The sequence below is a fragment of the Paenibacillus sp. FSL R7-0210 genome, from assembly GCF_038009085.1.
Taxonomy (GTDB): Bacteria; Bacillota; Bacilli; order Paenibacillales; family Paenibacillaceae; genus Paenibacillus_AQ; species Paenibacillus_AQ silagei.
The window spans coordinates 3,978,474-4,036,144 of record NZ_JBBPAR010000001.1; the positions used below are offsets into that span (position 1 = coordinate 3,978,474).

The 57,671-nt window shown below is 52.0% G+C and carries 54 protein-coding genes (2 of these 54 cut by a window edge); 20 read left to right on the forward strand and 34 right to left on the reverse strand.

Translation table 11 applies throughout. From position 1 onward, the window contains the following. Positions 1-2,591, reverse strand: the 5' portion of a protein-coding gene (locus tag MKY64_RS17095; protein WP_340954540.1) for a DNA polymerase III subunit alpha. It extends 952 nt beyond the left edge of the window; 2,591 of the gene's 3,543 nt are visible here — the first part of the coding sequence; the start codon lies at positions 2,589-2,591; the stop codon falls past the left edge of the window. Between the two features lie 145 nt (positions 2,592-2,736). Between MKY64_RS17095 and MKY64_RS17100 the strand changes: the two genes are divergently transcribed. The 3 genes from MKY64_RS17100 (at position 2,737) to MKY64_RS17110 (ending at position 4,022) form a co-directional block, all read left to right on the forward strand. After that, entirely contained in the window at positions 2,737-3,057 is a 321-nt protein-coding gene (locus MKY64_RS17100) for a YtrH family sporulation protein (RefSeq protein ID WP_036721610.1), read from the forward strand. A gap of 51 nt (positions 3,058-3,108) precedes the next feature. After that, the gene (locus MKY64_RS17105; protein ID WP_340954541.1) at positions 3,109-3,612 is read left to right on the forward strand and encodes a hypothetical protein; all 504 of its coding nucleotides are present in this window, start codon (positions 3,109-3,111) and stop codon (positions 3,610-3,612) included. 107 nt (positions 3,613-3,719) lie between these two features. Further along, entirely contained in the window at positions 3,720-4,022 is a 303-nt protein-coding gene (locus MKY64_RS17110) for a YtpI family protein (protein WP_076082940.1), read from the forward strand. Between the two features lie 122 nt (positions 4,023-4,144). On the opposite strand, the gene MKY64_RS17115 is transcribed toward MKY64_RS17110, so the two are convergent. Both MKY64_RS17115 and MKY64_RS17120 read right to left on the reverse strand, forming a co-directional pair. Further along, on the reverse strand, positions 4,145-5,479 hold the full coding sequence (locus tag MKY64_RS17115) for a DRTGG domain-containing protein (protein ID WP_209872548.1): 1,335 nt from the start codon (positions 5,477-5,479) through the stop codon (positions 4,145-4,147). 306 nt (positions 5,480-5,785) lie between these two features. After that, on the reverse strand, positions 5,786-6,070 hold the full coding sequence (locus MKY64_RS17120) for a hypothetical protein (protein ID WP_340954546.1): 285 nt from the start codon (positions 6,068-6,070) through the stop codon (positions 5,786-5,788). 121 nt (positions 6,071-6,191) lie between these two features. Here MKY64_RS17120 and MKY64_RS17125 point away from each other — a divergent pair, with 121 nt between their 5' ends. Then, positions 6,192-6,350 (forward strand): hypothetical protein, encoded by a 159-nt coding sequence (locus MKY64_RS17125; RefSeq protein WP_340954548.1) that lies wholly within the window; start codon positions 6,192-6,194, stop codon positions 6,348-6,350. A gap of 852 nt (positions 6,351-7,202) precedes the next feature. On the opposite strand, the gene MKY64_RS17130 is transcribed toward MKY64_RS17125, so the two are convergent. Then, a complete protein-coding gene (locus tag MKY64_RS17130; RefSeq protein WP_036691219.1) occupies positions 7,203-7,544 on the reverse strand; it encodes a YlbF family regulator in 342 nt (113 codons plus the stop codon). A 353-nt stretch (positions 7,545-7,897) separates the two neighbouring features. Here MKY64_RS17130 and MKY64_RS17135 point away from each other — a divergent pair, with 353 nt between their 5' ends. The 6 genes from MKY64_RS17135 to MKY64_RS17160 are packed head-to-tail and all read left to right on the forward strand — an operon-like array spanning position 7,898 to position 14,596. Then, positions 7,898-9,265, forward strand: coding sequence for a YheC/YheD family endospore coat-associated protein (locus MKY64_RS17135; protein ID WP_036721601.1), 1,368 nt, complete (start codon positions 7,898-7,900; stop codon positions 9,263-9,265). A 10-nt stretch (positions 9,266-9,275) separates the two neighbouring features. Continuing rightward, a complete protein-coding gene (locus tag MKY64_RS17140; protein WP_340954550.1) occupies positions 9,276-10,454 on the forward strand; it encodes a YheC/YheD family endospore coat-associated protein in 1,179 nt (392 codons plus the stop codon). Then, a complete protein-coding gene (locus MKY64_RS17145; protein WP_036721599.1) occupies positions 10,455-11,828 on the forward strand; it encodes a YheC/YheD family endospore coat-associated protein in 1,374 nt (457 codons plus the stop codon). After that, the gene (locus tag MKY64_RS17150) at positions 11,825-12,937 is read left to right on the forward strand and encodes a YheC/YheD family endospore coat-associated protein (RefSeq protein ID WP_076082954.1); all 1,113 of its coding nucleotides are present in this window, start codon (positions 11,825-11,827) and stop codon (positions 12,935-12,937) included. Before MKY64_RS17145 ends, MKY64_RS17150 begins: the two co-directional genes overlap by 4 nt. Before the next feature lie 28 nt (positions 12,938-12,965). Then, the gene (locus tag MKY64_RS17155) at positions 12,966-13,484 is read left to right on the forward strand and encodes an N-acetyltransferase (RefSeq protein WP_036721594.1); all 519 of its coding nucleotides are present in this window, start codon (positions 12,966-12,968) and stop codon (positions 13,482-13,484) included. Then, positions 13,466-14,596, forward strand: coding sequence for a YheC/YheD family endospore coat-associated protein (locus MKY64_RS17160; RefSeq protein ID WP_339255115.1), 1,131 nt, complete (start codon positions 13,466-13,468; stop codon positions 14,594-14,596). The genes MKY64_RS17155 and MKY64_RS17160 overlap by 19 nt, the downstream gene beginning before the upstream one ends. A 454-nt stretch (positions 14,597-15,050) precedes the next feature. Here MKY64_RS17160 and MKY64_RS17165 read toward each other — a convergent pair whose 3' ends face one another. After that, positions 15,051-15,875 carry a class I SAM-dependent methyltransferase gene (locus MKY64_RS17165; protein WP_340954552.1) on the reverse strand — a complete coding sequence of 275 codons (825 nt, stop codon included), beginning with the start codon at positions 15,873-15,875 and terminating at the stop codon, positions 15,051-15,053. 141 nt (positions 15,876-16,016) lie between these two features. Further along, complete coding sequence (locus tag MKY64_RS17170; protein ID WP_036721588.1) at positions 16,017-16,664, reverse strand: hypothetical protein; 648 nt, start codon at positions 16,662-16,664, stop codon at positions 16,017-16,019. 100 nt (positions 16,665-16,764) lie between these two features. Here MKY64_RS17170 and MKY64_RS17175 point away from each other — a divergent pair, with 100 nt between their 5' ends. Beyond that, the gene (locus MKY64_RS17175; RefSeq protein ID WP_340954554.1) at positions 16,765-17,211 is read left to right on the forward strand and encodes a DUF6843 domain-containing protein; all 447 of its coding nucleotides are present in this window, start codon (positions 16,765-16,767) and stop codon (positions 17,209-17,211) included. A 5-nt stretch (positions 17,212-17,216) separates the two neighbouring features. On the opposite strand, the gene MKY64_RS17180 is transcribed toward MKY64_RS17175, so the two are convergent. The 3 genes from MKY64_RS17180 to MKY64_RS17190 all read right to left on the reverse strand — a co-directional run bounded on the left by MKY64_RS17180 (position 17,217) and on the right by MKY64_RS17190 (position 19,692). Further along, positions 17,217-18,173: a phosphotransferase gene (locus MKY64_RS17180; RefSeq protein ID WP_340954556.1), complete on the reverse strand. Its 957-nt coding sequence runs from the start codon at positions 18,171-18,173 to the stop codon at positions 17,217-17,219. Positions 18,174-18,341: 168 nt separating this feature from the next. Continuing rightward, positions 18,342-18,947: a CPBP family intramembrane glutamic endopeptidase gene (locus tag MKY64_RS17185; protein ID WP_340954557.1), complete on the reverse strand. Its 606-nt coding sequence runs from the start codon at positions 18,945-18,947 to the stop codon at positions 18,342-18,344. Between the two features lie 16 nt (positions 18,948-18,963). Further along, entirely contained in the window at positions 18,964-19,692 is a 729-nt protein-coding gene (locus MKY64_RS17190; RefSeq protein WP_340954559.1) for a MerR family transcriptional regulator, read from the reverse strand. A 318-nt stretch (positions 19,693-20,010) separates the two neighbouring features. On the opposite strand from MKY64_RS17190, the gene MKY64_RS17195 reads away from it, so the two are divergent. Beyond that, positions 20,011-20,322, forward strand: coding sequence for a hypothetical protein (locus MKY64_RS17195; protein WP_340954561.1), 312 nt, complete (start codon positions 20,011-20,013; stop codon positions 20,320-20,322). Positions 20,323-20,412: 90 nt separating this feature from the next. Here the strand turns inward: MKY64_RS17195 and yidC are convergent, their stop codons facing one another. From yidC to MKY64_RS17220, 5 genes are all read right to left on the reverse strand, one after another. Further along, complete coding sequence (gene yidC / locus MKY64_RS17200; RefSeq protein WP_340954563.1) at positions 20,413-21,255, reverse strand: membrane protein insertase YidC; 843 nt, start codon at positions 21,253-21,255, stop codon at positions 20,413-20,415. Between the two features lie 356 nt (positions 21,256-21,611). Continuing rightward, complete coding sequence (locus tag MKY64_RS17205) at positions 21,612-21,959, reverse strand: hypothetical protein (protein ID WP_340954566.1); 348 nt, start codon at positions 21,957-21,959, stop codon at positions 21,612-21,614. A gap of 236 nt (positions 21,960-22,195) precedes the next feature. Then, the gene (locus tag MKY64_RS17210; protein WP_340954568.1) at positions 22,196-22,696 is read right to left on the reverse strand and encodes a hypothetical protein; all 501 of its coding nucleotides are present in this window, start codon (positions 22,694-22,696) and stop codon (positions 22,196-22,198) included. Positions 22,697-22,739: 43 nt separating this feature from the next. Continuing rightward, complete coding sequence (locus MKY64_RS17215; RefSeq protein ID WP_036721573.1) at positions 22,740-23,504, reverse strand: hypothetical protein; 765 nt, start codon at positions 23,502-23,504, stop codon at positions 22,740-22,742. Between the two features lie 40 nt (positions 23,505-23,544). Continuing rightward, positions 23,545-24,096, reverse strand: a complete 552-nt coding sequence (locus MKY64_RS17220; protein ID WP_235191728.1) for a papain-like cysteine protease family protein — start codon at positions 24,094-24,096, stop codon at positions 23,545-23,547. Positions 24,097-24,329: 233 nt separating this feature from the next. Between MKY64_RS17220 and MKY64_RS17225 the strand changes: the two genes are divergently transcribed. Continuing rightward, positions 24,330-25,520: a pectin acetylesterase-family hydrolase gene (locus tag MKY64_RS17225; RefSeq protein ID WP_340954572.1), complete on the forward strand. Its 1,191-nt coding sequence runs from the start codon at positions 24,330-24,332 to the stop codon at positions 25,518-25,520. Positions 25,521-25,566: 46 nt separating this feature from the next. After that, positions 25,567-26,184 carry a TetR/AcrR family transcriptional regulator gene (locus MKY64_RS17230; RefSeq protein ID WP_340954577.1) on the forward strand — a complete coding sequence of 206 codons (618 nt, stop codon included), beginning with the start codon at positions 25,567-25,569 and terminating at the stop codon, positions 26,182-26,184. Here the strand turns inward: MKY64_RS17230 and MKY64_RS17235 are convergent. The 7 genes from MKY64_RS17235 to MKY64_RS17265 all read right to left on the reverse strand — a co-directional run bounded on the left by MKY64_RS17235 (position 26,159) and on the right by MKY64_RS17265 (position 33,947). Next, positions 26,159-27,517, reverse strand: coding sequence for a sensor histidine kinase (locus tag MKY64_RS17235; RefSeq protein WP_340954580.1), 1,359 nt, complete (start codon positions 27,515-27,517; stop codon positions 26,159-26,161). The genes MKY64_RS17230 and MKY64_RS17235 overlap by 26 nt on opposite strands. Further along, entirely contained in the window at positions 27,514-28,191 is a 678-nt protein-coding gene (locus MKY64_RS17240; RefSeq protein ID WP_036721658.1) for a response regulator transcription factor, read from the reverse strand. Before MKY64_RS17240 ends, MKY64_RS17235 begins: the two co-directional genes overlap by 4 nt. Before the next feature lie 22 nt (positions 28,192-28,213). Further along, on the reverse strand, positions 28,214-30,175 hold the full coding sequence (locus MKY64_RS17245) for a serine hydrolase domain-containing protein (protein ID WP_340954583.1): 1,962 nt from the start codon (positions 30,173-30,175) through the stop codon (positions 28,214-28,216). Positions 30,176-30,294: 119 nt separating this feature from the next. Beyond that, positions 30,295-30,729, reverse strand: a complete 435-nt coding sequence (locus tag MKY64_RS17250) for a hypothetical protein (RefSeq protein WP_209872593.1) — start codon at positions 30,727-30,729, stop codon at positions 30,295-30,297. Positions 30,730-30,768: 39 nt separating this feature from the next. Beyond that, a complete protein-coding gene (locus tag MKY64_RS17255) occupies positions 30,769-31,194 on the reverse strand; it encodes a hypothetical protein (protein ID WP_340954585.1) in 426 nt (141 codons plus the stop codon). A gap of 174 nt (positions 31,195-31,368) precedes the next feature. Next, entirely contained in the window at positions 31,369-31,929 is a 561-nt protein-coding gene (locus MKY64_RS17260; RefSeq protein ID WP_340954587.1) for a CueP family metal-binding protein, read from the reverse strand. 29 nt (positions 31,930-31,958) lie between these two features. Then, positions 31,959-33,947 (reverse strand): Na+/H+ antiporter, encoded by a 1,989-nt coding sequence (locus MKY64_RS17265; protein WP_340954588.1) that lies wholly within the window; start codon positions 33,945-33,947, stop codon positions 31,959-31,961. Positions 33,948-34,180: 233 nt separating this feature from the next. Between MKY64_RS17265 and MKY64_RS17270 the strand changes: the two genes are divergently transcribed. Further along, positions 34,181-34,846, forward strand: a complete 666-nt coding sequence (locus MKY64_RS17270) for a hypothetical protein (protein ID WP_340954590.1) — start codon at positions 34,181-34,183, stop codon at positions 34,844-34,846. 469 nt (positions 34,847-35,315) lie between these two features. Here the strand turns inward: MKY64_RS17270 and MKY64_RS17275 are convergent, their stop codons facing one another. The 9 genes from MKY64_RS17275 to MKY64_RS17315 form a co-directional block, all read right to left on the reverse strand. After that, on the reverse strand, positions 35,316-36,629 hold the full coding sequence (locus tag MKY64_RS17275; protein ID WP_340954593.1) for an ABC transporter substrate-binding protein: 1,314 nt from the start codon (positions 36,627-36,629) through the stop codon (positions 35,316-35,318). Beyond that, complete coding sequence (locus MKY64_RS17280; protein ID WP_340954596.1) at positions 36,629-38,440, reverse strand: sensor histidine kinase; 1,812 nt, start codon at positions 38,438-38,440, stop codon at positions 36,629-36,631. Before MKY64_RS17280 ends, MKY64_RS17275 begins: the two co-directional genes overlap by 1 nt. A 102-nt stretch (positions 38,441-38,542) precedes the next feature. After that, the gene (locus MKY64_RS17285; protein WP_209872614.1) at positions 38,543-39,214 is read right to left on the reverse strand and encodes a hypothetical protein; all 672 of its coding nucleotides are present in this window, start codon (positions 39,212-39,214) and stop codon (positions 38,543-38,545) included. A gap of 12 nt (positions 39,215-39,226) precedes the next feature. Further along, positions 39,227-41,371, reverse strand: coding sequence for a hydantoinase/oxoprolinase family protein (locus MKY64_RS17290; protein ID WP_340954600.1), 2,145 nt, complete (start codon positions 41,369-41,371; stop codon positions 39,227-39,229). 42 nt (positions 41,372-41,413) lie between these two features. Next, the gene (locus tag MKY64_RS17295; RefSeq protein ID WP_235191726.1) at positions 41,414-42,697 is read right to left on the reverse strand and encodes a citrate transporter; all 1,284 of its coding nucleotides are present in this window, start codon (positions 42,695-42,697) and stop codon (positions 41,414-41,416) included. 188 nt (positions 42,698-42,885) lie between these two features. Next, positions 42,886-44,235: an FAD-dependent oxidoreductase gene (locus MKY64_RS17300; RefSeq protein WP_340954602.1), complete on the reverse strand. Its 1,350-nt coding sequence runs from the start codon at positions 44,233-44,235 to the stop codon at positions 42,886-42,888. Positions 44,236-44,269: 34 nt separating this feature from the next. Then, positions 44,270-45,010: a response regulator transcription factor gene (locus tag MKY64_RS17305; protein ID WP_209872623.1), complete on the reverse strand. Its 741-nt coding sequence runs from the start codon at positions 45,008-45,010 to the stop codon at positions 44,270-44,272. A gap of 270 nt (positions 45,011-45,280) precedes the next feature. Further along, positions 45,281-46,009 (reverse strand): HAD family hydrolase, encoded by a 729-nt coding sequence (locus MKY64_RS17310; RefSeq protein WP_051477738.1) that lies wholly within the window; start codon positions 46,007-46,009, stop codon positions 45,281-45,283. A gap of 172 nt (positions 46,010-46,181) precedes the next feature. Beyond that, a complete protein-coding gene (locus tag MKY64_RS17315) occupies positions 46,182-46,439 on the reverse strand; it encodes an AbrB/MazE/SpoVT family DNA-binding domain-containing protein (protein WP_036721536.1) in 258 nt (85 codons plus the stop codon). Between the two features lie 385 nt (positions 46,440-46,824). Here MKY64_RS17315 and MKY64_RS17320 point away from each other — a divergent pair, with 385 nt between their 5' ends. The 3 genes from MKY64_RS17320 (at position 46,825) to MKY64_RS17330 (ending at position 48,349) form a co-directional block, all read left to right on the forward strand. Further along, positions 46,825-47,244, forward strand: coding sequence for a MarR family winged helix-turn-helix transcriptional regulator (locus tag MKY64_RS17320; protein WP_209872629.1), 420 nt, complete (start codon positions 46,825-46,827; stop codon positions 47,242-47,244). Positions 47,245-47,387: 143 nt separating this feature from the next. Then, the gene (locus MKY64_RS17325) at positions 47,388-48,023 is read left to right on the forward strand and encodes a hypothetical protein (RefSeq protein WP_339255094.1); all 636 of its coding nucleotides are present in this window, start codon (positions 47,388-47,390) and stop codon (positions 48,021-48,023) included. A 17-nt stretch (positions 48,024-48,040) separates the two neighbouring features. Next, a complete protein-coding gene (locus tag MKY64_RS17330) occupies positions 48,041-48,349 on the forward strand; it encodes a hypothetical protein (RefSeq protein ID WP_339255093.1) in 309 nt (102 codons plus the stop codon). Between the two features lie 110 nt (positions 48,350-48,459). Here MKY64_RS17330 and MKY64_RS17335 read toward each other — a convergent pair whose 3' ends face one another. The 4 genes from MKY64_RS17335 to MKY64_RS17350 form a co-directional block, all read right to left on the reverse strand. After that, positions 48,460-50,556: a glycoside hydrolase family 36 protein gene (locus MKY64_RS17335; RefSeq protein ID WP_340954605.1), complete on the reverse strand. Its 2,097-nt coding sequence runs from the start codon at positions 50,554-50,556 to the stop codon at positions 48,460-48,462. Positions 50,557-50,943: 387 nt separating this feature from the next. After that, positions 50,944-52,269, reverse strand: a complete 1,326-nt coding sequence (locus MKY64_RS17340) for an ABC transporter substrate-binding protein (RefSeq protein ID WP_036721520.1) — start codon at positions 52,267-52,269, stop codon at positions 50,944-50,946. Positions 52,270-52,391: 122 nt separating this feature from the next. Further along, a complete protein-coding gene (locus MKY64_RS17345) occupies positions 52,392-54,038 on the reverse strand; it encodes a response regulator transcription factor (protein WP_036721516.1) in 1,647 nt (548 codons plus the stop codon). Then, a complete protein-coding gene (locus MKY64_RS17350; RefSeq protein ID WP_340954610.1) occupies positions 54,031-55,893 on the reverse strand; it encodes a cache domain-containing sensor histidine kinase in 1,863 nt (620 codons plus the stop codon). The genes MKY64_RS17345 and MKY64_RS17350 overlap by 8 nt, the downstream gene beginning before the upstream one ends. A gap of 207 nt (positions 55,894-56,100) precedes the next feature. On the opposite strand from MKY64_RS17350, the gene MKY64_RS17355 reads away from it, so the two are divergent. Beyond that, complete coding sequence (locus tag MKY64_RS17355) at positions 56,101-56,991, forward strand: carbohydrate ABC transporter permease (protein WP_036721513.1); 891 nt, start codon at positions 56,101-56,103, stop codon at positions 56,989-56,991. Further along, on the forward strand, positions 56,991-57,671 hold the 5' portion of the coding sequence (locus tag MKY64_RS17360; protein ID WP_036721510.1) for a carbohydrate ABC transporter permease. The gene runs 156 nt beyond the window's last position; 681 of the gene's 837 nt are visible here — the first part of the coding sequence; its start codon is at positions 56,991-56,993; the stop codon falls past the right edge of the window. Before MKY64_RS17355 ends, MKY64_RS17360 begins: the two co-directional genes overlap by 1 nt.

Below are 57,671 nucleotides of genomic sequence, written 5' to 3' on the forward strand. Positions count from 1 at the left end.
TCGACCCGGCGGCAGAAATCGAGCAGGCTGTCGAACGGCCGCTCCTTGCGGACTGCCATGATGTTCTCTACAGCCTGCGTGCCGACATTCTTCACCGCAGCCAGCCCGAAGCGGATATGCCCGCGGCCTTCACCGGGCACCGGAGTGAACAGCACCCCGCTCTCGTTGACATCCGGCGGCAGTACGCCAATCCCGGACCGGCGGCATTCCAGAACATATTCCGCCACCTTGCGGTGGCTCCCCATCACAGCAGTCAGCATCGCGGCCATGAACTGCACCGGATAATGCGCCTTAAGATAAGCGGTCTGGAAGGCCAGCACCCCGTAAGCAGCCGCATGGGCGCGCGGGAAGCCGTAGTTGGCGAACCGCACGATCATATCATAGACCGCATGGGCATCCGCTTCCTGGTAGCCCTGCTTCAGACTGCCCTCCACAAAGTGGCTGCGCTCCTGATCCAGCGTCTCCCGCTTCTTCTTGGATACTGCACGGCGCAGCAGATCTGCTTCGCCAAGCGAGAAGCCGGCCATCAGGGAGGCAATCTGCATGATCTGCTCCTGGTAGACGATAATGCCATACGTATCGGCCAGAATCGGCTGCAAATCCGCATGCGGATAGACGACCTCGAACTCCCCATGCTTGCCCCCGATGAATTTCGGGATGAATTCCATCGGACCCGGACGGTACAGCGCCACCACCGAGACAATATCCTCGAACCCGCTTGGCTTCAAGTCCTTCAGCACCCGCCGTACGCCTGCCGATTCCAGCTGGAATACGCCGGTAGTCTCGCCTGCTCCAAGCATCTCATAGGTTAGCGGATCATGATCCGGAATAATGCGGAAATCCGGCACGCTCCCGGTCATCTCCTTCACCCATTTCATGCAGCGTTCAATAATCGACAAGGTCCGCAGGCCGAGGAAGTCCATCTTGAGCAGCCCAACGCTCTCCAGATGCTCCATAGAGTACTGGGTCAGCGCCGTGCTCTCATTGCCCGCCTGGAGCGGAACAGCATCGGTTAGCGGCCCCTTGGAGATGACCACGCCAGCCGCATGCGTCGAAGCATGGCGCGGCATGCCCTCCACCTTCATCGCCGTATCCAGCAGCGCTCTGGTCTTCGGATTCGTCTCATACAACGCCTTCAGCTCAGGTGTACTCTCCAGCGCCCGGGTGATGCTGATGCCGAGCTGGCCCGGAATCAGCTTCGCCGCCTTGTCCACCTCGTTATACGGCAGATTCAGCGCCCGGCCCACATCACGGACAGCAGCCCTGGCCGCCATCGTACCGAAGGTGATGATCTGCGCCACATGCTCCTTACCGTACTTGTCCACCACATAGGCAATAACCTCATCGCGGCGTTCGTCGCTGAAGTCGATATCAATATCGGGCATCGTGATCCGCTCAGGATTCAGGAAGCGCTCGAAGAGCAGATTATATTTCAGAGGGTCCACATCGGTAATCTTCAGCGTGTACGCGGTAAGACTCCCTGCGGAGGAACCACGGCCCGGACCGGTAACAATACCGCTGCGGTGACAAAAAGCGATAAAATCCCACACAATCAGGAAGTAATCGCTGAACCCCATGCTCTCAATGACTCCCAGCTCGTAGTCGAGCCGCTTCTCGGCCGTCTCCTTCTGCTCCGGCGATTCCCAAAGCGGAGTATCCGAATAGCGCTGCTCCAGTCCGCTGCGGCACAGCTCGCGCAGATAAGCAGCGGCATCCAGCCCTTCCGGCAGAGGCGAGAATTCCGGAAGAATATGATTGCCGAACGTCAGCTCCAGATTGCACGCTTCAGCGATCCGCTGCGTGTTCTCTATCGCCTGCGGCACATGCGGAAACAGCGCAGCCATCTGCTCCCCGTTTTTGAAGAACAGCTGGTCCGTCCCGATCTTCAGCCGGTCCTCATCGTCCACCGATTTACCCGTGCCGATGCAGATCAGCACATCCTGGACCTCGGCATCCTCCTTGTCCATATAGTGGACATCATTGGTCGCGACCAGCGGAATATCTAGCTCTTCAGCAAGCGTAATCAGCTGCGGATTCACCCGCTTCTGCTCCGGTATCCCGTGATCCTGCAGCTCCAGATAGAAGTCGCTTCCAAAAATATCCTTATACCACAGCGCCGCCTTACGCGCCTCATCCTCCCGGCCGTGCAGCAGATGCTGCGGTACTTCACCGCCCAGGCAGGCACTGAGGCAGATAATGCCTTCGGAATGTGCTGCCAGCGCCTCCATATCAATGCGCGGCTTGTAATGCTGGCCCTCCAGATGGCCGATGGAGATCAGCTTCATCAGATTCCGGTAGCCGGTCATATTCTTCGCCAGCAGAATCAGATGATAGATCGGCTGATCCTTACGGCTCCCCCGCTCACGGCGCGAGCCTGCGGTCAAGTAAGCCTCACAGCCAATAATTGGCTTGATTCCCTGCGCCCGGCAGGCTTTATAGAAAGGGATGGCCCCGTACATCACACCATGATCCGTCAGCGCCAGCGATGTCATGCCGTATTCGCCGGCCCGGCGCACGAGATCTGTAATGCGCGCCGCCCCGTCCAGTAAACTGTATTCGCTGTGCACATGCAAATGCACGAATGGGCTCATATTCCCCACTTCCTTTCAGCTCCAAATCAAAACATAAGATGAAACTATTTTATCATATTAGAGGGGGAGCCGCCCATAGAATGGATTAAGAGCATATGGACAGGCAAAAGCCAGGCAGCCGCCTGATCTAAGGAGGGAGCTTTTTATGGATATTTTCTTAAGCAAGGCCGTCCTCGACTTCTTCATCGCGTTCGGCATAGTGCTGGGCGGAGCGATGCTGGGCGGAATCGGAGCCGTCGTCTCTCTTCAACCGCCAACCGATACCATGGTGGAAATCGCAGACCGGATTAAGATATGGGCACTGGCTGCTGCTGTAGGCGGAACCATCGACCCGATGAGGGTCATTGAGAGCAATATGCTGGGAGGCAATCTCTCCCCGGCGATCAAGCAGATTCTCTATCTGGTGTTCGCCTTCCTGGGCGCTCATATGGGCAGTGAGCTGGTCAAGTGGGTCTGCGGCAAGTAGAACCATCACGCCTCCAACCAAATGCCTATAGATCAAGGGGTGAAAAGATACATGCGACTTCCGCCGTTTGACCGCTACCGCCGTTTCTCGCAGATTGCTGCTGTGTTTGTGCTGGGGATGATTGTGGGAGCCGCCCTGTACAACGCCATTTATCATATGGGCTATAACATACTCTGGGTCAATAACCAGGCTCTACGGCTGGAGATTGAACAGAACCGGAAAGACATACTGACGCTCAAAAAATACAACAACACCTCCACCGTCATCCGTGAGATTAAGGTGCGTACCGAGGGCAGCAAGGTCAAGGACAATACGGCGGCACTGGACCCGGTGATAGCCAAGGAGGTCCTCAGCAAGCTGTCGGGCGATCTGGAGCCGCTGCGCGGGCGCAGCATGTTCGATATCGATTCCGACGGCAAGCTGGCGCGCCTGCTGCTGGACAGCAAAATCTATCTGGCCCGCGAGAAGGAATACACCGTCAAAATCCGCACCATGCTGGTGATGGAGGGCGTGCTGCAAATCTGGGTGGAAATCAGCCCTTATAAGCGCAGCTGAGGCGCAAATCATGATACAATAGTGGACAAATCACAATCACAAGGATACAGAGTGCCCGGCTGAGGCTACGCTGACTGCCCGGTCTTCCACAAAGGAGCTGTCCGTTCATGATTATGTTCATTAAGTATCTGCTGTTTGCCCTGCTCGTTATCTTCATGGTATGCGCCGCCGCGTACAGCATCTCTTCCCGCAGAACCGCCGACCCGCTCATACAAGGCACTAGGCGCTCAATCATGAATATGCTGCTGGGCGGAATGCTGGTCACGCTTTCACTAATGTCAATGTTCATCTTCCGCGGCTCAACGCTTAACGTGGTCATTGAGGCTGCTTTTCTGCTGCTGGGCCTGTTCAATATCTTCTCGGGACTGCGCAGCTTCAGCTACTACAGCCGGATGCGCAGCGGAAGCTGAGGGTTCAGCCGCCGCCCATACAAATAGACCAGTTGCCCCTCCTGATCGCCTGCAGGACAGCCTGGTCTATTTAGATTTTTTCGCGAAAATCGTTATTCACCCGTCATTACCCGCTAATCCCGCTACCCATGGTCAATTGACTGCAGCATCAGAACGGCCTTGGCTACAATGGTATCCATATAGCTGATCTCGATCTCCAGCTTGCAGGTGCGACGGCTGATCTCCAGCAGCTTCGGCATGACGGTGATGGAATGCTCAATCTGTACCGGACGGATGAAATAGGTTGACATATTGTCAAGTACATAGTCATTCCCGGTGATGTCCTTGGCTGCTTTGAAGGCGGACAGGGTCATCAGGGTGGACAGAACCCCTTCCGAGATCGTCCCCAGATCAGTTGCCATCTGCGGGGTAATGAAGCCATGGAAGAATAGTCTTCCCTCCTCATCCCGCTCGTCCGCGAACCCGTTCCAGATCAGATGATCGAACGTCTCTCCAAGCTGCGGCTGATTACTGGCGTCGCGCAGGCTCTGCAGCACTTCACGCCGGGTGACCGACCCTACCAGCTTGCGGTTGCGGTCCACAATGGGCAGAAAATCGATCCCCTCCCACATCATAATCTGCGCCGCCGAAGCCAGCGAGGTCTGAAGTGCAGCGGTAACCGGACTGCGCACCATCGCCTTCTCGATGCTCTGCCCTTCGCTGAGATCCTCCACATCACGCCGGCCTACAATTCCGATAACCCGGTTCCACTCATCCGTGACCGGGAAGCGCTGCTCGCCGCTGGTCTGCGACAGTTCACGCAGCTCGCCTACAGTGCTGGAGATTTTGAGTGTATTCAGGCGCAGCTTGCCCTCCACAATATCCTCTACCAGCATGATCTTCTTCTTGATCAGCCGGTCAAAGATCGCGCGGTTAATCATCGAAGCCACCGTAAACGTATCATGTCTGGACGAAATCACCGGCAGATCCAGCTCATCAGCCAGTGCTTTTACCTCTCGGCTGGTGCCGAAGCCCCCCGTTACAAGCACCCCGGCCCCCTGCTCCAGCGCAAGCGAGTGCACATCATCGCGGTTCCCTACGATCAGCAGACTGTCGGCATCGATGTACCGGATCATGGCATCGACCTTCATCGCACCGATCACATATTTATGAAGGTGCTTGTTCAGACCCTCTGCTCCGCCAAGCACATGCCCCTCAACAATATCTACGACATCCCCGAAGGTCAGCTGTTCGGAAATATTGCGCGGCTTCTTCTCCACCCGGACTGTGCCAATCCGTTCCTTGGTAATGACGATCCCCAGGTTCTCCGCTTCCTTCACTGCACGGTAAGCCGTACCTTCGCTGACCCCCATCTCCTTCGCCAGCTTGCGGACGGAGATCTTGGTTCCCACCTTCAGACTCTCAATGTGCTGCAGCAGTTGTTCATGCTTTGTAATATTATCTCCTTGACCTTCCAACTGTTACACCCCCATACCCCGATCTGTACTATTCTGTACCCATTATACATGCTGGCCACACCGGAGTACAACAGGTTACACTGTATCTTTCAAAAGTTATGACAGCTCTATGACAAGCCATTATAAATGTATGGGAGTATGCGGGAAGAACGGGCCTTCCCAGGAATGACATCAATGAGTACAGCCGGGAATATATATATAACACCACGTACGTTACTCCCGGCAAAAGTGGCATGCACAGGTAACCCCCGGTCCGCCGCACAGGCAAACAGGGGGTACTTTTGCACCGTTAGCTTAATCCAGGAACTATGATCTCTGCGACACCCGGCCTTCTTCGTTCCACTGGCCCTGCCACTTTGCAAGCTTGGCCTTGCGGACGGCATCCAGGCGCTTCTGCTTCTCTTCATCCACTCCGATAATAAAATGCAGATGTGAGGCAATAACCAGGAATGCGAAGACACACCAGACAAGACCGAAGCCCAGCACCCAGCCGGAACCATTCTGAAAAGACAGCTTCGGCAGCGCGTATAACAGCATGGCCAGGGCAACCAGCAGATACACAGAATGTTTGAATTTACTTCTTTTTCTCATTGCAGGACCGCTCCTTCGCTCTACAGGATTGTTAGAATGAATCTATATCTCTATTCTATGAACCTGCGTCCTGAAATATGAGACAAGCTGCGTAATTTTTCAGCAGGGAGGTTTTTAATTATTGGCAGGTTCTAGCCTGCCTGCCTTCCGGTACAACTTCAACCCGTTTGTCACCAAAATCACTGCCGATTTCTCAAAGGACACCCACGGCAAGCTGGACCGCCGTCTCGGGATGGCTGCTACTATTCTGCTGTGTCTGGTAGAGGGCAAGCAGGATTAGCGGATTGCAAGAAATGAAATCATTTCATAAACGTGCTAAATGTGCGAAGTTGCGTTCGAAGCGAACGTTCAGAGATAGGTGTATTTTGTGCAATTAAAAATTGTGAAAAGGAAGACTTTCCTCTTCTAAGTGTAGTCTGTACAACTAAATTTGCCCGGATGGGCAAAAATCCAGGTATAGAGGCATTTTAATTGCACGAAATACAGCTAAATGGATATTTGAGAGTAAATCAGACGATTTAGTTGTACAGATTGCAATTACGCATCCCCACTACACCTTAACTAGGACACAGCCAACTCTCGGCAAGCGGTTATAGGCGTTCTCACACGTTTAAACCTGCTGTACTACTAGTACTGCATCAGATTAAATATTGTGAATATGACCATTATCGGACCTTAATGAGGCAGCGCTCAATCCCGCAGCAGTCATTAGGATGCAGTAGGCGTTGGCACGATAGCAACTGCATTTTGTACAATGGAATGCTGTAAAAAAGGCTTCGAAATAGAATCTATTGTATTCGGTACAATTGAATGTTGAAAAAAGGCCATTTTTCACCCAAAACACAACATTCCACTGTATGAAATACAATAGAATCTCATTTTACGATCAGTAATGCATTTTCTATTGCAGGAAATACAATCAACTACCTGAATGTAAGAAGAAGAAGTCGGTAACGGGTGCAGGATCAGTCTAATAGTAGCTCGATGTTCATGTTCAGCCTTTAACACCCTGAGGTTCATTCTTACAGTTTTAAGCGGATGCTGCACTAGACTAAAAGGGTGATTCCAGAGCCGAATGGCCCTGAAATCACCCTTTTTCTGTATCAGAGAATCCCTGATGCGCTGCCGGTGCTTATTGTGCGCCGTACATTTGGGACAGGCTGTCTGTGATGATTTTGTTCACGTCTTCGATGACCACACTAAGGCGGCGTTCTGCGTCGAACAGACGGCGGATGCCGAGGTTCAGGTTAAGCACCTCAAAGAGCTTCTCCATCTTCTCCATGTCCTCCTGTGGAGGCATGTCCCCGCTCATCATCCGCTGCTGCAGCTCAATCTGGCTCTGGCGGAAGTTGTCGAGCATCTGCTTGCTCTCCGGATCTGCTTCGATCACCTTCATTGCACTGGTAATATCAGATACCTCACTGCTGTCTTTAATAGCACGCGCCAATTCATGCGCCTTGTCAATCACGTTCATTCTATTTCCTCCTCCAAATAATGTTCGTCTCTGCTTCGCTTCAAAAGCCCCCGCTCATCCAGCAGGCAGCGGATCTATGCCTGTCCAGCAGCCAGCCCGGGGGCTGTACGCGCCCAAATTTGACAGCCGCGCAAGTTCCTCCCGGGCACGCCTACTTCCTTCTGTGCTCCCGCCCTCCGGTCCAGGGTGCGCCTGCCAGCCCCCTGGCTGCCGGCGATATTAATCCGCCCGGCACGGCTTTTTCGGGAATAGGTCAATCACCAAGGGTCAGATGTCTCCATATGATGAATGATATGTAACCCTCAAGATTCATATTGCCGGCACCATGCTTGCCTACCGGAAGGAGATTCACGATGTCTAAGCTAAAGATCCCGGTTCAAACGGTCCACTCGGGCATCCTGCAGGAAAATGCTGTAATGCTAGGCGACAAATCCATGAAGAGGCTCAAAATACCGGCGCACGGAACCATTCAGCTGAACTTCGGCTCTTTCCGGCAGGAGGTTACTGTAATTCCTGTCCCCAAATCCGACAGCCTGCGTGTAAGTGAGGCACTCGGCCGGCGGCTTGGCTTAAGACAGCGCTTGACGCTTAACGCTTCCTACAGCACCGGCAGCCGCATTCTGCGTCTGGGGCCGATGATTGGCGTCCTGGTGAGCCGGGACCATCCCGAACAGCCGGAGCGGGTCTTCGGCCAGATCACCATGTTCTGCCGGGAGCTGACTCATGCCTGTCATGCACAAGGCGCCTATGTCTATTTCTTCACCCCGGAAGCGCTGGAATCACGCACCACTACCATCCAGGGCTGGGTCTACGATGAGGGCTGGCGGAAGCTGAGTCTTCCTGTTGCCGATGTGATCAACAATCGGCTGACCACGCGAAAGGTAGAGAATAAACCTAGCGTACAGCATTTTTTGGCAGATGTAAAATCCCGCTACGGAACCCACTTCTTCAACGAAAAGTTCCTAGACAAGACAGAGGTATTCGAGGCGCTGGCTCTGGACCCCGCCCTGCAGCGGTACTTGCCCGAATCGCATGCCCTGAACGGCCTCGCCATACTTAAAAAAATGTGCAGCAGCTACCCCAGTGTGTTCCTCAAGCCGGTACGCGGCAGCCTGGGCAAGGGCATTCTGCGCATTTCCAAAGAGGCAGGCGGCGGCTACCAGCTGCTGTCCACCACTCCGATGGGCACACGCAAGCAGAGCTATTCCAGTCTGGCGAAGCTATTTCAGGCCATTGCCCCCAAGATGAAAACCACCCGCTTCCAGATCCAGCAGGGTCTCTCCCTGATGGAGCTGGGACGGCGTCCGGTCGATTTCCGGGCACTGGTACAGAAGAACGGCACCGGCAAATGGGGCGTCACCTCCATCGTGGCCCGGACCGCCGGAAGCAATCATTTCGTCTCCAATCTTGCCCGCGGCGGCACGCTCAGTACGGTCAAGGAAGCCGTCGGCAAAAGCAGTCTTCCGGCCGGTGTCAAAGAGAGCACTCAGATTCAGCTGCCCCGAGCGGCGCTGGCCATTGCAAGAGGGGTTGAGACCTACATTCCCGCCCATTTCGGGGAGCTCGGCATCGACCTTGCACTTGACCAATCCGGCCGGATCTGGCTGCTGGAGGTCAACTCCAAGCCGTCCAAGAACGACAACACACCCCTGAATGATCAGAAAATCAGACCCTCAGTCAAACAAATGATTCTATACTGCCGTTATCTGGCCGGATTATAAGGAGGACATCATGACCACAACAGCAATGGGGTTCCTTGGCATTATGACAGGCCGTCGCCACGGGATTCCTCCCATCGCAGAGCCGGAGTTCTGCAGTCATCTCTGCCGTGCGGCCCCGCTGTATGAGCTGAAGGTCCTTGTTTTTCATCCGGAGGATGTGGCTGCGGACGGCTCATATGTCCGCGGATATCAATGGCAGAACGGACAATGGGAGCCTGCGCAGGCTCCGCCGCCCGACATTCTTTATAACCGCTGCTTCTACCGGACACCGGAGGAGAAAAGGGCAGCTTCCGCTGCCCTGTCTGTATTGACCCGCTGTCTGCCCTGGTCACGCGGGCTTCCTGATAAATGGGGAGTCTACGAGATTCTGCGGCGCAGCCCCGCTGCCGCCCCCCTGCTGCCGGAAACTGAGCTATACAGCAGCAGCGAAGCGCTTGGCAATATGCTCGCCGGAAGGGAATACGGCGTCTTTCTGAAGCCCCGGACCGGCTCCCACGGCAAGCGCACCCTGCACGCTGTACTGCTCGGCAGAAGCGAAGGCGGCGGAGTGAAGGTGCGGGGCAGAGACCGGGATAACAAACCTTTTCAAAATGTTTTCGGTACGCTGGACGAAGGTCTGGACTGGATCGGCCGCTTCATCGGCCAGCACCGCTATATCATACAGCCTTACCTGCATCTCACCGGCAGCGGAGGACAGCCGTTCGATGTACGTGTGCTGATGCAGAAGAACGGCACTGGTGCCTGGACCCTGACCGGCATGGCCGTCCGGCTCGGCACCCGGGGATCACTGACCTCCAATCTGCACGGCGGAGGCACGGCCGTTCCTGCTCTCCCCTTCCTGCTGGATGAATACGGCGCGGCAGGAAGAGACCTGCTGGAGGAGCTGACCCTGGCGTCTGCGCTCCTGCCTCCGCTGCTGGAAGAATCCTGCGGAAGACTCGGAGAGCTGGGCCTGGATTTTGGTATCGATGCCGGAGGAAGAATCTATCTGCTGGAAGCCAATTCCAAGCCAGGGCGCACGGTGTTCCGGCTGACGGGTGACCGCCGGGCTGCTAGACTCGCCGCCGAGAACCCGCTGCGCTATGCGCGCCATCTGCTGCTTAGCTCAAGCAGCCATCACAAGCTGCCTCCCGGGCAGCTCCGTTCACACGGGAGAATGATATCTATGGTTCCAAAGGAGGATTCATAAATGGGTCTCACTTTTTGCAATGTCCATTTCACCAAGCAGCCTGATCGAGTAGTATATGTCTCGGGTGAACTGATGAGAAGCCTGAAATTATCCGGCAAGAAAAATATCCGCCTGCGCCTCGGAAAAGATGCCATCCCGGCCACGATCAAGCCGATCAAGCGTGCCGGCAAGCACCTCTTCCTGGCCTCGGGCGTCAAAAGCGCCATCAAGGTCCCGAAGTCCGGCGGCATCTACCTGCGCAATCTGCAGAATGACGAGGTGCAGCTCGGGCCGCTGGTCGGTGTGCTCTCAGACGGACCCGCTTCTGCTGCGCAGCCCTTCGGCTCCCGCACCGGCTTCATCAAGCAGCTGCTGCGCGAAGGCAGCAACAAATGCTACATCTTCGCCTTCATGCCGCGCGATATCGACTGGCAGCAGGAACAGGTCAACGGATATTTTCTGACGGCAAGCGGCCGATTCGAGCGCAAGCTGGTGCCCCTGCCGGATGTCGTCTATAACCGCCTGCCCAGCCGCAGAGCTGAGACCTCTCCTTACATCAACCAGTTGCGCGAGCGCTTCGGACGCAAGAAGATTCCGTATTTCAACTGGAGCTTTTTCAACAAATCGGATGTCTACCGGCTGCTGGAAAATGACGGGGCAGCGAACCGCTTCGTGCCTGAAACGCACAGTAACCCCAGCTCCGAACAAATGCGGGATATGCTCGACCGTCACCACTTCGTCTATTATAAACCCTCGGCTGGCAGCCTGGGACACGGCATCTACCGCCTGACCTACCTGCCGAAGAAAGGGTATTTCGCCCGGTACCGCCGGAGCGGCAAGAATGTGCTGCTGCGCTTCACCAGCTTCGACAGCCTGATGCGTATGCTGCGGGGACGCCATGGGCAGAGCATGCAGAACTATGTGGTCCAGCAGGGTATCCGCCTTATTGAGATTGACAACTGCCCGATTGATTTCCGCTTCCACATGCACAAGAACGGCAGCAATCAATGGGTCGTCGTCGGAATCGGGGCCAAAAAAGCCGGACGGGGCAGTGTCACCACCCATCTGAAGAACGGCGGAGCGCTATTGACCCCTCAGCAGGCCCTCGGCCGTGTGTTCGGGGCCAGATCAGATGAGGTCCTCCAGCGCGCCAAGACCACTGCCGTCAAGCTAGCCGAATCTCTGGAGATCCAGCACCGCCATCTGCTCGGCGAGATCGGGTTCGACCTCGGCATTGACCAGGATGAGGATATCTGGATGTTCGAGGCCAATGCCAAACCGGGACGCTCTATCTTCCGCCACCCCTCCCTGCGCGCTGAGGGCAAAGCTTCCATTGAGCACATCCTGGAGCATTGTCTGTATCTCAGCAAATTCCGCAGGAGGGATGACTTGTGAACAGCCGGATACCCGATCCCAGCAAGCCCGTAATCGCCATTCTGACCACCAGTGACCGGCTTAAGCAGTTCCGCGGTAACCGCAATAACTTTCGCGACATTATCCGTACCGGCAGAGAAATGGGCTATATGGTCTATGTCATTACGGTCCGTGACCTGAAGCTGAATGAACAGACCGTGACCGGCTACGTGCCCTCCGCCAGCGGAAAGCTCTGGTACGCCATTCCTGTTCCGCTGCCGCAGGTCATCTATAACCGGATTCCCAACCGCGAGGAGGAGGAGAAGGCACCGGTCGCGCGCAAAATTGCCGAGTGCCTGGAGCATCCCGAGATCTCGCTGTACAATCCGAGCTTCTTCAATAAATGGAACCTCTTCGAGTGGCTCAAGGAATCCAAGGCCACCTCGAGGCATGTGCCCAAAACCCGCCGCCTGCGCAGCGCAGCGACCCTTACCGCGATGCTGAAGAATCACGAGAGCCTCTATCTCAAGCCGGAGAAAGGCAAGGCGGGCAAAGGCATCATGCGGCTGGGATACCGGCCTGACACTCTCCTTCCCTACCGGCTGCAGATTCAGAGCGGCAAAAAAAACACCACCTACAAAGCAGCGTCTGTCGAACGGCTATGGGCACGAATCGGCCGGGAAAAAGGGTCCGCCCGCTATATTGTCCAGCAAGCGATCGTGCTTGCCGGACACCGCGGCCGCCCCTTCGATCTGCGGGTGCTGCTGCAGAAAAACGGCCGGGGCGCCTGGGCGGTAACCGGCATCGGCGCCCGGCTGGCCGGGGCCCGCAGCATCACCACCCATGTTCCGCGCGGCGGCAGCATTGAAGACCCCTCCAGCATGCTGGAGGGAACCTTCGGGCCCGAGCAGGCAGAGGTTATCCTGAAGAATGTCTCTACCACGGCGCTGCTGGTGGCCCGGCAGATTGAGCGGGCTTCATCCAGCATGCTGGGCGAGATGTCGATGGACCTTGGGGTCGATGAAGAAGGCGGAGTATGGTTTTTTGAAGCCAATTCCCGCCCGATGAAGTTCGACGAGCCGGCAATCCGCAAGCTGTCACTCGAACGCATTTTCCAATACGGCAATCATCTGTCCCGCCAATCCAAATAATCCATTACCCGTCAAAGGAAGTGACACCATGCAGATATCCTCACTCTACGACAGCAATCCCGTACAGTGGGAATCCAGGCGAAACGGATTGCTTGAGTTCCTGAGGGAGTATGGGGAGCAGCGGATTACACTTCGCGGATGCAGGAGGCTGGCCCGGCTGACACCGGATCAGCTCGCCCTGCCGGGGGTCTCCCTGCTCGTTGCCACGGTGCGTGGTCAGAACGGCCGCCAGCTCGCAGGCGTCAGCTTCGTCTCCGGCTACGGCAAGGAGGCCTGTGTAGTCGCCGTACACCCCCTGTACCGGAACAGGCATACGGGCACAGCCCTGCTTGCTGCACAGCTGGAGCGCCTTGGGCATCTGGAATGCCATGTCGCCTGCGACAATGCAGCCAGCCTCAAGATGTGCTTCAACATCGGCCTTTCCGCTGTTGATCTGGTCACCGGCCCTACAGGCAAGCCCACCCTGCTCTTGCGTTCCCCGGGGAGCGCAGTTGATCCCGCCATTCTCCCGCAAGGAGGTGAGCTCCTATGCCAGAGCCCGTCCTAGGCATCCTCACCCTCTATCTGAACGACGCCAAGCAGCTCGAAGAGAAGAGTGTATACCGGAGGATGATTATTGAAGGCAGCCGGATTGGATTGGATGTCTTTGTGTTCACCCCGGCAGATGTACATGTCAGCAAGGACCTGATCAATGCCATGGTCTATGATGTCAAAAGCGGAGTATGGTCGCGCAAATGGCGCTCCTTCCCGAATATGATCTATGACCGCTGCCGGATTCAGCGCAGCCAGCGCTTCCAGCAGCTGCTGCGCTTCCGTGCGCGGTACGACCATCTGACCTTCCTGAACCGCCCGCTGCGCAATAAATGGACGGTGCATCAGACCTTCTCCCAGCGGAGCCGCTTCCGGCCCCATATGCCGGAGACGCTGCTCTACCAGTCCTCTGCCGATCTGCACCGGATGCTGAAATCCAGCCCCGTCGTCTACATCAAGCCGATTAACGGCACCGGGGGGCGCGGCATCCTGCGGATCGAACGCCAGCGTGAAGGCAAGTCCCTCTTCGATATCCAGGGACGCCGCCAGAGCCGCCAGATCATCGCCCCGCGCAAGGTGTCGCTGAACCGGCTGGAGACCATCGTCCGCCAGTGGTGCATCAGCGGTAAATTCCTCGTGCAGCAGGGCATCCCGCTGCGGCTGCCCAGCGGCCGGTTCCACGACTACCGGATGCTGGTGCAGAAGAACGGCCAGGGCGACTGGGAGTTCACCGGCATGGCCGGCCGGGTCGGCGCCGCCCGCAGCGTCACCTCGAACCTGCATGGCGGCGGGCATGCCATGAAGGCAGAGACGCTGCTGAAGCAGTGGCTCGGCAGCGAAGAGCGTGCCGACAAGGCCATGCGCGCTGCCGAGAAGCTGGGGATCGAGGCTGCCGCCTATCTCGAAGACAGCTTCGGCGCCCTCTGCGAGCTGGCCCTGGATCTGGCCATTGACCGCGAGGGCAAAATCTACGTACTGGAAGTCAACCCCAAGCCCGCCCGCGAGGTCTTCGCCCGCTCCGGCGACAACAGCACCTACCGCAAAGCCCTGGTCCGCCCGCTGGAGTACGCGATGTGGGTGTATAAGAATAAGAACACGCCTAGTTCTTCTAAGGTGGTTGAGGAGTAGGGGTTATTATTAATCTATAAACGACAAGCGCCCCTCCGGATATGCGGAGAGGTGCTTGGCTTGGCGTAACGGACTGAGGCGCTCTTATTCGGGAAGAAATTCGTCATTTGGGCGAGTAACGGACTTCAAAGGCCTTATCCTTAGCACTTCGGCTCCGAAACGTCTCATAGAGAGACACTAAGGTCGCCACTGAGTCCGTTAAACTGCAAAAAGTGGCGTTTTCGCGGGGATAAGATCTCTCTGGTCCGTTATATTCCAAACAACTATGTGGGCTGGGTGCAAATTATTTATAATCAAGAGGGGTTTACCGCTATCGAATAGGCTAATGGGAGAAACATTTTTACCATTCCTGAATCTGGAGTATTAAAAGTAGTTCCGGTACAATCGAGGGGCCTACGGTGCAGAGCTTTTTTGTAGGAACAGAAGCTGAGCTTAAAAACACTCCTGATCCTGACTATCCTGTTGAAACTCTTTGATATTGAAATAAAACATTTTGATTGGTGATACGCAGTGCTCCCGAACGTTCAAGAGTTCCTTCTAAATAATCGCAGAGTTCATTGAACCTGTCGGTCAGGATATGTAATTGGTCTTCGCTAAAATAGGAGGCCACATATAAAATGAGCGGCGCAGCCGATTGTATGACAATATCATTTTGCAATACGTATTGGGCTGTTACCTTAAAATATTTGCCGAGGATATCCTGGCCATTCTCCAGGTTGAAGTTTTTAACGGCTTCGTTAAAGAAAGACAGTCTGCCGTCAAACTCTAATATGAGCTGCAATAGTTCTCTATAATTGTTCGCGCTTACAGTTGAGGCGTACGCCGTTCCATTAGGAACCAATACGCGGTTGATTTCAGAGAAAATCTTCCTGTGGTCCTGAAAATGGTACAGCAGGTGGTTCGCAATCAAAACTTCAAATGAATGATCCGGCCAAGGCATCTTCTCAGCATCAACGACTTCATAGTGAAACCGATTTAGGGGATCATTAATACTCCCTTTTGCCGTCTCTACCATTCCTCTTGAAGCATCAGTCAAGACAATTTCCGATTTGGATTGTAATTTACTCATGTTTTTTTCCCACAACACACCGGTCCCACAACCGATTTCTGCAATCTTCAGACCCTTGGTAAGTCCCAAATGCTCAAATACCCATTCATGCCAATCCTTCTTATGTTCACAATACTGATACAGTTGTATTCTTGCATTCAAGCGGTGTTCATTGGAGTACTGGTCTTCAGAAAATTTTTGGACATGCGAAAATAACTCATCCCTGTTCATTAATCTGCACGGCACCTTTCGAGAATAGGATCAAAAAGCGTTCTTTCAAGATCATACTCTCCTTCCGGCAATGAGCATATGAGGTTCCGCATTAATTCACCTGCCCTCTAAATTATAAATGTGTTTCTTTTATGTAATGGATTATTTAATCTCTAACCCTAAATCCTCGCATATTTCATACGGTTCACAGTAACTAACACTCTTATCTGTATCTATTACCAAATCTATCATCAGGTTTTCATAATTTTCATTTAAAATCCCAAGCCTAACCCTTTCTCCATACGTCATAGCGAGTAATTTTTCCATATCGTTTATTGAAATATCTTTGTAGGAAGCTTTATTCAATACAATAATGTTAGTACTTCTTATATCCTTGAATCTTTCCCTGCTCTTATCAACATTAACTGAATACGGCAGTTTTTCTTGGTCTATCATAACCTCTACTTTTTCCATAAACTTTTCATGATTCGAATAGCTAATGTTAGAAAGTTCTCGCTGTACTGATGATTTTGCTTCGGCAAGCCAAGGTGCAATGAAAAAGAAAATAACGGTGGTCCCAAAACAAATAGCAAGCAAAAGGGGTAGTTCTTTTTCCATTAAGTGTTTTGCAAAAAAAAGATAGGCTATAATGCATAACAACAAAAGGGTAGCGTAAAAAAATAAAGAATCATAGTGTGTTACTATGTATAGGTCCCCACCTCCAATAGAAAAGACTATCCCTATAACTAAAAACCAAACGCCTACACCCATGGCTGCGCTTAACGCAACAAAAAACAAACTCATTATCATTGTATTCTCCGGTTAAATTGAATTTTTTTCCTTCACTTATAATTATCGGGTTCTCCCTATGAATCTTATATATTAATGTTAAATTCCGTAGGTAAAAAAATTGAAAAAGACACTTTTGCTACTAATACCGTTAATTTTGATACTTGCATCCTGCAGCTCGAATAAAAGCAATCTAAATACATATCTTATTCCAAACAACTATGTGGGTTGGGTCCAGATTATTTATAATCAAGAGGGGTTTACCGCTATCGAACAGGCTAATGGGAGAAACATTTTTACCATTCCTGAATCTGGAGTATTAAAAACATCCACTCCAGATGTTGAATATGGGATATCTTTCGAAGAATTTTATTACTATGATGAACAAAATAAGCAGCAAAAATTAGATGTGGATCAAATGATCCACGGTCACACTATAGGCGACGGCGAGTCGGTTAGTAGTTCCGGTAAAATCGAGGGGCCTACGGTGCAGAGTTTTTTTGTAGGAACAGAAGCTGAGCTTAAAAATACTCCTGATCCTGACTATCCTGTTGAACTAATGAAATAAGGAGTTTAATCCGCTTGACTGCATAGATGAAGTGTACCGCTATTATGCTCCTTAAGCAGCTTTGAGAAAAGCTGGCTAGAGTAATCTATCTTACGCTCAGGGAAATCGCCGGTAAGTATAATTTTCAACATCTGAAGCAGACGCTTGCCCGTTAATTCCGTAGGCCCGGAAGACCATTGATTGATACTGGGGTATAGATAGATCAACCCACTGTAACGAAAGGCAGCCCTCAATCTTTCATAAAAATCAGCATAGCTGAGGGAGACACCGTTTGCGATAAGTTCGTTGTAATACATTTTGGCATCCTCATGGTTGAAATAACCGACCAGATCTATATAAAAAGGGGCGTAATGGCAGAAGCCGAAATCAATAATATACGGCTCTCCCTTATAATAATGGACATGTGAACCATCCACCGATTGTAAATCCCCATGCGTAAGAGTCAGACTGTTCTTCTCACTGTACAAAGAAGCCATATCACGGGCAAAAATGTTGGCTTTCTCACGCAGTAATGGCAGATAAGCGCCAAATTCCTGGCAAAAATCCGGGTTTTGCTCAGCACACGCTTCAAAATGGTCCACAGTCAATTGGGTAACGAAATAATCCTCCCAATACTTACGGTCAGCGTGGGGAAGCCACGGCATCTCAGAACCTCTACGCAGATTACGGGCATGGATTTTTGCCAGTGCTTCTGCAACCCTCGATGTCCAATTTGGGCCAGGCGGAGGTGTCTTGATTCTCCCCAAGTCCTCCATCGCCATCCACTTAGGCTCATCTGTCTCGATATCCGGTGAAAAGGCTGCTGGCGTGTTCCGGTGTCCCTGGTCAGTTAACCGTTCCATCGCCAGGCGTTCTTTCAAGGCCGCTTCTTTAAAGATCATACTTCCCCTTTGACCCTCTTCATAAGTAACTCCTACGCGGCGCACTTCCGCACCAGACCACCCGCTTTCGTCTTCTGTCATGGACCCTTGCTCCAAATGAAGGACCTTTCCTAGCCCTAGTACATCAGCTAAACCTTGCGCAGCGAGGAGCATATCATGTCTCAAATAAACCTACCACCTTGGCCTTATAATTAAAGTTCATTAGCTAAAAAATAAATTAAAATCCGATGCAATTACTCTAACTATCCTCTAGCTTCTTTTTATAAAATAAATCCCTATTCCAAGATTGTAAATCGCATGTACAAGGATGGCAGGAATCAAGGAACCCGTATAATAAAACAATAAAGCACAGACCAGCCCATTAATAAATACGATAGCGTAGGCTACATAAATGCCTTTATATTGCGGTACGTGTATGATCCAGAATAGAAAGGAGCTTATAAGAATGACGACTCCGTCGATGATCGGCCTATAACCAATAAACAACCCTATTAATACACCCCTGAAGAAAAACTCTTCAAAAAAGCTTCCCCCCAGTGAACTAACGGCAATACCGCTTGGAGTCTTCAATAATTTATTGATCATTTCCGCACCTTGCGATGGAGGAAGCTCTGTGTTTGTTTTTATGATGAGACCTATGCTAATTAATACTATAGTCGTACCGACGATCAAGCCCAGTAAGGTGACTGAAAGATAAGAGATCTCATCCGGGACAAACAGCGAAACCATAAAGGGCATGATCTCTCCCCACCTAAAAATCCCAATAAGGATCAGACCCAATATTAAAAACGGTGTTAATCCCAGCAAGATTTGCAGCAATAGCTTATAATGCTGTCTCGAACTTAACGAACTCATACCTAAAGTCACCCCTTTATTCATTACCCTTTTTATAAAACACTTGGATCGCTTGTCCTGCAAACTCCACCACATCAACAGGCAATAAGCTTTTATAGATGTCCAGCTGTTGTTCCAGGTACTGATTTGAATCAGACAGCTCATCTATAGCTACAGGTACCCTTTCTAACAGTCCTTTTAATTCTCTCTGTACTTCGTGACTTTCGGGGGTTAGTTCATTTTGGATTGCTGCTCGGAAGAAAGATAACAGTCTCCTATTCAACCTATCTAATTCGGATTGTTGAGCTTTACCTTTTGGCATTATAGTATCTACCGTGTTTGCTGAGAAATATTGATTTAATATCACTCTTTGATCTTCTTCTAACCGGATAGAATTCATAAGTAACATAAGATCTTCAGTAGTTAAGTCACCGGCCTCGTGGATTAGATTCTTGATTCTGGTTATCATATCGAGAGACTCGTTTATTCTATCTCTCTTATCGAGAAGCATTGCTTCTTGAACCTCTAACATGTCGCTAAAAGAATACTCCGGCTCTTCAAGCCTTTGTTTAATTTCGTCTAAAGGCAGGTTCAAGCTTTTGAGCAGCTGGATATTGTAGAATCTCTTCAATTCATCCCTGGTATATATTTTCTGATTGAATTCATTTCGCTTACCCGGAACAAGCAGCTCAAGTTGCTCATAATGTCTAAGCGTCCTTATCGTTGTATTGACAGCGCTGGCGAATTTCCCTATTGTAAGCTCCAACGAATACCCTCCTTTGCTTTTCTCTAATAAGACCTCTTATGATGTCTATAGTAGACTGTGACGTTACGTCCTTCGCAAGCACATCTTTCGGGAATGTTCTTTCAAGCAGGTTAATGGGAAAAACATACAACAAAAAATAGATGTCGATCAAATGATCCACGGTCACCCTGTAGGCGACGGCGAGTCGGTTAATAGTCTGAGTTATCCCGATGAGCTTATGAAATAAAAACTCGCATGAATTATAAATTCAGAAGCAACGAAAGGATAGTGTACATGGAAAATGTATCTAATGCAGATTAATTAGAATCCATAACCTCTATGCAATCCACAGTCAAAAAACTTGAGAGCGCTTTGTCCCAAATGACTCAAAGTGGCGCCAATACTACCCTGGTAACCAAACGGCTCCATGCTGTATCCATCGGTTTAGCGGTTCTGGAAAATGTCTGGAATCAAAAGCCTCATTCATATACACATGAAGATTTAGCAGAGACCGGCAAGGTTCTCACTGGTTTAACCCCTTCAGTGGAGAACAGTTATGCCAAGTCAAAGGCGGGCAGTCCACAAAGAACGCTTTTGGAGCGGAGAATTAAGGCTTTGAGGCTGGCTGTTCAAGCGATTGAGGGAATGTAATCTGATCCTCGGATTCCAATTTCTCTGTCGAAATACGAAAAAAGCAGTCTTGAACTACAAAGTCCTAGACTGCTGTTGGTTTATCGAATTTTAATATTCTTCTACACCTGTAGGCAGGTTTTTACCTGCTGCATTTGGCTTCGTGTACATTTTATTCAGTAGGATCGTCTGCACGATAATGAAGATACCGCCCACCACCCAATATAAGGTTAGCGCAGCAGGCATCCCAAAAGAAAATACACCCATCATAACCGGTGACAACAATCCGATGAAAGCCATTTGGTTATTTGGATTGTGCTGATTCTGTGCGGAAGCGGATTGCGACAAGCGGAACTGAACGAAATACACCGCAGCAGCAATAAACGGCAAAATCATATCGGTCTGCCCCAAGCTAAACCACAAAAAATCGTGAGCGGCAATCTCCGGGGTACGGCGAATGGCATAGTAAAATGCAAGAGTGATCGGCCATTGGAGAAGCATCGGTAAACAGCCCATGCTTAAGGGGTTAAATTGATGCTTCTGGTAGAGCTGCATCATCTCGGCTTGTTGTTGCTTTTTTGCATCCACACTAAGGTCGTTCTTGTACTTCTCCTGAAGTGCAGTTAACTCCGGCTGGAGGACGGTCATCTTCTCTTTCATGTCCATTTGTTTCTTGGTTTGATTCATCATGAGCGGCATGATCGCAAGTCTTATGATGAACGTCATCAGCACGATAGATAATCCGTAGTTTCCGTGAAATGCATCGGCGAAGAATTTGATCAGGAATGATAACGGATAAATAAAAAAGTGATTGAATATCCCTGTTGAATCAGCAGTAATCGAGTTTGCTTGGGCTGCTGTCGAACACCCGCTAAGCATAATGACCGGAATAACTGCCATCAACAGGACGAGAATGGGCTTGGCCCATGGTTGGAGCCGAATGATCTTTTTCATCGTTGTCCTCCCTAATTGAAAGTAAGAATATCAATGTGGGGAAGGACCATTGTCCTCTTCATCCGGTGCTTCTCTTCGTCTGGCAGTACGTATGATCCAACGCTGAATGCTGCTCGGTTGCGAGAGTCTGACAGCCACATACCAAGTTGAACCCGCTGCAGCAATGTCATGATCCCAGTGAATCTCCCGTACAGAAAAATGGGCAAATGGAAATGATACTAAGGAATAGATAAGTGCGATTGAGAACGCCAATTGAACCAAGTCATAAAAATGCTCCAGCCAGGTTCACCTCCGTATGAGCAATATGGGATAAAGTTGAATACAGTTCATACGTTAGATCGACGTTGTCGTTTCACTTATCTGCACGTTAGATTGACACATAGCAGCACATCCTGCTCCTCACCCTTTTGATCCACAATAGAAATTTGCTCAGGTGGTTTTTCCAGGCTTTTCCCTCTAACTAACAGCTGTTGTTCCCCTTCGATGGGGTACCTCCTTATATACACTCCTGAACCGATATCCTCATACGGATACTTGTCAAAATCGCTCCAATTCAGTGCGGCTCCCTTGTCCGCTAAGCTCTCTAATTCATTTAACGAAATATAGCCGCTCGTTCCTGGCTCCTTATGACTTTGGCAGGCTGTACATAAGATCAAGACAAATAACAATATCATTGGAAGCTTGAGGCATTTGGATAGTGTCATACAATCCCTCCAGGTTCTTATCATTCCATTGGTAATCTTAGGGATAATTATATCGTAATTTAAACAAGGAAGTCATAAAAACCGCCATATTAAATTCACTCCGGCCTTGAGTAAAGCTTTTCAATCAAATGATTTCTATACAGTTCAAGAGATTGCTGAGGTGGAACTCGTTAATACATTAACTTAAAAAGGATGTTAAGAGTGTATGCACACTCTTAACATCCTTTTTACTATCTTCACTTCACTTCAGTCCCATAGCTCTCCTTCCAATGCTCCAGCCACTGCGAATAATCCAGCCCTTTGATCTCCTTCAGCGTCTTCCCTTCGATGGAGTACTCTCCGCCGGCCACGATGAGATTCTTGATTATGCTTAGCGGACCCGAGGTTCCGCCTATGACCTCATGATCTGCAAGCATGACATTTACGGCAATCCTGTATTCGTCCGGGGGATATTGCTGTTCCAGGGGATGATTCTCTACGAGGAATCGGTAAGTTATGATTTTTTTGCCGAAATAGGCATCAGGTTCTTGCTTCTGCACCGACCAGAGCTGCATGTAATCCAGATTCTCAAGCATGGTCTGATCCAATGTGTATTGGGCAACTTCTCCTGCAGGGTCAACGATCCTGTAACCAAGAGTCTCAACATATCTGGCGGCAATTTGCTCGTCAGTCTCACCTTCGGCGGCGCCCCCCTTGTTGCTGCATCCCATTATGACCAGCAGTGCCAGGCTAAGCATTAGGAATAATCCTATGAGCCGGTTCATTCGTTTCGTCCCAATCTCATTGCAATACGTCTGAGGCTCTTCTTCTCTGGACAGCGGAGATTACAAGCGGGACAGCAAAGACAAGAGATAGTCCGAACAGGACGATAGCTGTAATTAAAGAGTTATGCCCTCCGTCAGAAGAAGCAGCATGATGGCCACCACCCACCAGGATTGCCCCTTCATTGGAATTGCGGTTCATAGAATTCAAGGCATCTGCCGATTCGCTAACCGCATCCCTAACCTCTGAAGGACTGATATTCTGCTCATTCGTTAAATCAATATAGGTCTCGTTAACCTCATTGTTTATATAGAGATAATCCAGCTCGTAGCGTTTGTCGTCAATAAGCTCTACAGTGCCCTTTCCGGCATACTCTGCTTCCAGCCGCTTCACGGTGTTGTCAAAATCATTATGATTACTGATGTTATAGATGGTCCATGCCCCTGACTCCAGTGTAGCTTCGATCACTCCAACCTGGGCCTCTTCCAGATAAAGAGGAAATTTATAACCTGCCATTTCATGTGAAATGGAGTTGTCATGGACATTCAACTGGTAATAGGGGATTCCTTCCCCCAGAGTGGCCTCATGAAAGCTTGTTTTGCCCGTACCATGAAAGTTATCCTTCTGGGCTTCAAGGCTATCCGCATAATACTCTTTATATTCCTGCTCAATGGCCCCTTTGATCTCTGCCCCAGCCTTCTCAAGACCAGAATCGGCATATGCCGCATTTCCAGCCAGTGATAGAGCCAGGACAGCGGTTAATAGCAACGCACGAATTTTCAAAAAAAGCCCTCCAATTGTTGTTTGTATTAGATCATTAATTTCAATTAATATTGTTTACTGTATTAACCCACTTATAAGTGGAATTGCTCTTGAACGTAGAATAGCCTTGAACGTTGCTCGAACCATCTGCCGGATCAATATAATATAAGTTCTGAATATTGTTAGTGGTGTTGTAGTAATACCCTTTAACTACAAAGGCATGGCCAATACTCGAGCCAGCCTTGCTCGTGAACGCAAGAACATTGGAGTAAGTATCTATATTGCTGACTAAACTATTGTACGACGGCACACTTAGTGATGCAGATGAGCTTACGCCATAGGCGGCAAGTCCTGCCTGGGCATCGTAGACCGTCCCGGCCGTGTCCATGTATATGCCCTTTGCAGCCTTCACTATATTTTGCTGGGTGGCGCTGGATTTCCCCAGATATTGTCCAGCCATGCTGGATACAGCCGCCCAGCACAGATAGCTGCCCTGTTGTACTTGGGAGGTTACGTCATGAATACGGGCTCCAGAAGCGGCGTATACGCTGCCTGCAAATAGAGAAGCGGAGATTATCGAACTAAACAGAATTGACAGCGATTTCAATTTCATTTTTTTCACTTTTTCAAATCCCTCTTGGAGTATTGATCTATCGGCCGACAGAACTGTAGATAATACTATCATAAAATACTATATTTGGAATATCTAAATTAAAGCTTTTATATTGATAATCATAGATTTAACAGTCCGCCAAAAGCTTATTTTCAGCTTGTCTCATCAGATTTAAGTATACACCTTGTGCAATTAGTTAACTAGACGTATACTTCTAGTAAGGGGGCGATGAGATGAGCAGAATGAAGAAAATCACGATATTTACGGGTATTGGATTGTTGAGCGTTGTTGTCATAGCCATTATTGCGGTCTACGCCTTCGTAATCCAGCGGCCGGTGACCACTATCCCCGTAATCGCAGAAGCGAAGCCCTACGAGTGGAATAAGGTGAAGCTGGGCGGGAATACCCTTTCCAGTGATGGATCGGAGTATTTCATCTGGACTAAGACCGGTGAGAGCAACAACTGGATCATCTTCTTTTCCGGCGGCGGGGTCAGCTGGGATGCCCGGAGCGCTGCACATCCTATTAAAATTATGAACTTTATTAAAGGCGGGGATACAGGCAACTATTTCGCTGACATTCCGTTCTATATGCTGACTTTGCTGGGCGGGATGATGGATACGGACAAACCGGATAATCCTTTTCACGGCTGGAATGTGGTCTACCTCCCTTATTCCACAGGTGACTTCCACATTGGTAACCGCGCCGCTACGTATTCGCGTGAGGACGGGAGCACCTTCACCATGCGGTATAACGGGCGTACTAATGTGCGCAGCAGCCTCGACTGGATCTATGCGAACGTGGCTAAACCCGATAAGCTGCTGATTGCAGGCGAAAGTGCTGGCGGATTCGGGTCCGCCTTCTGGGCGCCCGAAATCGCCTCTCATTACAAAGACTCGGAGATCTTTCAATATTCAGACAGCTCCTTCCTGAAGTCAGACAAGTGGCCGCAGGTGATGGAGCAGGAATGGGACTCGGATTTCACTGCAAACTTCGGGTATGCGCCGGAGGCAGATATCATCGGGGCTGCTTTTCGGGCGGATGGCCGGCTGCTGCCTGCAGGTACGGTGCTTTTACAAGCATACTCGGTATATGATGAGATTCTGATCCACTTTCAGAACAAGATTAACGATTACAACGGGCCACGGGACCAGAAACTCATTAAAGAGTGGTCAGAGGAAATGCGGCAATCAGTAGCTGCTCTAGCGGCAACGGTTCCTAATTATTATTACTATCTGACGGATTACGGGCTGAACGCTGAGAACGGGACAACTCCGCACACTTTTTCCACCCGGGAGACCTTCTATCAGACGGAGCAGGATGGTGTGAAGCTTGTGAAGTGGCTGGGGGATGCGGTCAATCAGCAGAAGCGCTATTCGGTAGGCAGCGAGTTCTTGGGGACAACAGCACCTGCTCAGGAGTAGCTTTTGCAGCAGCGGTATTTTCGCAGGAAGATAGGAGAGAAGATCATTGAATTTACGTGAAAAGCAAATGCAAATGACCAAAGAGCTCATTAAGGAGGCCGCACTGGGCCTATTCTGTACTCAGGGGATCGAACGTACGGATATGGCACAGATCGCCGGACAAGCCGGTGTCTCCCGCCGCACGTTGTACCTTCATTATAAGGACAAGGAAGATTTAGCCGCTAAGCTCTATGTGGATAATCTGGAGCGGATGTTTGGCAATCTGCTGTTTGATTTCGATTTTGCCCGGCCTGTTCCCTCCCTGGAGAAGATTCTGGATCAATATCTGGCATTAAAAGATCATCACGAGGCACTGATCTATTATGATGCTATTTTTGGAGTGTATTTTAGCACCCTGTCCAAGGATCCGGCGGAGCTGCCTGATTTCAAGAGAGCTATGGAGGTCTGGTATTCCCGGTACATCAACCTTGAGACAGCAGCGGTGGCTCCAGAGTATCAAAAAAAGTGGCTGGATCTTCTGCAGAAGTCCACCCACCTGTATTTCATGTATTTACAAAAAGCCGTTATTCTGTCTCATCAGCGGGGCGGTTCCGTTACGGAGGAAGACCGGGCAGCGGACCGGCAATTCAAGGATTTCATTATGGCTGGCGTGCGGGCAACCTGACGATAATCGTTGTTCCCTCTTTTGCCGCACCGTCCAGCTCAATACTGCCCTGATGCAGGTAGACGATTTTTGAGACAATTGCCAGTCCCAGGCCGTTCCCGTTATTACTTCCATTCCGCGACTTGTCTATCGTATAGAATCTTTGGAATACGGCACCCCACTCTTCCGGGGAGATCCCGATGCCATTATCGCTGATCGTGACCGCAACTTCTGCTGCATTGTGATCTATACGGATGCGGATCTTTCCGCCTTCAGGCGTGAACTTGATGCTGTTGCCCAGCAGATTCATCCACACCTGCTTCAGCTGATCTTCATCGCCAATGATATAGACCGCTTCCGGCAGCTCCAGATCGATAACGATGCTACGGGCTGACCATTGCGGCTCACAGGTCACCACGATGGTTCTAATCTGCTCATCAAGCCGGAAGGAGACTGCCGAGAAGGGGTGATGCTCGGAATCCAGTGAAGCCAGCTTCAGCAGATTATCACTCAGCCGTGACAGACGTCCACTTTCCGCAATGATGATATCCAGATAGTCCTTACGCTCCTCTTCCGCAATCAAATCATTGTTCTGCAACGCCTTGGCAAAACCCGAAATGGAGGTAAGCGGTGTCTGGATTTCATGGGAGACATTAGAGACGAAATCCTGCCTCATCTGCTCCAGCTGCTTCAGTTCTCCCGCCATCTCCACATAGCTCTGTGTCAGCTCTCCAATCTCGTCTACACGGTTCATTCTGAGATCCACCTCGAAATCACCTTTGGCCAGTCTTCGGGTGGCATTCGTCAAAGCCTTAATCGGCTCCACCAGGTATCTGGCAGCAATAAGAATGCTTACACTTCCCAGCAACAGCACGAGCAATAGCACAAAGAGTACCAGACGGTTGACGATATGTTCGTTCTCGGCTGAGTACTGCAGGAACATCGCACGCCACTCCCCCTTGAGCATAAAGGGCATTCCAATGAACGTATCATTATCTTCCGTGGAAGAACGATAGACCTTCCCCTGCAACACTTGCCGGACAGCCCCGGGAGTGATGGTAACAGCCGGACTATCCGCGAGCCCATAGAAAGTATGTTCCCCCGACCGGTCGTACAAATGGATAGGATGCGCCGATACCTTAACCATACTATTCAGGAACTCATCCGTATCTTCAGGCCTGGCGTCATCATAGCGGTGAATGATCTCCCTGCCCACTGTAATCATCTCGTTCTGTCCCTCATAGCTTATTTGCTTCTGAAATACATACAAGCCGATGAAAAAGGAACAGATCAGACTAAAGACAATAATGCCGAGAAATGTGAGAATGACCCGAACATACAGTGTCTTGATCATGACTCAGGGATCAGGCGGTAGCCCAGACCGCGGGCAGTTTCGATATGAAAACCCTCGCCATTGCCGCTGAATTTCTCTCTCAGCCGGCTGACATGCACATCCACAGTCCGGCCGTCCCCTTCATAATTCAAACCCCAGATTTGCTGGATCAGCTGTTCTCTGGTGAATATCTGCCTGGGGTGGCTGACCAGCAAAAACAGAAGATCAAATTCCTTCAAAGGTAACGTGACCGGCATTCCACCGCGTGTAACCTGAAAAGTCCGGCGGTTAAGCACCACATTGCCAAGCTGTACGGACTGGGAAGTGACAACCAGTGAGCGTTTGAGCAGTGCTTTTACCCGCATGACCAGCTCAACCGGATCAAAGGGCTTGGTCAGATAATCGTCCGTTCCGAGCTGAAATCCTTTCACTTTGTGGGCCGATTCCGCTTTGGCTGTCACCATGAGAAGGGGCAGGTTGGCATCCGTACGCCGGATTTCCCGGCACAGCTCCCAGCCGTTCAGTCCCGGCATCATAATATCCAGAATCACAAGATCGACATGCGAGTTCTCAATGATGGACATCGCCTTGGTGCCATCCCCGGCTTCTTCGAGGTCGAACCCTTCTTTGCGCAGATATAGAGACATCAGCTTCCGGATATTGTCATCATCATCCGCGATCAGTATAGTAGCCACGATCATCCTTCTCTCTTAAGCGTTATCCAAACTGCCAGCCGAGCAGATTCCAATAGTAGAAGAAGAACGTCAGTTGGGCAGCCGACAGCATCACTAATGTGTAATGCACCCGCCTGAGGGCGGTCCAATATTTATTTTTCCATACCAGTATAGCTGAGACCAGCATTGCTAAGGTCAAGCCCGCCATAATGATTGGCATAACCAAGCTGACAGACAGTAAAGGGCTGATACTGCTGAGCTTCTGCATAATGTCCATGGACATAATAATCATAAACAGAGTCATAAAAGACAACAGCGCCCAAACGGCAGTTCCCGCAGATAATCGGATGGCCCGCTTTTCCGGGAGCGTCATCGCCTTGAACCTGCGTCTGAAGAAGATAGGTCCGGGCAATGCCGTGAGGAAAATGAATCCCAAGACACCAAGCAGGATAAGCCAAAACTTACTCTGATCCAAAAGCGGCGTACGCTCCAGCGGCATCTCCGGAGCCATGTCCAGGAGCATATGTGTCACTGCGCCGGACTCATCCGTCAGGAAGCCGATCTGGTCGGTCCCTTCCTCCAGCTGGAACAGGTTAGGAGCGACTGCTCTGTACAGCTGTTGTTCACTACCGCTTCCCAAGGATATCTTGTTATCCACAATCGTAACATTCAGTTGGGCAAAAAAGTTAAAGAACTTGTCAATATCACTTATGTTGCGGCGTGTAAATTGATAGGAGCCGGCATATTTCTGTACGGATTCCGCGGAAGCGGAGAACTCCGGCTGCTTCACTTCAGGAGCGGGATAGTACTTGTTGAACAAGGCCTGGACCAGATGGGTCGCAGCTTCGCTGCCTTGACCGCCATTGTAGGATAAGAAAATCCCCAGTTGCTTGGCAGGTGCGAGATACAATTCCGTATTAAACATGGGATCGGAGCCGCCATGAGAGATTATTCTCACCCCGTTCACCCGCTTCTCTGCGAATCCGAGAGCTACTCCCGGCAGGCGCTTATCAAGCTGGAATGCCGTTGAATGCATCAATACAGCCGTCTCAGGCTTCAGAATCTGCCCGGTGCCATATTTCCCGTTCTGCAGATGCGCGATCATGAAATGTGCCATGTCTATTGCAGATACAGTACCCGAGCCGGCAGGACGAAATCCGCCCTCGAAGGTAGGTGTGCCCGGAATAAAGCTGCCGTTCCCGCTATTATACCCTACCACCTGGTTAGGGATGAATGACTCCGGCAAAGGCTCCACGACCGTTGAATGCTTCATGTCCAGCGGATCGAAGATATACTTCTGAATATAATCATTATAAGGAATACCGCTGACATCCTCCACGATCATACCTGCAAGCGTTGCTCCATAATTAGAATAAGCACTCATCTCACCTGGCGGTCTGATCCGTGCCAGCATATGTTTATTGAGTGTCTCCGAGATGGAACCGGGCAATCGGGCAGGATCAGTGACGATCTGATAACCGACTCCGCCCTCTTCAAAGCCTGCTGTATGGGTCATCAAATGACGCATGGTGATGGGTTCAGGATAAGTAGCAGGAATCTTCACGGATTTCAGGTAGGTATTAATGTCCGTGTCCAGATCAATCTTGCCCTGTTCCACCAGCTGCATCACTGCTGTCCAAGTGAACAGCTTGGTCGTTGAAGCGATTCGGAACATGCTGGTTGCAGGGTCAACCGGAGCCGCCTGCTCCAGATTGGAACTGCCATACCCCTTGCCCAGAATGATTTTGCCATCCTTGACGATGGAGATCACCGCTCCCGGAATTTGCAGCCGGTTCATATACTCTTCCATCATTCCATCCACGAAGGCTGTCAGACTTGCCGTATCCTCAAGATTGGCAGGCGCTTCAATCCGGGAACCCGGTGAAGCGGCTTGCCCTGTCTCCGCACTGGCATGTTTCCCGGGAAATATAAGGCTCGCACTTAATCCCATCACAGCCAATATTGCCAGAGCAGCGTCCCGCCATTTTTTCTTAGGTGTTAACATGATTACCCTCCGCATCATCTTCTATATTTAAGGTTAGGGTCAATCTCCCTAACACTTCTAGAGATTATCAGAGTAGTGTGAATGGAACGTTAACAGAACTTCTAATCGTTATGTAACGATTAATTTCTTTTCCATACCCTTACACTGATTAAATAATATAAAGTCATAAGAAATTGGATTATTAATATACCCAGCGGAAACAAATAAAGCATTTCAAACTGATATTTTCGGAAAAGCTCAAAGGAAACTACAGCATAGCCTCTGGGTTCAATACCTTGCAATTCCACGAAAAGAAATAAGAGTAAACTGCTTGGAATGACCGTAAATAAAAACCAGGTGATTTGCTCCTCTCTCTTATTAGCCCTAATAAACAATAAAGAATTAATAAAACACATGCATAAGGGCAGGAAGTAGGTTTTGCAAAGTAATATTATTATTCCTGTTGCCCATCCCTCAATTCTTATCTCAAGAAAATAGATTAAAATCAGATGTACTGCAATTGCTGCTAACATATAAAGAACGGCTTGGTATATTGGCTTTATGAATTTCCCCATTCTCTTTCCTCCTTGCTAACATTGTATGAGGTAAAATGATTATTCTTTGGATAATATCATAAACCACATGGAAACCCACAGGAGTAACTGGATAACTGAATAGATAATGGGGAAGAAAAACATCAATTCCCAATAACCCTGTTCAAAATGGAATTCTATAAATACAGGTTCGCTCGGCTCCGCACCTGTAATTTCTTTTATTTTAAAAAGGATGGCCGCACTGGGAAGCAGACTGGTCAATAGCCAAACCAGATTATACCTGATCTTCTTCGTTTTCAAAGACCTTACACAAGTTGCATACAACAAAAAAACCGGAGCGCAATATGTCAATGCAATTTGCAGACCCCCTACTTCCTCCCACGCACCCTTTTTTAAATTCAAAAAGCTAATAATCAGCAAATGAATTATACCCACCACTGCAACCTGCGCTAGTCCTTTAATCCTAATCATCATCCGCTCACTCAACTTATCTCCCCCGAGATTATATATATTTTCCTTTTACACCGAATATCGGATTCTCCGCTTGATTTATGTATATCAAAGAACATCAAAAAAGGAGCCGTATACAGATACGGCCCCAACTCATATTATTCTTCTTACAAACGAGATGGTACAGACAGAATCAGGATTGCTATACTTTTAACTTAATTGCATAGTAGTCAGGCAAGTATCATCACTCTCAAAAGTGGAAATCTCAGACTGGGCCTGCTTACCTTCATGAGTAATGGTCATCTTATAGTTCTGATCACGCGGCAGCCATAGGTCGATGAAGCCGTTCGGCTGGGACTTGACGGTCTGGTTCATGATCTCCTTACCGTCCGCATCTTCGATTGTTACCCCGAAGGATTGGCCGGCCATCTCTCCCTGGCAGCCGGTCAGGCTGTGGGTGGCACAGGGATGTGTATTCTGCACATAAGGGGCAACCGACAGGAAGAACTCATCCTCCGGCAGCCCATAGACTGCTTCGTTAGAACCGCCGCTGTCCACAATCAGCTGGGTCGAGGTAATCGAAGCGGATTCCGCCGTCAAGGTACGTGAGCTGAAGTCAGCCACCATTTGCTTGATGTCCTGACTGGCAGCCTGACTGCTTCCCGGAGTTGTAGCAACCTCCGTTGTCTTCGTCCCCCCACTTCCCGCGTACAGGTAAATTCCCAGCGCTGCAATAACCGCGCAAGTACCCGCTACTACTTTATTGTTCATGTTAAAATTCAGCTCCTTGTAGATGGCATTCAGCCCATTTCTTCCCGCAGATCATGCTCCATGAACAGAATATCACGTTTCATTTCCTTCATGCTAGCTCTGGAGATCCGTCCAGCCTCGAACATCAGCTGAATGTGGTCACGTTCGAGCTGAATGCCTGCTCTCGACAATTCCTGCAGCGATTCTTCGAACTCCCGTTTCGTGGAGGAAATGGACTCTGGACGGGTTAACCGCATTCTTCCCCGCTCATAGCGCAGAATCAGGGCGCTAATTACTTCAGGCTCCATCCCTCCCGTAGTCTGCAGCTCTCTCAGCCGCTCAAGAACATAAGCGAAAATCCCGGCCTGCAGCCGGTTTGATTCCTCACGCCGCTCCTGCGCGCTTAAGCGGACCTGCTGAATGACACCTGTGATTTCTTCCCAGCTTTTGAACGGAATCAGATCATTCTTGTACTGCGGATCACGGGTGTATATGAACAGCTGCCGGTTCAGGCGGTTCAGATAGCGGTATGCCGTATACGGGTTCACTTCGTGCTGCTTGAGCGCAAGCATAGTGTATTCCCGCTGCCACTTGAGTGCTGTCACCCCAAGCTTACGTTCCATTTCCTCAGCGTCTTCATTCTTCTTCAGCAGACGGATTCTTGCGTTATAGATCCCGGTTAGATGATTCAAGGCGAGGCGGGACTGATCTGTAGCCTGCTCATTTAAGCCCGCAACCACACTGCGCAGAATTTCGATTTTGGCCTCGGCCTCCTCGGCATTGTGCTCTGCTTCATGATCTGAGCCAAGCAACAGCGGCAGCAGAAAGTTAGACGCCAGCAGAGTCCATAGAATGACACCCGCCGCCAGGAAAATAATCAGGTCTCTCGCCGGAAAGTAGGAGCCGTCATCCAGGAAAAACGGCAGTGACATCGTACTCGCCAGGGTAATCGTACCTCGAACCCCCGACAGTGTAAGAATGAGCGCCTTTTTGAATTCCAGCTTCCAGGGTCCGCGCGGCTCCTCCCCTTCGGGAATATCCATGACTAGCATCCAGATCAGCCTCAGACCGAGAACGGCAGCGGTTAATAGCAGGGTATACAGGATAACCTGGACATTCCCTATATCCGGGTTGTTCCAGACGGTCTGAATAATCTCCGGCAGCTGGGTACCCAGCAGCAGGAAGACCAGGCCGTTCAGGACGAAGATAATGACGGACCAGGTGCTTTTGGACACGATACTCAGCTTGGCTACTTCAGGATTCATCTGCTTGTACCCGAAGGAATGGGCGATCCCTGCACTGACCACTGCCAGAATGCCATTGACTCCCAGCTCCTCAGCGGCCATGAAAATTGCAAAGGGTGTCAGAATCTCAATCAGCATATGTAGCGTGACATTCTCCATCCCGAGCCTGCGCAACCACCGCACGATCCCGTATTTAATGAGCGTGAGCACAAGACCCAGCACCACACCGCCTAGGGAGATGCCAATAAAGCTCAGACTGGCCGTTTTGAAAGAGAAGGCGCCTGTAACCATAGCTGCGACTGCAAATTGAAAGGACACCAGACCCGACGCGTCGTTAATCAAAGATTCTCCTTCGAGAATTTGCATCGTCTGATGGGGGATTTTTACTTTTTGTTCCAAAGCGCCTACAGCGATCGCATCCGTAGGGGCCAGTGCCGCAGCCAGCGCAAACGCAGCCGCCAGGGGCAATACCGGCAGCAGCCAGTGCAGGAAATATCCCAGCACCCCTACCGTTAGAAAAACCAGCCCCAGCGCCAGCAGCAATATCGGCTTTTTCAGCTTCCATAAGGCCACTTTATCGGCAAGCCTGCCGTCATTGAACAGCAAGGGAGCAATGAATAATAGCAGGAACAGCTCCGGGTTCAGCTCCAGCTCGAAATGCAGGGGCAACCAGGTCAAGGCCATACCCAGCGCGATCTGAATGATCGGCACGGAGAGCGAGGGGATAAACCGGTTCACCAGATTAGACAGCGACACGGCAGCCAGCATCAACAAAATATACTCAAATAATTCCAATCGGACAAACCTCCATCTCTGCACTTGTATGTGCAGATACTAAATTACGTTATGTATTTAAACTCAGTATAAACGATCTGGAAGGAAATATCCTCTTGGTGGCGGACTATAAAGCATCTATTGCCGCTCCCCCGTGTGCAGGCGTATAATTAGCTCAGACGAAGAACGTCCCAAGCCATCGCTGGCAGAGGGGCGTTCTTTTTTTGCGTAAAGGAGAGATGGAGGGAATGCAAATGGATTTTGAAAAAGCGCATCAGCTGCTCTTGGACCATCATTTGTCGATCAGAACAGGAGAGCGCAGAGGCCGGCTGTCACGGGGGCATCAGTATGCAGAGAAGCTGCTGCTGCGTAACGTCTGGTGGCCGCTGTTTGGCAATCTGGATGATCTGCATCCGGAGTATGAGGTCTACGACTGGAACCGTAAATCGCAATTTCTGGATTTTGCATTTCTTCCGTCGTACGGAAAATTCGGCCTGGAATGTGATGGTTATCAGAGCCATGTGAAGGATATGGACCGCGAAAGGTTCAGCTACTCACTGAATCGGGAGAATTATCTGAACGGACTGGGCTGGAGGATTGTACATTTCTCCTTCGATGATGTACAGAATCGTCCGGAAATCTGCCGTATGCTGCTGCAAATGGTCATTTCCCCTTCTTTACTCCGTGTTCAGTCAGGACCCTCACTTTCACCGAGGGAAAGAGAGATTGTCAGACTCTCCTTGAGTCAAAAAAAGGGGTTACGGCCCAAAGATGTGATGCTTCAATACAACGTAAGCTTTCGGACGGCTCGCAAACAACTGCAGGAGCTGGTCCATAAAGGACTGCTGCGCCCTATCATACTAAACAGATACATTTGCTACTATGAGCCCGTGCAGGGATTACCTGATTTGTATCAGTAAGTACTGATGACTAGCCTTGGGTGAACCGCTCTGAACATAGGTAAGCCTTATGAGTAAATCCTCAGTATGCAATTTGGCGGGGATTGTAGCGGGTTGACAGTCTAGCAGCCTTAATAATGTTGCAGATATTGCAACTTGGCTATCTAGATACTGGGGTGAGCGGGAGAATTGTTGCAGGAAATGCAGGAATCTTAACGTGAAGTTACTTAAATGCGGAGTATTCCTGCTTTTTGTGCAACATTTTCTGATTATGGCCCCTTAATGTGAGGCAATGTTGCATTATGTGCAGGAATTGTAATTGCGCTGCCGCCTCCACTTCCAAATCAGCAGGGGATGGCTCAATGTACAGTTCAGCGGATGGTCAGCGGATGGTCAGCGAATGGCACAGCGGATGGCTCAGGGGACGACTCAATGTACAGTTCAGCAAAATGACTCAGCAGGTGAACACAATTACAGAGGAACACCCCGCTTATTTCATAAGCGGGGTAACTTCCTGTTCCATTTGCCCGAGCAACTCGTCAACGGTGGACGTTTGCGTGTAGAGACCGTCCATCAACAGCTGGATCTTCGTATCAATCTGCTGCCAGTTCTTATGTCCTGGCGCGATCCGCGCCGTGGCGATCTGATCGAGCACCGCCTGCTGGATGCTCTCCGGTGAAGGCTTGGATGCTGCCCGCAGGAAGACATCGGATTCCAGAACAGACTTGCGTGACGGGACAAAATATTGCGCGGTGATGCTCATAGACTCTGCACTGGTGATGAACTTGAGGAATTCTGCAGCCTCTGCCGGATGACTGGTCTCGAAAACAGATACTCCCGCATAACCGAGGGAGGTCCCTGTCCCCTTAATGCCTGACGGCATCGGAGCGATGTCCCAGGCAAAATCGGTAACCGCGCGGGCCTTGGAAGTATAGCTGTAACGGTCCGTATACATTCCAATCCGGCCGCTGTCGAAGGCAATCTCATCCCCGGGCAGCGGGTGCACCTTGCTCTTGAACATCATGTCACTGTAGAGCTGGAGCGCTTCCTTCCCTGCGGGAGAATTGAGTGCAAATGATGCTCCGCCGCTGTCGAACAGCTCCGCTCCATGCGACCAGAACAGCGGCAGCAGTGCGTCCGACCAGTTGTTCCAATCGCGGACCAGCTTCACGCCGTAGATGCCGCGCTGCGGGTCGGTAAGGCTTCGCGCCGCCTTGAGGAATTCATCGTAGTTCCACTGTCCTTCTTCATACAGCTCCGTTGGCGTCTTCAGTCCACGGGCCTGGAACAAATCCTTATTGTAATAGATCAGCACCGGGGGCGTGGAGAACGGGATGCCATATAAATGGTCTCCCCGCTTAAAAATATCAAGGGTAGACGGATAAATATCCGCATACCGGTAGTCAGAGTCATCCTGAACCGCTGCGGCAATATCAGCCAGTTGGCCTGATTCAAGCAGCTGCGGGATCATCCGCTCCGCCAGCCAGCCGGCATCCGGCGCGGTGCGGGAGGCCAGCATGATTGACAGCTTCTGCTGATAATCCGCAAAGGGAATCATCATAATCTCGACCTCGATCCCGGAATGAAGCTGTTCAAATTCAGCTATAAGCTCCTCCACCATCGCCTTCTGCGCATCATTGCCCCAGATACTGAACTTTAGCTTCACGGGTGCCTGCACAGCAGCCGTCCCGCTCTCCACTTCTCCCTCCCCGCCTAACCCGCCGGGCGCCCCGTTTCCGGCATCCGAAGAACAGCCCCCAGCCAGCAATACGGCAGCGATAAGCGCTAACAGCCTAATCCGCATTATTCCTCTCCTCCTTGCCTGTCCCCTGCGGGTCCGGCATCATTCATCGCCTCCCAGTTCATCGGCAGGCGCAGCGAGACCGTTACGCCCTGCTCTGCCGAATTATCCAGTGTCAGGCCGTAAGGCTCCCCGTAGAGAAGCCGCAGCCGCTGATGCACATTTCGCAGCGCGAACCCCTTGAGTATCCGGCCAAAGCCTCCTTGCTCCGCATCGGCTGCGGCCCGGGGCTGACGGCTATATAGCTGTTCTTCAAGCTCCAGCATCCGTGCGCGGGTGATGCCGAGGCCATTATCCCTAACCGACAGAATCAGATCCTCTTCTTCTACAGAGGCGGTCAAGGTAAGGCACAGCTTGTCCGGTCCCATGGCATGCTCAATGACATTTTCGATCAGCGGCTGCAGAATCAGCTTCGGCACCACACAGGAATCAAAGGAAGAATCAATATGGATCACGGCCTCCAGCTTGTCCCCTAGACGCATGCCTTGAATACGCAGATAGGCTTCCACGAATTTCACCTCATCCAGCACATACACCATCTGTTCCCGGTGGCCTACGGTATAACGCAGCAGCTTGCCGAGACTGGTTACCACACCGGAGAGCTCCCGGGTATTGCCCTGAAGTGCCAGCATGTTCACCATCTCCAGCGTGTTGTACAGAAAATGCGGATGAATCTGGCTCTGCAGCGCCAGCAGCTCTGCCTCCCGCTCCTTCAGCCGGGTCTCATAGACCTCCTTGACCAGACGGTCAATCTCGCCGATCATCGTGTTGAATCCTTCGGTCAGCTGCCCGATTTCATCGCTGGTGGTGACCGTCGCGCGTTCGAGGAACAGCCCCCGCTTCACCTGCCTCATCTTCGACTGAAGATGAGCAATGGGCTTAATCAGGCGGCTCGACAGCAGTATGGCTGCTACGTAAGCCGCCATAAGGGCCACTATGGAGACAATCAGTGTAGAGTTTGTCAGCTCACGGGCATCCTCCCGAAGCTGCGCCCGGGGCATCAGCGAGGTGACCTTAAGTCCTGTGTACGGTGATTCCGCAGAGGCAATAATATAAGATTCGCGTGAATCGGGAAGCTTGCCGGCCCCGGAGTACAGAACCACCTGATCCTTGCCTGTAATCTGCAGCAGGCCGCTCCCGCTTGAGCGCACCGTCGAGACAATTGATCCGAAGCCCCGGGGCATCAGATCTACCTTGACAATCCCCAGCATGGCATGGGTGTAAGGTTCACGGATGACTCTGGCCACGGAGATGATCCCCTGCTTCGCCTTTGTGTAGTAAGCTGCGCTGTGCGGCGGAAGAATGGCAAGGCCACCGTCCGCCTGCTCTACGGTCTCCATCCACTCTGCCATGCTGCGGTCCCACCGCTTCCTCACACTCTGGTCCAGATTACTGAAGATTCCGCCGTCATTGGTGAACACCAGGATGCTCTCAATTTCACCCCGGTCAAAAGCCAGCGAAGAGATAAACAGGTTCATCTTCAGCGTCTCATCCGTGCTCAGATAGGTGCCGCCCGAACCCGGCCCCCTGTGCTTGCGGAGAATCTGCATCATATCCTCATCATACAGCGGCGCAAGCGTCAGACGGTCCAGCTCCTTAATATAATGCTCCAGATTAATATTAATCTGGCTGACGACCTGATTGGACAGTTCTACCGTGCTGCGTTCTACTCCGGCAATATATTTCTTATAGCTGATGGTGCCGATGACCAGGAACGGAATGGTGATCAGCAAGCAGAATAAAATGATAAACTTCGTGCGCAGCGGCACATAAGCGGATCGGTTGAATCTTTTACCGGATAACATGCGTAACATGCGGACAGCCTCCCCGAACTCTGGTTCTACATCAACATAGCATAATCCGGGATGGAAGTCAGAGCTATCCGCCATGCCCTGCCCAGGCTCAGAGATTCCGGCTCAGCTATTCTCAAGCTCGCTTGACCAGACCTCCGTCTGCCTCCAGAATTCGGCGGCTGTCAGTGTCCCGCTGTGAATCATATACGCGTAATCCAGCAGATTCGGCAAGCAGGGCAGGTCCAGCAGATAACGGCTGAACGCATGCGCAGCGATCTCCGAGGTCTTCGTTACGCCCGCCCGGATGCGCAGCGGCCCCAGGGAGAGGCTGCTGATGTCATCCAGCCGCTTATTGGTGTATCCCAGCTCCGTGAACTCCAGATCATGGAACAGCTCATGGGCAAGATGAATGTCGGTAACCTCCCTGAGGCTGAAGGAACGGCCGGGAAGCAGCACACCGGCACATTGCCGCAGCTCCTCCATGGAGGACCGGTACAGTGTAATGACACGTTCCTTGGCCGACAGCTCAATCTGGGCGCGGAAGCGGATCTGCCCGATGGTGCCTTTCCGTTCATTGAGGTTCACCTGGATGCCCCTGTCCCTGCAGATGGCTCCGACATCCGTGCCATAGCGGGCTTTGAACGCCAGAGCCTGCTCCTTCCCGATGGCCAGCGGACGCTCTACATAATAACGCCGTTTACCGCTCGGAATCCGGTGGAACAGCAGGTCGTTCTTCAGTTCGGCATACCCCAGTACATGATCATCCGGCAGTGTACGTGCATCTGTCTTCATCATCCCCTGCACCTCCTACTGGTAGACGACCGCGAGCAGCTCGCTGTTGTCCTCGAGCAACCCTGTCTCCACCTCAAGAATGGAGAACAGCTGCTCCTTGGTCTGCATCCCGGTCAAATCGAGCATTTTTTCCTTATAGAAAACAAAGGTCTTCGGGATCGTGGCATTTGCATCCGAATAGATCGTATTCTCCTCCAGGAACGAGGCGAACCGGTCAGCCATATTCTTCTTCAGAAAAGCCAGGTGATACGCATTCGTCTTCTTGAAGCGCACCACCCCCTCACGGTCGAGCACGCTCACATGGCTGAGCTTCTTCTTCACCAGGCCGAACATCGACTTCTTGATCTCGCTGGCTTCGAACAGATACCATCTGCCGGAGGCTGCCTTCAGCTCCGTCTGCTCCGCAGGCTGGCCCAGCGCATCCGCCGCCGTCTGCATCAGCTCATTCACCGGCACCGCGCGGCTGGCCAGATCCTTCGAGCGCAGCTCCGTGGAGCCGGTGGCGATTGCCCGCAGAATATTGCGCTGGGAGTCGATCTCGATTGTGACATCGACCGTGGATTCGTTCGCCCCGGACTGGACGATTCTCTCCATAATCTCTGCCCGGATCAGCTTGATGTCATGCTCGGTGGCACCCACGACCGTCTTCTCGATCTGCTCGCGGACCATCGCCATCCCGACGCCAATCGTGGAGATATACGGCGCATTGTTCGCAATCTGGTGCTTGAAGCCTTCCTTCGCAGCCATGGCCGGGACCAGAACTGCACCGCTGCCTCCGCCGCCTACCAGCGTAATGAATCCGGTGTCCAGCTCATAATCGCTGATCATCTGGTTCACCACCGCCATCACCTTGCGGATGGCAATGTCCATGGCGGCCCGGGCCGCCTCCTCCGCAGACATCCCGAGATGAGAACCCAGCGCCTGCCAGGCGATCCGCGTGCTCTCCATATTCCCGCGCGCATAATCCGTCTCCGGCACATGGTTCAGCAGATTCGCCGCTCCCGCCAGGGTCAGCGCATATTCATGCCCCCCCCTACTACGAACCGTAACATAATCCGGGTCTCCTTCGCGCGGTCTGACGAGACCGATCGCAGGCTGCTCCAGGTTCTCCTTGCCGGTGAAGCACTCGTATTCCAGTCCCGCAATATGCGCACTGCGCGGGCCGACATCCGTGATCTTGCCCCCGCCGATCTGGATCATGCTGCCTCCGGCAACGGCCAGCGTCCGCACATCCAGCGAGCGCAGATAGGTCTTGTGTCCGCCGACCTGGGCGTTCTCAATCATGACCTTACCGTTCTTGATCACGGAAATATCTACGCTGGTGCCGCCGACCTCGAAGAAAATGCCGTCCGATATCTTCTCATACATCAGGGCACCGGCCACGCCAGCCGCCAGCCCCGACAGCATCGTCAGGATCGGGCGCTTGCGCACCTCGTCGATGCTCATGACCCCGCCGTCACAGCGCATGATCATGAGCTGTGAGGTAATTCCCGCTTCTTGGACCGCCTGCTCGGTCATATTGGCCGTCTCCATCATCTTCGGGATCAGGCTCGCATTGACCACTGCTGTGCGGGTCCGCGTCTTCAGCCCGTAGAGCTGGGAGATCTCATGTCCGCCGGTGGCGTACACTCCCCGGCTGCGTGCCGCTTCCATCACTCTCAGCTCATTGGCCGGATCATCGACACTGTAAGCTTCCGAGGCTACAATGACCTCTGCACCCTGAGCCAGCAGCTGGTCAATCGCATCTTCAATGGCTTCCGCTGTAAGTTCCCGGGAGTCAATGAACTTGTGATACGTAGTAAGATACTTGCCCGCAGCCAATTCAATATCCGCCACATTGGTCTCTGAGCGGGCACTGCGGGCATCCAGCCCCGTACCCATCCCCACGATGCCTACACGGGCAACATCGCCTTCCAGCAGCGCATTGGTAGCCTGCGTCGTCCCGTGGGCGATGAACTTGATATCGTTGGGAAGAATCCCGTTCTCGCTCATGATCCGCTGGATGATCTGGACAATCCCGCTGGCGACTCCGCGTTTATCGTGGTGCGTGGTGGGCATTTTGACCTTGGACAGCACCTCAAAGGTTTCATTATCTATCGCAACGGCATCTGTGAAGGTTCCTCCGACATCGATGCCGATTCTGATTTGTTTATTGCTCATAGCAGGTTCTCCTCTCCATGAAGCTTAGGTCTCTAAGAGTCTCTAAAAGGCAATCATCCCCGCGATAATCATCGAGATCATCACCGCAACGAACATCCATGGCAGCGTCTTGCGCAGCGTTTCAATAATATCTGTCTTCGTGTAATCGGCGATCCAGACATTGTGCGAGTTGGTCGGATCACTGACAGCCTGCAGATTGCTCACAATACGCAGGGCGAGCATCGCTGCCACAGGGGCCATACCACCAGCCACGATCAGTGCCGCAATTCCGCTGCCGAGTCCCCATACATTGAGCGGACCACGGTAGATTGCCAGCGGAGAGAGCAGCGTGAAGACGAGAATGTACATTAGCGGACTCGTCGGAATAATGACTTCGATCAGCGGCTGGATTAACGAGGCCACCTGTGGCGCAGTTACCGCACTAAGCAGCATCCCGATTCCGATCATCAGACCCAGCGCACCGGCCACATCCTGAATGCCTTCAACCAGCGCACTCGACAACACATGGAACGGACGCTTAGGGGTGGCCAGCAGCAGGGTGACCAGAGCCCCCATGAAGACCGCCGAGACAATATCCACCTTCAGGAAAAACACGAGCAGCACCGGAACAAGCGGACTGATGAGCGCAATCGCTCTTACGTTCTTGTTATCCTGAGCCTGGAATTCCGGCTTAAGCGGCATGGCCCAGGCGCGGCGGACCTTACCGTCTTTGCGGGTGTAATAGACGATCATAATCAGGGCAATCACAATCAGCGGGACGGCACAGACGAGCGAATAAGAAGCAATCGTGTTCGTCGGTACCTTAAGCACATCGGTATAGATCGCCCAGGTAGAGACGTTGAACACCACACCGACCGCATTGGCCAGTAGTACTACCAGACCGCTTACAAAGGGCTTAAGTCCGGCTGTCAGCATAATAGGGATAGCGATGGTCCCGACCAGAATAACCATACCCAATCCGTTCGCGGCCGAGAAGATCACAGAGGCGGCGAGGAAAAAGATAATGGCAATCGCCAGCGGCTTATCTCCCGCCAGCTCCGCTGCCTTGCGGATAATGGTCTTCGTGATACCGACCTTGCTGAGAATCTGGCCGAACCAGGCGCCGAAGATCAGTCCGGCGATGGCGGTAGACAGCTTCATGGCTCCGCCTGCAAGCACACCCTTCGTGATGGTGAAGGTGTCCGGGTTATCAGACAGGAGCGGGATGCCGGCAATCGCCGCCAGCAGAATCGCCATCATCGGCAGCGCGAGCAGTGTGGTCAGCTTGCGGGTCATCATCAGACCCACAAACACAATGAATACAAGTAAAATCCCGATAATTTGCACGGTTTCCAAACCAATTCCTCCTAAATTTTTGTTGAATATACGTTGTTATAAGAATTATTATTTAATTGCAGCCAAGGGTAGATGCTAACAACAGCCAACAACAGTTAGATGTATTTCTACAATTAAACTACACACAGCTTAATAACTGGCCACTTTAGTTGCACATATTACAGTTATGGCGCCGCGCGTTACACTTCCAGATAAGCGCCGTGCGCGACAAGCATCTCCTGTAGTCTCTTATAGTCCACCTGCTGCACTGGAACTCCTTCCCGGACCGCCAGCGCCGCCGCCGTACCGCCCGCCTGCCCGATTGCGCCTACCGTCGGTGTAGTCCGCACAGCCGCCTGGGCTTCAAAGGTAGCCGAGAGGCATCTCCCCACAACAATCAGATTGTCGATCTCGCTGGTGATCAGGCAGCGGTAAGGGATGCTGTACATCGCGCCCCACTCCAGATGATCTGTTGCGGTTCCCTCGCCGTCCGGGCTGTGGATATCAATCGGGTAGCCGGAATGGGCGATCACATCCTCGAAGGGCTTCACCGACAGGATATCCTGTGCGGTCAGTGTGTACACGCCCTTGATCTGGCGGGAGCCGCGTACGCCGATGGACGGGCCTGTAGAGACAACCACTGAATCTTCGAACCCGGGAATATATTTTTTCAGAAAAACCTCCAGCTCCCGGCACTGCTTGCGGCCCTCAATCTCGGCCTCGCTGAGGCTCCACGGGTCTGTGCTGTCCTTGCCGAGAATCCGCGTCGTGTTCATAATAATCTCACCGGGATTGCTCGTCTCGAAGAATAGCACATCCTCTCTCGGAATACTGATCTCACCGCGCGCCTTCGCTTCACGGAATTGCTTGTCGAAGCCGACGACAGAGAGTCTGGCCGCCGAGTCCATCACCGTAATATCCAGATTCATGCGCGGAAAGTCCTCACGGTGCCCGCGGATGTACGCCTTGATTTTCTCCGTGTCCACTCCCCTCATCTTCATCTTCAGTGTCATCGGCTGCGACTGCTCGTCGGATTCGCGCCCTTTGGTGAACGGGACGCCGGACCAGGCCGCCAGATCGCCATCCCCCGTAGCATCGATGAACACATCCGCCGAGATCCTGCTAAGCCCGCCTTTGTTGCACAAGGTAAGCGATGTAATGCGTCTGCCGGATACTTCAGCACCAGCCAGCATCGTATGATACAGCACCTCGCCTCCGCTCTCCTGCAGCATCAGATCCAGCTCGTATTTCATCGCTTCCGCATCGAACGGTGTCACTGAATAGGTGTAGTTCGTCGCGTCCGGGATATGCCCCGGCGATTTGCCGAGCGCCCGGAGCCGCTGAATCAGCTCATCGGTGATTCCCTGGATAGCCTGCTTATCCCCCGCGTGAAAAGTCATCATCGGTCCTACGCCTGCAGCAGTCAGGGTCCCGCCCAGGAACCCCCCCGCCTCGATGATCAGCGTCCGGGCGCCTGCTCTTGCTGCCGCGATAGCCGCGATGGAGCCGGAAACCCCGCCTCCCGCCACAACCACTTCATATTTCCGCATCCTTGTTCCTCCTTCTTCTAAGTGAACGGTTACATTACTGCTGCTCCCTGTATTGGGTTGGGGTGCAGCCGGTATAGTCCTTGAATACCGCCATGAAATGCTTCGAGCTTAGGTAGCCGGATAATTTGGCAACCTCATAGATTCTGAGATTCGTCTCCTTCAGCAGCTGCTTGGCCCGGTTCATCCGGCACCGGGAGACATAATCCGTGAAGTTCTGTCCGGTCTCCGTCTTGAACAGCACCGACAGGTACTGATGATTCAGATGCACCTGCTCCGCCATATATTGCAGCGAAATTTCCTGATCCAGCCGCTGGGCAACCAGTTCTTTCACTTTGCGGATCAGTTGCCTGCCCTTCTGGTCGGTCTCCCCCTCTTCCGGCTGGCCCGGCAGAGCATTCCGGGCTCCATGCTTGCGCTTGAACTCCCCTAAGGCCTGGGCCAGCTCCGTGCGGTCAACCGGCTTCAGGAGATAATCGCTGATGCCGTATTTGATGGCCTGCTTTGCATATTCGAAATCGGCATACCCGCTCAGAATCAGGATATACAATTCAGGGTACTGGTCACGGACCCGCCGGATCATCTCCAGCCCGTTCATTTCATTCATCCGTATATCCGAGATCAGGACATCAGGCTTCACACTCTTGAGTGCCTCCAGTGCAAGTCTTCCGTTCTCTGCCTCACCCACCACCTGAAAGCCGCCGATGACCTCCTCAATCAAATGCTTGAGGCCCGTACGGATCAGGGCTTCATCCTCAACCAGAAACAGCTTGTGCAACCCTATCCCTCCAAACACAGTATCTGGCCGCCGCTGCGCTTCGCCAAGCTTCTGAGGCTCATTCCTGGTGAAACGCTTACAGTACCAGTATAAAATTTGAGCACCTGCAATGAAACGGCCCTCATTCGAGAAAAGGTATGAAATTTCGAGATGAATCCGCGTTCGCTCCGCCAGATATGAAACCGGATGCCCTTCACGCCTATAGTAAGGCGGAAATGACATCCGGTTCTGCTTGCTTGTATATACACAGCCCTCTTCTGGCCTGGCTGATTACAGGCTTTGCGCTGTGCTGTTATCATACAGCGCAATCAATTCATCGAATGATGAGATAATGACATCCGAGCCCTTCAGCTCATCCTGCCGCCCGAAGCCGGCATAGGCGCAGCCGATCACGGTCTGTCCGTTGCCCTTTCCCGCCTGTACATCGGAGGAACGGTCCCCGACCATCCAGGCACTGCCGATCTTGTGATTGTCCAGCAGAAGGCCGAGCAGCTCGGTCTTCGTTGCCGTGCCCGAGCCGCCTGCGCTGTACAGCCCCTCGAACAGGTCCTTCAGCTCGTGTACGACTACGATGCTATGGATATAATCCTCCAGCCCGTTGCTGGCGACGAACAGCTTCACTCCGCGTGCGTGCAGCGCACGCAGCGTCTCGACTACCTTAGGGTACAGTACCGTCCCTCCGGCCTCCAGCCCCTCAATCTCCAGCTGCAGGAGCAGTTCATCCGCCCGGCGGTGTACCGCCTCATCCGCTTCCGGCATTACGTTCTTCCAGATATCCGCAAGCAGCATGCCTAGACTGCCCAGGATGCGCTCCTCCGGCGGAGTCGGGCCGGAATGCAGGCCTTCTTCCCGCAGAATATCGAACATTTTATGATAGGCGGGCAATAACAGGCTTTCTGTCTGAAACAGCGTACCATCCATATCAAATACGATGGCTTCCGGCTGGTTTAATTTCGGCAGCGGTCTGTTCCCCGCCTGTGTCTGTTCTTCGTTGCTCATGAGGTGAATCATCCCTTCCAATTGTTCTTCGGTCACACGCCCTAATGATATAGGAAGCAGCAGATGTTGTCTACGAACCCCTAATTACAGAAAGGGACCGCAGTGCAAACACATGGAGTGCTTACACTGCGATCCCTTCTGTTCATACTGCATACTGCCTCAGAACCTTAACTTATACGTTGTCGAAGCTTGAGATCAGTTCATCGAGAACATCTTTGCTGACCATTTTACCCTTGAAGTTGATCAGGTTCTCGGAACTTCCGGAGAAGATGCAAGTAGGTTCATATTTTCTGAGAATGATCTTTTCGCCGTCCACAAAAATTTCGAGCGGATCCTTTATGTCAATTCCCATTGTTCTGCGCAGCTCAATCGGAATCACAATACGTCCCAGTTCATCTACTTTTCTTACTATGCCAGTTGCTTTCATCATTATGCATCCTCCCTTGAAATAACACTTGGATCATCATTCGGTGTTAAAAGCTATCAAAGCTTCTAATAAGTAGAAATGATTACTCTATAATTGCATTGTAAAGTGCTATTTCTTTCCTGTCAATTTTATTTCTACATCTTTTGATATTTATCGACAAAAAATTCGACAAAGTTTAGAGTTTTTTCGACAAATTTATAATCGAAACCGTTTTATATCCATTTTATTCTTTTCATTCAATTTTTACCCGTAATTCTGTAGGGGTATGGCTGAAGCGGTTTTCCCCTTAGCTTACGGCTGCTCCTTAGGAACTATGCTCTTCCTTTACTTGACAAGAAAGATATACAATCTATATATTTTACGTAATATACTATATTGGAGTGTTTCCATGAGCAAAGAAGCTGAGAAAGAGCAAGCCGTCTATACCGTCATGGAGCATATGGCCAGCGTGCAGCAAAAGTCACAGGCGTTCATAGACCGGATTACGAAAAAAGGGTCACTCTCGCAGAACCAGATCATGCTGATGTTCCTGCTGCAGCTCACCGGCTCTCTTAATATTACGGATATCTCAGAGCGGCTGGTCATTACGCCTGGAGCCGCTTCGTTCATGTGCGATAAGCTGGAGGATCTGGGATACATCGAGAGAATTCGCACGAAGGAAGACCGCAGAGTCGTCAATATTGTTCTCACCGGATCAGGGAAGCAGCACATCCTTTCTCTCTTCGACACCTTTGCATTGACTGACCTTGACAAAATATCGGCAGCCCTGCAGAGAATTGATGAGCTGATGGGCGGAATGTTACAGTAGCATCAACGGCTATCCTTTAAGCACAGACTGCATTTCCCATCGGGGAGTGCAGTTTTTTTGTTAAAGAACATATATTGATTAAATATTTCATTTAATATATATTATAGTTACTAAAATAGTATAAAACGGTGGTGATTGAACCTATGCCTGCACTGAACCCGACACCTGCGGCCAATAAACCTCTTAAAATCAACGGCTCACGGATCTGCCGGGGGGATATGGATGCCTCCCATGTGGAGGTGCTGGGCCACCTGCATGTCAGCGGGAGCTTGACCACAGCATGCCTGAGGCTTAGAGGAGAATGCTCCATAGGGTTATCTTGCAATACGCAGGAGCTGAGCAGCTTCGGCAGTCTGCGCGTTCCTGAACTCAGGGGCGTGAGCATCACGGCCAATGGATACCTGTCTGTTACCGGTGAGGTTGCCGCAGAAGAATTCAAAGCCGAGGGCTGCGTACGTATAGACCGCTTGTCCTGCATCGGCACCATCCGCATCAAGCTGGGGGCCTTGTGCAAGATCAGGCACATGACCTCGGCAGGTGATATTATCGTGTCGCCCTCCTCCAGGCTGCTCCCAATTCCGCTGAGTCCTTTCCGCAAGCTGCGCTGCGGGATCATTGAAGGGGCTGACCTCACCCTATACCGGACGCAGGCAGACCTTGTGTGCGGACAGAATGTTACGCTCGGGCCGGGTTGCTCCATCCGGGAGATCCGTTACCGGGAGACGCTGACGATTCATCCACATTCCCGGATAGGCAAGATTATTCAGATGAATACATAACGATGGAGGTACACGACATGAAATCTTCTTCTTCTGGTGCAATGCCTATACTGCTGAACTATCTGGCAAAAGGATTCGTCATCCTATTTGCATTGCCCGTACTGGGCGTCTGGGTGGCAGGGAGCCTCATCTGTGCCATCATCGCTCCGATAGCCGGCTTGCTGCGGACCTTCGGAGTCAGTGCCATAGGGATGGGGCTGACCCCATCCTATTCCGTCCCGGTCTTTCTCAGCTTGCCCTTCAGCCTAGTTCTCGCGTTCCTCCTGCTCTTGTCCTTTTATTACACCCGCCGTTTGCTGCTGTTAAGCCTAAGCTTCATCAGGTAGCAGAAAAAGGGGTATTTCAGCAGCCATTCACCGGTGCAGAAATACCCCTTTTTGTATGCAAATCACCCCGTATCAGCTGTTCAGCCTCTTCTAGGTGTATGAAGCTGGCCCTACGAACGAAGCTCGAAGAGCCTCGCAGTCTTGCCGGCGGGCAGCGTAACGCTCAAGCTGCCTTCCGGGGCGTCCCAGCTCCACTGCGCCCCGTGCGCCTCAGGATACGCACACCGGGCCTCCGCCCCGCGGCCCCTTAGCTCAGGTATGGGCAGCGTGACCGCAGCCGCTTCTCCGGCAATCCGCCATACAGCAATATAGCGGATGTCTCCATGACGGAGTCCGAAGCTGACCCATTCCCCTCCACCGTCAGGCATACCGAGCGGCCAGAAGGCGAAGGCTTGCGGAATGCAGGCGCGGATAGACTTGTAATAATCCAGCGCCTCCTTCACCAGCGCCCGGCGTCTTGGCGTTAGCTCGGCCAGATGGCCGCTCTGATGAACGCGAAGCAGCAGCGAGTTAACCATATTGAAAATGACCTCTTCATCGTCGCCTTCGCGCAGCGGATACGACCAGACCGCCGATTGCTCGGGAGTCAGTGCAGCCGGAGAGCCTGCGGCAATGGCAGCATACTTCACATAATCCTCCTGATCACTGGTGGACTGGATGCTGTGGCGGCTGAGCATGGCGTAATCCATCCGCATCCCGCCGCTGGAGCAGTTCTCGATGACGAGCTGCGGATAACGGGCGAAGATGCTGTCCAGCCAGGCCAGATAAGCGCGGTTATGCTGCAATAGACCGTCCCCGAAGCTGTCCGCCCCCGTCTCCGTACCAATGCCTGCATTGATATTATAGTCCATCTTGATATATCCGACGCCGTATTCCTCAACCAGCCGGGCAATCACGCTGTCGGCATGCTTAATGACCGCCGGATTACGGTAATCGAGCTGATAGCGGCTGCGGTCCTTGACCCGCTTGCCATGGCGCATGAAGAACCAGCTGTCGTCGGTCTCCGCAAGCTTCGGACTGTTGATGCCCATCACCTCCAGCTCCAGCCAGAGGCCGGGAATCATCCCCTTGCTGCGGATCACATCCAGCACATACTTGATGCCTTCCGGGAAGCGCTCAGCCGAAGGCTCCCACTCGCCGACCCCGTCCCACCACTCGCCGGGAGCATACCAGCCCGCGTCGATACAGAAGTATTCACAGCCGACCTCGGCAGCGGCATCAATCAGCGGCAGCAGCTTCACCGTTGTCGGGCTTCCCCACAGACAGTTCATGTAGTCGTTGAAAATCACCCGCAGCAGCTCATTATCCTCATTCGGTCTGCGGATCAGCCGCCGGTATGCGGTAAGCTGCTCTGCCGCCTCTCCGAACCCGCCCTCTACTGCACCTGCGGCCACTGGCACGGAGGTGAACGCTTCACCGGGGACGAGCCTCAGCCACCAGTGATTGTCATGCTCCGTAGGCCCGCTGACCAGCAGCGTAAGCTGATCTGCCTGATCCGTCAGCTCCCAGTGCCAGGAGCCGTTATGTTCAATCTGCCAGAACAGGCTGCTTCTGCTCTCCTTGTTGCGCAGCACGGCCATTGGCAACAGCTCAGCCGCCGACCAGGAGCCGGTATTGCTGGCGGCAACCCGCTTCGATCCACGATCGGCGAGATGGGACATGCCCAGCTCGGGCAGGCTGTAGCTTTTCCACTGCAGCTCACTCTGCCACCCGCTGTGAGCAATACTCACTTCGATCTTGTCATTGCGGTCTCCGCTGCCCTCTTTGTCCACTCCAGTGAGTGCGAATGAAGAGATATACTCTACAGCCGCTTCCGCATTGCCTTCATTTCGAACCACTGTCCAGGAACGGACAATCTGCACACCGGTATAGAACTGATAATGCTGTACTGCCTTTACACCCGTCAGCGGGTCAGCCAGTGTAAGCTCCAGCTTCCGTCCCAGCGGATTCACCGTGTCCCTATGCCCGTCATACACCATGCGCAATCCCGGATAAGATGCACGGTGCGTCCGCCCGTGATATTCCGCCCGGTCTTCCCCCGACAGCTGCAGCTCCAGCAGCCGGAAGCTTGCCTTGTGCTGGTCTTCTATGCTTCCTGCTTCCAGCGGCGCTGCGCCAAAATGCAGCAGCCGCACATCCTGCTCCCCAGTAATTTCAATCGTAAGATACAGCCCGTTCTCGGCTATCTCTATGAGCCTGCTGTCCATGTCTAATTTGCCTCCTGACAAATGATGGTGTGGAATTTTGTTCTCTTTGGTGTCTTTGATGTCTCCTGTTTCCCTGCCTCTCCTGGTTATGAGGCCTTCTCTTCTATTCGTAACTCCTAATTTCCCTGCGGTGCTCGTGTAAGTGGCGAAGTAACGGAGGGAGGTTTGGAATTGGAGGAGCCGCAGCGACCGCCTTTATGTTTGGATTTCTACTGCGGCCAGCAGTTTAAATCGGGAAATCCAAACATAACAGCGGCCGGAAATCCAAAGCTCACGCAGTTACGTCCAGCCACTTACACCCCCCACCCTGAAATCTGCGTTACATAAAAAGAAGGCCCCCTCAGTAATAAAGCTTACTTCGGAGGCCGTTAAGGTCAAATCAAAATTTTATTCCGCAGACCCGAATTGAATCCAGGCCTTCTGAATTTCATCCATCGCCTGATCTTTCGTCTTGCTGCCGCCGATATAAGCCTGCATCAGCTCACCGAATTTCTGGTGGAACGTATCCAGAGAGTAGTTCACCGACAGATCGCCGGATTTCTCCGTCTTCAGAATTTCTTCCATTTCCTTAGGCATCTGCAGGTCAGGCATCGGAGCATCCTTGATTGGAGGAATAACCTTGGCTACGTTAGAGAACCAGCTCTTCCCGTAGTCGGAAGTATACAGCCAGTTGAAGAATTCAATCGTCTCTGCCGCTACTGCAGAATCCTTGTTGATCCGCAGTGCCTGATCGGCACCGGTGATAATCTGGGACTGCTCCGGTTTGTCACTGACAGGATACCCGGCGATGCCGAGGTCAAAGTCAGGGGTGATTTTCTTAATCGCTTCTTCATCCCACGCGCCTTTACCGGTCATGAAGGCTGTTTTGCCCAAGGCGAAATCACTGACCTCAGCATTGCTGTCGCGTTCAAGCGGCTTGTCTGTGCCATGCTTAACGGTTGTGTCAATGAAGCTGAAGAAGTTGTCGCTCAGCACCGGATGATCCTTGAAGGTCGTCTTCCCGGCGATGAAGTCCGCTACGAGCGTCTTGGCGTCGGTTCCGGCATCGGTCGCTGCGGCATCTACGAAGTGCTGGAAGATATGCTTCCATACCCACCACTCTTTGTAGGCGTTGGCGAAGGGGGTGATGCCCTTGGCTTCAAGCTTGGTGATTGCATCGTCCATTTCAGCAGTTGTCTTAGGCACTTCAGTGATGCCGGCATCGGCCAGCAGCTTTTTGTTGTACATCAGGACGAACAGGTTACCCTTCACCGGCAGTCCGAGGACTTTGCCATCTGTAGAGCTCATGTTGGAGCGGACTGCATCCGTCATCGCTGCGGCCAGCGGTTCATTGGTAAGATCGGCACTGTATTCGGCAAAAGTATCGATATCCCCGCCCGCCGTGGTCTGGAACACATCCGGTGTGCTGCCGGCGGCAATTTTGGATTTCAGCACCGTATTGTAGTCTGCCTGCATGATTTCCAGATTGATCGTAACATTCGGCTTAACCTTCTTGTATTCCGCAATATAAGCATTGAAGGCATCCGTGTATTCGGGAGAGGCGGTGAACATATTAATCGTGACGGGCTTGGCGGAATCCGTAGGTGTATTGCCTGCACCGGCCGTTCCACCTGTGTTGTTAGCGGTATTATTGGTGCTATTTCCGCCGCAGCCGGCCAGCAGTCCGCCCACCAGCAGCAGACTCGCAGATAATGCCATGAATCGTTTTAACATGATGTTGCCCCCTTTTTCCTTATGCATCTTGTGGTCTTGCTCATCATTCTAAATAAAAAGAAAAAGGATAAGAATGTACATAAGTGAACTGATGAGGGTAAAAAAGTGTCCATGTAACCGTTTCACTTTTCTACCCCTGGCAGCTGCAGCCGGAACTCTGAAGGGGAGCAATCATAGTAATTGCGGAAAGCCTTGCTGAAATAGTTCTTGTCCTTGTATCCCAGCATTTCAGAGATATCCTGAATTTTGAGGGCAGGGTCGCGTAGCAATGCTTTAGCCTTGTCCATCCTTACCTTTTGCACATACTCGTGAATGCCGTAGCCGTATTGTCCCTTGAACAGCTTCATCAGATACTCTCTGCTCAGGAAATATTGTTCCGTGAACATCGATATTTTAATATCCTCGAAATAATGGTTATCAATATACGCCTTGATGTTCTCCAGCACGCTGCTGCGGTCTCCGGCCACTGTCCGGCTGATCTCGCCCGCATAACGGTCGAAGATATCATTAAGCACGCCCGCAAACTGCTCAAAGGAGGAGAAGTCGCTGAGGATGCCCAGAGGTGCCAGGCTGCTGTCCTTCCCGCTGCGGATCTGCGGCGGCATGGCACCCAGCTGGGCAGCAATCTCGCCCAGCAGCAAGAGAAAGCCCTGCAGGGTCCGGTCCGCTTCACCAAGAGTAAAACCTTCCGTCTCCTGGCATTTGCGGATGAATTCGCTGAGGATGCTGCGGGCATGGTTCACATTCCCGCCCTCCAGCGCGCTGCGAATCTGCGGCATCCGCCCGGTCAGGGAGGGAATATCCTTCGCTACGGGATTCATCACGATGCCCTGCACAATCAGACTGCCCCTCAGGCTGAGCAGGTCGATCGTATCTAGTGATGCTTTGGCCTGCTCATAAGAAGCAGCAATGCTGAGCGACTCACTGCAAGGCTCCCCGATTCCGCCTGCACAGATGATCCCGAACAGCTCCTTCAGAGTAGAGGCTGCTTTCTTCATATGGTGCAGCGACAGGAAGGCCGCATCCGCTTCATAACCGCCCTTCATGGTGAAGATGGCAATGAATTCGCGTTCCCCCTTGGGGCTGGCGAAGCTGAATGACTCGAACTGCCCGTCCGTGTTCTCGTTCATTACATTCGTTACGGCGAAATGCAGCAGATCCCGGTCCCCATGGAATCTTTCCTTACGCACCTTCTCCAGATTCAGCATCCGCAGCAGGCCGACAGCGAAGTGGCTGGCCGCCCCGTCCGCCCCGATCAGCGGGAGAAAAGCCTCATTGGACTGGGTCTTGAAGCTCCGGTCAATGATGGACAGATACATCTTCTCCTTCAGCTTCGGCAGCGACATATTGAGTGTAATATTGCGGCTTATGAACTCGCTCTCCCGCTTCTGCTTGGCCTCCAGCACCCCCACCGCCTTGCGCAGTGCATGGTTAAGATCTGTGCGGTTCACCGGCTTCAGCAGGTAATCCACCACCTTCGAGCGGATGGCCTGGCGCGTATACTCGAAATCATTATAGCCGCTGATCACAATCAGCAGCAGGTCCGGGAATTCCTGCTCGGCAATCTGCAGCAGCTCGGCTCCGCTCAGCTCCGGCATTTTCATATCGACCAGCACCAGATCGAACCGCTCACGGCGCAGCAGCTCAAGCCCCGCCTTACCGTCTGTCGCCTCCCGCACCTCGCTGACACCGAGACCCTCCCAATCCCCCAGGATATGAATCGCTTCGCGCAGCGGCTCCTCATCATCAATAATCAGCACTCTATACATGTTGTCCTACTCCTCCCCGCGGCAGCCGCATATCCATTCGTGTTCCCTGCTCCGTGCTATGAATGACCAGACCCGACTCCTCTCCATACAAAAGCTTCAGCCGGGTATTCAGATTCTTCAGCCCGATACTCTCCATACCGTCCTCTTCGGCCGTGTCCGCTACGCGGTCCTCCCACTGCATCTGAAGGGAGCTGAGCACCTGCTCCAGCCGTTCTCCGCTGATGCCCGGCCCATCGTCCAGCACAGAGATGACGCTGTGTGTGCCGGTGATACGCGCCTCAATGGTGATGGTAACCATACTCGATACCTTTTCCAGCGCATGCTTGATGCAGTTCTCCACCAGGGTCTGGATCGACAGCTTGGGAATTCGCAGCTCCATCAGGCTCTCATCCCAGGCGTATACCACCTGCATCCGGTTCCCGAACCGCGCCTTCTGCAGCGCCAGATACCGTTCAATATGCCGCAGCTCCTCCCTTGCCTGCACGACATCCTTGCCGCTAATGCAGTATCGCAGGGTCAGGGCCAGGTTGTCCACCATCTCGACAATATCGTCGTTGTTGTTCTTGAGTGCCTTGGTAGAGATCGCCTGAAGCGCATTGTACAGGAAATGGGGATTAATTTCAGCCTCCAGGGCTTTAAGGACGGCGTTCTTTTCAACAATTTTCATTTTATAGCGTTCATTGATCAGCTCATTCGTCTTCTCGACCATCTTGTTGAAATGGCGCGACAGGTAGGCGATCTCATCCTTGCCTGCAACCGCAGCCTGCGCATCGAAGCTCCCGGTACTGAACCGCTGCATTTGGAGCGACAGATTCTTCAGCGGATGGGTAATCCGGTTCGAGGTGAAGCTGACCAGCACCACAGAGACGATCAGGAACAGCAGGCCAATCGCCACACTTAACGTACGCGTCGTTGTAGCTGCTTCATAGATTTGGGTGTAGGGAATCGGCTTGACGAGCTTCCAGCCTTCCTTTTGGCTGATATCGTAGATTACCAGGTACTTCTGCCCCTTATCAGACCAGGTTACGCGCCCCTTCTGCTCCGGTGTCAGCAGCTTCGCCAGTCCCGCCTCCCTGCTCTCCCGGTAGAATTCCTTATCATCCACCTTGAAGGGCTCGCCGTCCGGGCTGATATACATCAGATGCTCTCCGGTGCTGAACGGGATATCCCGCATAATCTCATCGGTCACGGAGGAATTCAAATATAGCGATAATACCGCCTGCGGCTCGCGTGAGACAATGGAGCGGATCAGCCGGTGGTAGCCCATGAACACCTTATTATGGTTAACGGGGTAATCGGCGCTGTTCACGCTGGCCGGCTGCTCCTCCACGAACGACTGATAGGAACGGTTATACGGACTCTTAAGCGCCCGCTTATACCACGGCAGGTCATCAATAGGCGGGTGCTCGGATACCCGGACGGTGATGTTATAGTTCTCCTTAGTGACATAATAATACTTCTGCTCCTTGATTACATAGAGATAGGCAGCCTCCAGATCATTGCGCGAAAAATACAGATTCCGCAGATAATCCTCCACGTACATCCGGGAGCTGTAGTCTTCCGATTCATGCAAAAGCGCATAATTGAACTCATCGTAGGAGATTTGCGGCAGAGACAATTGCTCAATCCCGCTCAGATAACTCTCCAGATTCCGTCCGACCAGGAGCAGGTTGTTGCTAGTACTGGCAATGCTGTTATCGACCGATTCCCGCTGCAGCATGCTATAGGATATGTAGGTGAGTGAACTGACCACCAGGATGATGATAATCGTAAACAACAGAATCAGCTTGTTAGCCAGGCGGCGGGACACCCGCGCCAGTAAAGGCTCGATCAGCTTAACCCACACTTTTCTCATGATGCTCTCCGCTCTCTCCGCTGCCGGTTTTGGGGACTTTTCCGGCCTCCGCAGTCCGTTCACCTTTTTACCCTTAACTGTACTCTTAAATCCATTTTTGACGATACGGGTCTACTCTATAATACACAATATAGACTAACCGGAATGGTTAAGTGTGGCAAGCCAGGCCTACTACTCCCACCCTATAACTCAAGAAGAGGTGCATCCATGTTAAAAACACTCGGCAAAAGATGGCGCGAGAAATTCGAATTCGGAATCTTCACTCTCCCGGTTCTGATCTGTATCGCTGTAGCCTTCTATATTCCGTTCGCCATGACCATCCGCTATTCGATGACCAAGTGGAACGGGATCTCCAAGCACCCCAAGTTCGTCGGGCTGGATAATTTCAAGCAGATCTTCTCCGGCGATACCAACTTCTCGGATGCTGCCTGGTTCACGATTAAATACGCGGTGCTCTACATTATCATAGTCAACGTGCTGGCGATTCTGCTGGCCGTGCTGCTGGACATGAAGCTGAGAAGCACCTCCTGGCTGAGAGCGGCCTTCTTCATCCCTTATATCCTCAGCCTTGTGATTGTCGGCTTCATCTGGAAATTCATCTTCATGCAGGGCTTCAACTCGCTGGGTGAGAGCACCGGCTGGGCAATCTTCGATCTAAGCTGGCTCGGGACACCGGGACTGGCCTTCATCTCCATCCTGGGCGTATCCATCTGGCAGTCCATCGGGTTCTATCTGGTTATCTACATTGCCGGTCTGCAATCTGTGCCTGAGGATCTCAAGGAAGCCGCTACAGTAGACGGTGCCGGACCGCTGAGACGATTCTTCAGCATTACGCTGCCGCTGCTTGCCCCATCGATCACGATCTCTGTGTTCATGGCGCTCACCAATTCAATCAAGGTATTCGATGTCATCCTGTCGCTGACCGGCGGCGGTCCCGGCGGAACTACCTACAGTATTGCTTATGATATCTACAGGGATACGTTCCAGAACAATCTGTACGGCTACGGCACGGCGAAAGCGCTTATCCTGTTCCTGGCTGTGCTTGTCGTGACGATCATCCAGCTGACAGTCTTCAAACGGAGAGAGGTAGAGGCCTAATGAAAACAAACCACAACAAGGCGGGCAAGATCATACTGGAAATTGTCCTGGTCCTCTTGTCTCTGCTGTTCCTGTATCCACTGTTCCTGACAATCATTAACTCGTTAAAAAGCTTCGGCGAGGTCATGACCGATGTCATCGCCCTCCCGCAGAAGCTGACCTTCAGCAACTATGCCTATGTCTGGGAGTTCATCAACTATCCGCGGCTGTTCCTGAACAACTTCATCATTACGGGTGTCGGCCTGCTCGGTATCGTATTCATCTCCTCCATCGCCGCCTATAAGCTGGCCCGGACCAAGACCAGATGGAGCGGTGTCCTGTATTTCCTGTGCATTATGCCGATGCTGATCCCGTTCCAGTCGATCATGCTGACGGTCCTCCAGACCGCCAAGAACCTCAATCTGTCGGAGAGCACCTGGGGACTGGGTCTCCTATATTGGGGCTTCGGCGCTCCGCTGGCGGTGTTCATCTATCACGGCTTCGTGAAGGGTATCCCGACAGAGATTGACGAGAGTGCGACGATTGACGGCGCTTCCGGCTTCCGCCTGTTCTTCAGCGTGATCTTCCCGCTGCTGAAATCGGTCACCACGACCATCGTCATCATCGATGTCATGTGGATCTGGAATGACTTCCTGCTCCCGCTGCTGATGGTCAACGGTTCACCGGAGACGAAGACGTTA

Bases quoted from the DNA above. Each gene is read 5' to 3' on its own strand.
- MKY64_RS17140 (WP_340954550.1), top strand. From the start codon at position 9,276: ATGACCACAACAGCAATGGGGTTCCTTGGCATTATGACAGGCCGTCGC.
- MKY64_RS17225 (WP_340954572.1), top strand. From the start codon at position 24,330: ATGAGCAGAATGAAGAAAATCACGATATTTACGGGTATTGGATTGTTG.
- MKY64_RS17205 (WP_340954566.1), bottom strand. From the start codon at position 21,959: ATGACACTATCCAAATGCCTCAAGCTTCCAATGATATTGTTATTTGTC.
- MKY64_RS17160 (WP_339255115.1), top strand. From the start codon at position 13,466: ATGCCAGAGCCCGTCCTAGGCATCCTCACCCTCTATCTGAACGACGCC.
- MKY64_RS17345 (WP_036721516.1), bottom strand. From the start codon at position 54,038: ATGTATAGAGTGCTGATTATTGATGATGAGGAGCCGCTGCGCGAAGCG.
- MKY64_RS17300 (WP_340954602.1), bottom strand. From the start codon at position 44,235: ATGCGGAAATATGAAGTGGTTGTGGCGGGAGGCGGGGTTTCCGGCTCC.
- MKY64_RS17355 (WP_036721513.1), top strand. From the start codon at position 56,101: ATGTTAAAAACACTCGGCAAAAGATGGCGCGAGAAATTCGAATTCGGA.
- MKY64_RS17170 (WP_036721588.1), bottom strand. From the start codon at position 16,664: ATGATAATGAGTTTGTTTTTTGTTGCGTTAAGCGCAGCCATGGGTGTA.
- MKY64_RS17340 (WP_036721520.1), bottom strand. From the start codon at position 52,269: ATGTTAAAACGATTCATGGCATTATCTGCGAGTCTGCTGCTGGTGGGC.
- MKY64_RS17335 (WP_340954605.1), bottom strand. From the start codon at position 50,556: ATGGACAGCAGGCTCATAGAGATAGCCGAGAACGGGCTGTATCTTACG.
- MKY64_RS17320 (WP_209872629.1), top strand. From the start codon at position 46,825: ATGAGCAAAGAAGCTGAGAAAGAGCAAGCCGTCTATACCGTCATGGAG.
- yidC (WP_340954563.1), bottom strand. From the start codon at position 21,255: ATGAAAAAGATCATTCGGCTCCAACCATGGGCCAAGCCCATTCTCGTC.
- MKY64_RS17185 (WP_340954557.1), bottom strand. From the start codon at position 18,947: ATGAGTTCGTTAAGTTCGAGACAGCATTATAAGCTATTGCTGCAAATC.
- MKY64_RS17120 (WP_340954546.1), bottom strand. From the start codon at position 6,070: ATGAGAAAAAGAAGTAAATTCAAACATTCTGTGTATCTGCTGGTTGCC.
- MKY64_RS17100 (WP_036721610.1), top strand. From the start codon at position 2,737: ATGGATATTTTCTTAAGCAAGGCCGTCCTCGACTTCTTCATCGCGTTC.
- MKY64_RS17325 (WP_339255094.1), top strand. From the start codon at position 47,388: ATGCCTGCACTGAACCCGACACCTGCGGCCAATAAACCTCTTAAAATC.
- MKY64_RS17280 (WP_340954596.1), bottom strand. From the start codon at position 38,440: ATGTTACGCATGTTATCCGGTAAAAGATTCAACCGATCCGCTTATGTG.
- MKY64_RS17315 (WP_036721536.1), bottom strand. From the start codon at position 46,439: ATGATGAAAGCAACTGGCATAGTAAGAAAAGTAGATGAACTGGGACGT.
- MKY64_RS17155 (WP_036721594.1), top strand. From the start codon at position 12,966: ATGCAGATATCCTCACTCTACGACAGCAATCCCGTACAGTGGGAATCC.
- MKY64_RS17250 (WP_209872593.1), bottom strand. From the start codon at position 30,729: ATGGGGAAATTCATAAAGCCAATATACCAAGCCGTTCTTTATATGTTA.
- MKY64_RS17275 (WP_340954593.1), bottom strand. From the start codon at position 36,629: ATGCGGATTAGGCTGTTAGCGCTTATCGCTGCCGTATTGCTGGCTGGG.
- MKY64_RS17270 (WP_340954590.1), top strand. From the start codon at position 34,181: ATGGATTTTGAAAAAGCGCATCAGCTGCTCTTGGACCATCATTTGTCG.
- MKY64_RS17105 (WP_340954541.1), top strand. From the start codon at position 3,109: ATGCGACTTCCGCCGTTTGACCGCTACCGCCGTTTCTCGCAGATTGCT.
- MKY64_RS17220 (WP_235191728.1), bottom strand. From the start codon at position 24,096: ATGAAATTGAAATCGCTGTCAATTCTGTTTAGTTCGATAATCTCCGCT.
- MKY64_RS17145 (WP_036721599.1), top strand. From the start codon at position 10,455: ATGGGTCTCACTTTTTGCAATGTCCATTTCACCAAGCAGCCTGATCGA.
- MKY64_RS17180 (WP_340954556.1), bottom strand. From the start codon at position 18,173: ATGACAGAAGACGAAAGCGGGTGGTCTGGTGCGGAAGTGCGCCGCGTA.
- MKY64_RS17290 (WP_340954600.1), bottom strand. From the start codon at position 41,371: ATGAGCAATAAACAAATCAGAATCGGCATCGATGTCGGAGGAACCTTC.
- MKY64_RS17310 (WP_051477738.1), bottom strand. From the start codon at position 46,009: ATGAGCAACGAAGAACAGACACAGGCGGGGAACAGACCGCTGCCGAAA.
- MKY64_RS17330 (WP_339255093.1), top strand. From the start codon at position 48,041: ATGAAATCTTCTTCTTCTGGTGCAATGCCTATACTGCTGAACTATCTG.
- MKY64_RS17195 (WP_340954561.1), top strand. From the start codon at position 20,011: ATGCAATCCACAGTCAAAAAACTTGAGAGCGCTTTGTCCCAAATGACT.
- MKY64_RS17235 (WP_340954580.1), bottom strand. From the start codon at position 27,517: ATGATCAAGACACTGTATGTTCGGGTCATTCTCACATTTCTCGGCATT.
- MKY64_RS17210 (WP_340954568.1), bottom strand. From the start codon at position 22,696: ATGCTTAGCCTGGCACTGCTGGTCATAATGGGATGCAGCAACAAGGGG.
- MKY64_RS17110 (WP_076082940.1), top strand. From the start codon at position 3,720: ATGATTATGTTCATTAAGTATCTGCTGTTTGCCCTGCTCGTTATCTTC.
- MKY64_RS17350 (WP_340954610.1), bottom strand. From the start codon at position 55,893: ATGAGAAAAGTGTGGGTTAAGCTGATCGAGCCTTTACTGGCGCGGGTG.
- MKY64_RS17245 (WP_340954583.1), bottom strand. From the start codon at position 30,175: ATGTTAACACCTAAGAAAAAATGGCGGGACGCTGCTCTGGCAATATTG.
- MKY64_RS17165 (WP_340954552.1), bottom strand. From the start codon at position 15,875: ATGAACAGGGATGAGTTATTTTCGCATGTCCAAAAATTTTCTGAAGAC.
- MKY64_RS17285 (WP_209872614.1), bottom strand. From the start codon at position 39,214: ATGATGAAGACAGATGCACGTACACTGCCGGATGATCATGTACTGGGG.
- MKY64_RS17260 (WP_340954587.1), bottom strand. From the start codon at position 31,929: ATGAACAATAAAGTAGTAGCGGGTACTTGCGCGGTTATTGCAGCGCTG.
- MKY64_RS17135 (WP_036721601.1), top strand. From the start codon at position 7,898: ATGTCTAAGCTAAAGATCCCGGTTCAAACGGTCCACTCGGGCATCCTG.
- MKY64_RS17130 (WP_036691219.1), bottom strand. From the start codon at position 7,544: ATGAACGTGATTGACAAGGCGCATGAATTGGCGCGTGCTATTAAAGAC.